This is a genomic window from Bradyrhizobium sp. IC4059 (genome assembly GCF_020193615.1).
Classification (GTDB): domain Bacteria; phylum Pseudomonadota; class Alphaproteobacteria; order Rhizobiales; family Xanthobacteraceae; genus Bradyrhizobium; species Bradyrhizobium yuanmingense.
On record NZ_JADYVH010000020.1, the window covers coordinates 1 to 57,140 of the forward strand.

The window sequence follows — 57,140 nt, forward strand, 5'->3', positions numbered from 1 at the left end:
AATCCGTCGACAATGGCGAGCGCCACCAGGTCAAGCGCATCGTGGTGAAGCCGGGCGGGCGGCTGTCGCTGCAGAAGCACCATCATCGTGCCGAGCACTGGATCGTGGTCCGCGGCACGGCGCAGGTGACCGTCAACGAGACGGTGAAGACGGTGCATGAGAACGAGTCGATCTACATCCCGATGGGCGCCGTCCACCGGATGGAGAATCCCGGCAAGATCCAGCTGGAGCTGATCGAGGTCCAGACTGGAAGCTATCTGGGGGAAGACGACATCATCCGGATTGAAGACGACTATCAAAGGTCGTAACCAGCAAACTCCGAATCACGCGACCCGGGCCGAGAAGCGGTATCCTTTTCGGCCTAAGGCCCGGGGAACGTGTAACTTTTTGAATCAAATCGTGTCCGGCCCGCCAGGGCGGCATTCGCCACAAATGTGGCGTCCGTGCTAGAAGCGGCCCGGGGATTTGCGTTGAATCGGGGTTTGCTCAGATGACTTCCAGGGGATCTGCACCGGCACAGGCCGGCTTGCGCGTCGGTGTCATTGGCGCCGGGGTGATGGGCAGCAACCATGCGCGCGTGCTCAGCGGCCTGCCCGGCGTCAGCCTCGTCGGCGTCGTCGATCCCTCGCCGGCACATCGTGCGCGGGCCACGGAGCTCGCCAATTGCGAAAGCTTCGAGACGCTTGACCAGCTGTTCGCCGAAGGCGTCGATGCCGTCACCATCGCGGCACCGACCCATCTGCATCACGAGGTCGCGCTCGCATGCATCGCCAAGAACATCCATGTGCTGGTCGAAAAGCCGATCGCATCCACGGTGGAAGAGGGCCGCGAGATCGTCGCCGCCGCGCACAAGGCGGGCGTCACGCTGATGATCGGCCATGTCGAGCGCTTCAATCCGGCGGTCGCCGCGGTTAAGCAGGCGATCGCGGGCGAGGACATTCTCTCCATCGCGATCACCCGCGTCGGCCCGTTCCCGCCGCGCATGTCCAATGTCGGCGTCGTCATCGACCTTGCCGTGCACGACATCGATTTGATCCGCTGGTTCACCGAATCCGACATCGTCGAGGTGCAGCCGCAATTGTCGAGCGCGGTCGCCGAGCGCGAGGACATCGCGCTCTTGCAGTTCCGCACCGAGAGCGGCGTGCTCGCCCACATCAACACCAACTGGCTGACGCCGTTCAAGGCGCGCAGCGTCACGGTCGCAACGCGCGGCAAATACGTGATGGGCGATCTCTTGACGCGCCAAGTCACCGAATGCTTCGGCTTCAAGCCGGACGGCAGCTACTCGATGCGGCATCTGCCGGTCGGCCATGACGAGCCGCTTCGCGCCGAGCTGATCGCGTTCCTCAAGGCGGTGCGCAACGGCGAGACGCCGGCAGTGACGGGCGACGAGGGCGTCGCCAGCCTCGAGATCGCCACGCAATGCCTGGAGAGGCCCTCGCGTCCTGCGGCGACGTCACCCGCGCGCAAGGGGCCGCGCCGCGTCGCCGGCTGATCCCTTCCATGTCGACCGCTCAAACGTCACAAGGCGTCATGAACCAGCACTTGCGTTCCGAACCCATTCCCTTCATCGACGTCGCCTCGCAGCGCCGCCGGCTCGGCGCCTCGCTCGATGCCGCCGTGAAGCGCGTGATGGACCATTGCCAGTTCGTCAACGGGCCGGAGGTCTTCGAGCTCGAGAAGCAGCTTGCGGCCTACTCAGGCGCCAAGCACGTGATCGGCTGCGCCAGCGGCACCGACGCCATCCTGATGGTGATGATGGCCAGGAATGTCGGGCCCGGCGATGCCGTGCTGTGTCCGTCCTTCACCTTCATCGCGACCGCTTCGCCGGTGGCGCGGACCGGTGCGACGCCGGTCTATGTCGACGTCGACGAGACCACCTTCAACATGAGCCCGGAATCGCTCAAGCGCGGCATCGCCACCGCCCGCAAGGCCGGTCTCAAGCCCGTCGCGGTGATTCCGGTCGATTTGTTCGGCCAGCCCGCCGATCACGACGCCATCGCCGAGATCGCCAGGGCCGAAGGCCTGTTCGTGCTCGACGACGCCGCGCAAGGCTTTGGCGCGAGCTACAAGGGCCGCAAGCTCGGCACCTTCGGCCACGCCACTGCGACCAGCTTCTTCCCGGCAAAGCCGCTCGGCTGCTTCGGCGACGGCGGCGCCATCTTCACCGATGACGACGAGCTCGCCGCCACCTTGCGCAGCATCCGCGTGCACGGGCAGGGCGTCGACAAATACGACAACGTCCGCCTCGGCCTCACCGGCCGGCTCGACACCATGCAGGCCGCGGTCCTGATCGAGAAGCTGAAGATCTTCGATGACGAGATCGCCGCCCGCAACAGGGTCGCGGAGCGCTATGCGCGCGGCCTGTCCAACGTGGTCACCGTGCCGCGCATCGCGCCGGGCAATACCTCAGTCTGGGCGCAGTACACCATTCGTCTTCCCAAGGGCATCGACCGCGACGGCTTCGCTGCCGCGCTAAAAGCCCAGGGCGTGCCGACCGCGATCTATTACGGCAAGTCGATGCACCAGCAGACCGCCTACAAGCAGTATCCCGTTGCCGAGGGCGGATTGCCGGGTTGCGAGAGCCTGTCGCAGGACGTCATCAGCCTGCCGATGCATGCCTATTTGACCGAGGCCGATCAGGAGCGAATCATCGCCGGCGTCCGCGGCGCGCTGGCGGGCTGAGTTCTTCCCTCTCCCCTTGCGGGAGAGGTTGGCTTCGCGAAGCGAAGCCGGGTGAGGGGCCTCTCTCCGTACGGCATGCGCTGAGAGATACCCCTCACCCGATTGAGTCTGTATCTGCCTGCGGTGCTGCCCTCTCCCGCAAGGGGAGAGGGCGCAGTAATGCGCATCGCAAGATGCATCGACCTCCGTCCGATAAGTCTCTACAACAATCCGCATGCTCGGACGCATCTTCACGGTCGGTGGTTACACGCTGCTGTCGCGGCTGACGGGGTTTGCCCGCGACATCATGCTCGCGGCAATCCTCGGCGCCGGTCCGGTGGCGGATGCCTTTTTCGTGGCGCTGCGGCTGCCCAACCATTTCCGCGCGATCTTCGCCGAGGGCGCCTTCAATGCCGCCTGGGTGCCGGCCTATGCGCATGTCCATGGCGAGAAGGGGGAGGCGGCGGCAAAGCTATTCGCCGACCGCATCTTCACGCTGCTCCTGGCCTCGCAGGTGATGCTGCTGATCGCCGCCTGGCTGTTCATGCCCCAGGCCATGAGCATCCTGGCGCCGGGCTTCTCCGAGGATGCCGAGCAGCGCAAGCTCGCGATCGAGCTGACCCGGATCACCTTTCCCTATCTGCTCTTGATCACGCTGGTGACGCTCTATGGCGGCATGCTCAACGTGATGCAGCGCTTTGCCAGCGCCGCGGCCGCCTCGATCTTCCTCAACGTCGCCATGATGATGACGCTGGCGGTTGCCGTCTGGTTTCCGACCGCGGGCCATGCCGCGGCCTGGGGCGTGCTGATCTCCGGCTTCCTGCAATATTTCCTGCTCGCAGGCGATCTCGCCCGCCATGGCGGCCTGCCGCGCTTTGCGCCGCTCAAGCTCGACGAAGATGTCCGCGGCTTCTTCAAGGCACTGGGGCCGGCAACATTGGGCTCGATGGGCACGCAGGTGGCGCTGTTCGCCGACACCATCATCGCGACCTTCCTGCCCGCCGGCGCGTTGTCCGCGCTCTATTACGCCGACCGGCTCAACCAGCTCCCGATCGGCGTCATCGGCATCGCCATCGGCACGGTGCTGCTGCCGGAGATGTCGCGGCGGATCACCGCAAACGACCACGACGGCGCACTGAGCGCGCAGCGCCGTGCCTTCGATTTCACGCTGCTGTTCTCGATCCCGTTCGTCGCGGCCTTCCTCACCGTGCCCGATGCGATCATGCGCGCACTGTTCGCCCGCGGTGCGTTCTCCAAGGCCGATGCCGCCGCCGCCGGTGCGACGCTCGCGGCCTATGCCATCGGCCTCATCCCGTTCGTGCTGATCCGCAGTGCGGTCGCGACCTTCTATGCCCGCAAGGACACTGCAACGCCGGTCCGCGCGTCGCTGACCGGCATCGCGGTCAATGTCGCGCTGAAGGTCGCCTTGATGGGATCACTCGCCCAGATCGGCCTCGCGCTGGCGACCGCCGTCGGCGTCTGGACCAATCTCTTGCTGGTGCTGTTCTTCGCCGTGCGGCGCGGCTTTCTCGTGCTCGACCGCGCCTGGCTGCTGTCGCTCGCCAAGTTCTTGCTAAGCGGCCTCATCCTCGCCGCCGCGTTCTGGCTGATTGCGCACTTCAGCAGCCCTTGGCTGGGCGCGATGCACTTCCGGGATGAATTGATACTGATCCTGCTCGCCGTCGGCGGCACGATCGTCTACGCGCTCGCGATCCTCGTATTGTTCGGACGCAAGTGGCTGGTCTCGCTGGTGCGGGGTTAGAGAGCACGGCATTCGCCTCCAAGCTGCAGCCAACATCGGCACATCTCTTGATTTTGCGCGATTGCGGTGGTAGGAGTCGCTCATGATCAAATGCTCGCGCAAAGTCTCCCGCAATCACATCACCCGCTTCGGCTGGGCGGTGGGAGGAGTCGTGCGCTAGGATTTCGACGACATCTTTTCCACCAGGCCCCGCCGGCATCGGACGGGGCCTTTTGTTTGGCCACGCTCCCTGCCGGCTCAACAGCAGGAGCGTCCGATGCCACCACAACTGACCAGCATTTCAACCGAGGCCGAGCACGATGCGGCGGTGCTTCGCCTCGACCAATCCATTGCGCTCGCGAAGCAGGCCATGGACGAGGTTCTGGCGGCAGCGGCTCGTCTCAACGTGTCCGTTGAAACGCCGGGCCAAGCCTTGTCGGGGAGAGAAGCTGCCGCAGCCGCGCCGGCGCAAAGTCTCCTGGGCCTGCTCAAGCGATATTGGTCTGCTTTTGGGACGTGGCGCCTGCACCCGCGGGTCAGTTTGATGGATCTGAGCGACAGGGAGCTGACCGACATCGGCCTGACGCGCGCCGAGATCAACTATCTCGCACCTGGGCGGGCGATCGATGCGCTCAGAGATAGTACGAGGTATCTGTTGAGCCGCGGGATGTGAGTAATCGACGATCCTCACGCTGGCATATGACCTGACGCGCGCGGGTTGAACTCGGCAAGGTCTGGCTCAATCCAGCCGTGCCGCGCCTCCCGCGAGAACAGCGCTTCGCGGCTCCAGAAACGCAACAGTACATCCTTTTCGGTTGCCGGGGACGCAAGCACCGCGTTGCAGGCGGCGACAATGTCGCGGCGGCCGACCTCCGCAAGAATTCCTTCGATGATCATCAAGAAAGCCATCGTAATCGTGTGGTGATAGCCACGCACATCGTCGTTCACGCCGCCAGCGGCAACATTGTAGGCGCGGATCATCTCGGGGAGTTCGACCCGCCAGTCCCGAGCCGGATCAGTGGCGAGCAAGTAGCTCGTCACGATCAGATGTTCACGATGGCTGAAACGTGCCCCCGGAAGTGTATGCGCGAGGAAGCCCTCGCTCAGTTCGGTGACCTCTGCAGCATCCGTGCAGCTACGTCTGTTGCTCATGGCGGCGTCCTATGTTACCTTGGTACCAAGGTAACATTCTAGAACGGGAAAGGCAAATTGGGATCGGTCAACTCGGCCGCCCAGGCTCTGTCTGTGTGACAACAATCGTTCCGCGATCAGACCGTCGACCCCGCAGGCGTCCGAACGAATCCAAGATTCACCTGGTCTCTGAGGACGTGAGTTGCAGGGCTGGAGACCGATGCCCGAGCAAGTCCGGCAATGGCATGATGCGACTAAACCCCCGCCTTCCGATCGAGGTCACACATTATGAACTCAGAAGCTCACAAACATTCAGTCCAACGCGTACAGACGGGAGTTCGGATCGAGAAGCGCATTCTCAAGGTCGCGAAGGGCCTCGCCGAATACCTGGATATGAGCCTCGGTGATTTGCTGGAGGGCGTTCTCCTGCATTCGTTCGAAGGCAAGACTCCGTTCGAGCCTGCGACGCTGCAACGCATTTCGACGCTGAAAGATTTGTACGGGCTGACGCTCACGGCCTCCGATGCTCATCAGCTATTTGAAGCTCGTGGTGAGCACGAGAACAGCTAAGTGGGAGCGCTTGGCTCTCGCCGTCAACGTCACACGATCACGCTGGGACCTTGCCGAGCATTCCAGTGAGGCACGCGTGGCGCGATTGAACCTGCGACCCCTGCGCCCGCCTAAACCCGTTTGCGTTGCCAGTTTTTCCACGGCAATATGCCCACAAAACAACCATGAGAACGGGAAGATAAAATGGCGGCTCCCATCAAGTTCGGCGTTGGCCAAAGCGTGCTGCGCAAGGAGGATGATGCGCTCATCCGCGGCAAGGGCCGCTATACCGACGATTACGCGCCGCAGGCCGCGCTCCGCTGCCTGGTGCTGCGCTCGCCGCATGCGCATGCCAAATACACCGTCGATGCGACCCGCGCCCGCGGCCTGCCGGGCGTTGCGCTGATCCTGACGGCCGACGACGTCGGGGATCTCGGCAATCTGCCCTGCCTGTTCAACCTCGAGACCGATCCGTTCACCGGCCCGCCTTACCCGATCCTGGCCAAGGACGAGGTGCGCCATGTCGGCGACGCCATCGCCTTCGTGGTCGCCGAGACCATCGACCAGGCTCGCGACGCGATCGAGGCGATCGAGGTCAAATGGTCGCCGCTGCCCGCGGTGACCGGCGTCGTCAACGCCGTGAAGAAAGGCGCAGCCTTGGTCTGGCCGGACAAGCCGGGCAACGTGCTGTTCGACGTCTCGATCGGCGACAAAGCGGCGACGGAAGCTGCCTTCGCGAAAGCGCATGCCGTCGCCGAGATCTCCATCGTCAATCCGCGCGTGGTTGCAAGCTTCTTGGAGACCCGCGCTGCCGTCTGCGAATACGATTCCAAGCGCGACCATCTGACGCTAACGGTCGGCAGCCAGGGCAGCCACCGTCTGCGCGACATCCTCTGCCAGAACGTGCTCAACATCCCCACCGACAAGATGCGGGTGATCTGCCCCGACGTCGGCGGCGGGTTCGGCACAAAACTGTTTCCGTATCGGGAATATGCCCTGATGGCCGTCGCTGCGCGCAAACTGAAGAAGGCGGTGAAGTGGGCGGCCGACCGCTCCGAGCATTTCATGGGCGATGCGCAGGGCCGCGACAACGTCACCACTGCCAAGATGGCGCTGGCTGAAGACGGCAAGTTCCTCGCGATGGATTGCGACCTCATGGGCGACATGGGCGCGTATCTGTCGACCTTCGGGCCCTACATCCCGCATGGCGGCGCCGGCATGCTGCCCGGCCTCTACGACATCCAGGCCTTCCATTGCCGGGTGCGCACGATCTTCACCCACAGCGTGCCGGTCGACGCCTATCGCGGCGCGGGCCGGCCCGAAGCCGCCTATGTCATCGAGCGCCTCGTCGATGCCTGCGCGCGAAAGCTCGACATGACGCCGGATGCCATCCGCCGCAAGAATTTCATCCCTCCGAAGGCGCTGCCCTACAAGACCGCGACCGGCAAGGTCTACGATTCCGGCGACTTCGCCGCGCACCTGAAGCGCGCGATGGAGATCGCGGAATGGAAGGAATTCCCCAAGCGCGCCAAGGCGGCCAAGAAGGGCGGCCTGATCCGCGGCATCGGGCTTGCGAGCTATGTCGAGATTTGCGGCGTGATGGGTGAAGAGACGGCCAACGTCCGCCTCGATGCCAATGGCGACGTCACCGTGCTGATCGGCACGCAATCGAGCGGGCAGGGCCATCAGACCGCCTATGCGCAGATCGTCGCCGAACAGTTCGGCGTGGCGCCCGAGCGCGTGCATGTTCGCCAGGGCGACACAGACGAGATCGCGACCGGCCTCGGCACCGGCGGCTCGGCCTCGATCCCCTCCGGCGGCGTCAGCGTCGAGCGCGCCACGCGCGAGCTCGGTTCGAGGCTGAAGGAGATCGCGGCACAGGCGCTGGAAGCCAGCGCGGGCGACCTCGAAATCTCCGAAGGCGTGGTGCGGATCGCCGGCACCGACCGCTCGATCTCGTTTGCCGACCTGGCCAAGCGGCCCGGCGTCGATCCATCGAAGCTGAACGGTAGCGCGACCTTTGCCAGCGCCGACGGCACTTATCCCAACGGCACCCATGTTGCGGAGGTCGAGATCGATCCGGCGACCGGCATCATCAAAATCGTCAACTACGTGATCGTCGACGATTTCGGCAAGACGCTCAATCCGCTGCTCTTGGCCGGCCAGGTGCATGGCGGCGCCATGCAGGGCATCGGCCAGGCCTTGATGGAGCAGGTGGTGTATGGACCGACCGACGGCCAGCTCATCACCGCGACCTTCATGGACTATGCGCTGCCGCGCGCGGCGGACGGGCCGGCCTTCGTGTTCGAGACCCACAACGTGCCCTGCAAGACCAATCCGATGGGCGTGAAGGGGGCCGGCGAGGCCGGCGCGATCGGCTCCTGTCCGGCCGTGGTCAACGCCATCGTCGATGCGCTCTGGCGCGAGTACAAGATCGACCACATCGACATGCCGGCAACGCCCGAGCGGGTGTGGGTTGCGATCAGCGAGCATCACCGCCGTCACAGCTTGTGAAGCCGCGCTCCCCCGCGCGCACGGGAATAAACGCGCCGCGCGGGGTTCTACCTATGATGGGTCCCGGCTTCACCAGAAGCCGGTGACAGTCTCATTCCCCGAACGTCTCGAGAGCCGGAGAAACGAACCAATGAAACGGACGATGATTGTCGCGGGCGCCCTCGTGCTGGGCGCGGGCGCCGTCATGGCGCAACAGGAGATTGCCGTCCAGCAGGACAATCTGATGCGAGCGATCGCCAAGAATCAGTATGGCGTGCTTCAGAAGATGAGCAAGGGCGATATTCCCTTCGACAAGAAGGCTGCCGATGAGGCCATCGCCAGCATCGAGGCCGATGTTGCCAAGATCGCCAAGACCTTCGAGATCAATCCCAAGCAGGATGTCGTCAACGCGACCTACGGCTCGTCGCCGAAGGTCTGGCAGAACAAGGCCGATTTCGATGCCAAGATCCCGCCGGTGCAGAAGGCGATCGCCGACGTCAAAGGCAAGATCACCAATGTCGCGGGCCTGAAGGCGGCCTACACGGCGATCAACGACCGCTGCAATGATTGTCACGAAACCTATCGCGTGAAATTGAAATAGCGGGCGCAGTTAACGGGCTACCAAGGACTTCGGAAAGGGCGGTTGCGAAAGCAACCGCCTTTTTCTTGACCGCGGCCCGCAGGAACTTCCGTCCGCAAGGCCTGACGGATTGCCGCGAGAGCGGCTATCCTTGCGCCAACGGCCGTGCGCTCACACGAGTCTCCTCCCGGCATCCTCACGTCGGGATTCCCAGCGCGCGGCGAGCACCTCGATCAACAGCGAGACAGGCCATGGCAAAACCATTCCCCTCCAAGACCCATATCGGCAATCATATGCTGCATCCGGAAACCCTGATGCTGACCTATGGCTATGATCCGCAATTGTCCGAGGGCGCCATCAAGCCGCCGGTGTTCCTGACCTCCACCTTCGTGTTCAAGACCGCCGAGGATGGCCAGGACTTCTTCGACTACGTCGCCGGACGGCGCGAGCCGCCGGAAGGCATGGGCGCCGGCCTGGTCTATTCGCGCTTCAATCATCCCAATAGCGAGATCGTCGAGGACAGGCTCGCGATCTACGAGCGCACGGAGAGTTGCGCGCTGTTCTCGTCCGGCATGGCGGCCATCGCAACCACGATTCTGGCCTTTGTTCGCCCGGGCGATGTCATCCTGCACTCGCAGCCGCTCTATGGCGGGACGGAGACGCTGCTGACGAACACGCTCGCGCGCCTGTCGATCGACGCCGTCGGCTTTGCCGACGGCATCGACGAGACGGCGGTCAAGCAGGCCTCGGAGGAGGCCATGGGCAAGGGGCGGGTTTCGATGATCCTGATCGAGACGCCGGCCAATCCGACCAACGGCCTCGTCGACATCGCAATGATCCGCCGCATCGCCGTTTCCATCGGCAGGGCCCAGGGACACACGCCGGTCATCGCCTGCGACAACACGCTGCTCGGGCCGGTGTTTCAGCGGCCGATCGAGCACGGCGCGGATCTGTCGCTGTATTCGCTGACAAAGTATGTCGGCGGTCATTCCGACCTGATCGCGGGCGCCGCGCTCGGATCGAAGGCGATCATGAAAGGCATCAAGGCGCTGCGCGGCGCCATCGGCACCCAGCTCGATCCGCATTCGTGCTGGATGATCAATCGCTCGCTCGAGACGCTCAGCCTGCGGATGGAGAAGGCCGATGCGAATGCGCGGCTCGTGGCAGACTTCCTGCGCGACCATCCGAAGGTCGCCAGGGTGCACTACCTCGGTCACCACGAGCAGGGCTCGCTGTCCGGCCGTGTGTTCGCGCGGCAATGCCTGGGCGCGGGCTCGACGTTCTCGTTCGACATCGTCGGCGGCAAGGAGGCGGCGGTGAAATTCCTCAACGCGCTGCAGATCCTCAAGCTGGCGGTGAGCCTTGGCGGCACGGAATCGCTCGCAAGCCTGCCGGCGACGATGACCCATTCCGGCGTTCCCGCCGACATCCGCCAAAAGATCGGCGTGCTCGATTCCACGATCCGGCTGTCGATCGGCATCGAGAACCCGTCGGACCTGATCGCCGACCTCGCGCAGGCGCTGAACGCGGCTTGAGCACGGTCAGAGTCGTAGCGTCGTAGCCCGGATGGGGCGCAGCGAAATCCGGGGACCCGTCCGCAACGCGCAGGGCTCCCGGATTGCACCAACGGGCGGCGCTTCGCGCCGACCGTTGGCTCCATCCGGGCTACGAAGTTGCTTGGAATCGAAAAGGCCGGACGCTCCCTCCTTGCGTCCGGCCTTTCCGCGACGAAGCCCGCGTTTTCGCTTTACTTCGTCACCTGACCGCGGATCTCGCCGGCCGGGTTCGCCGCGGTATGGATGTTGATGTAGTACTTGCCGCCGAGCAGATCGGCGGCCTGCGCGTCGGTGAGCGTGGCTTCGCCCTTGACCGGGCTCGAGGCTGCATTCGGGATCGGGACCGCGACGCCGGCGTTCTTGCCGGCTTCGGCAGGCCCGTGGAAATGCGCGGCGGTGGCGGGGCCCGAGAGGCCGGAATAGGTGACGGTCCAGGACAGCTTCTTGCTGGCAGCGTCGTAGTCCAGATCGGCCGTTCCGGTCGCGCTGCTGGTGTTGGCGGGGACTTCGGATTTGCCGTCCAGCGTCGCCTTCAGTTTCTCCGCGCTGGCCGGGGCGGCGAACGCAACGGCGGCTCCGAGTACCAGTGTGGCAAAAACGGCTTTGGTCATGGCTTTCTCCTGTTGACGCCTGATTGCTTTTCAAACAGTGCGTCATGCGGTTTATTCCGGCATTACATCCGGGCCGTCTAAAATATTCGTGGTTGGATCGAGCGCGGCATGACCCTTAAGTTCGCGCGTTCACGATGGAATGATCGAATGTTGCGACGAACGCTCTTTGCCGCCCTGATCGCCGTCGCCGCGGCGTTCGCACTCTATTGGTGGTTGACCGCCCCGGCCGTGCTGGCCTTGCCGGCGCCGACACGCAACCCCGATCTCGCCAACGGGCAGGAGCTGTTCAACGCCGGCGGCTGCTCGTCCTGTCATGCCACCCCCAATCAGCCCGATCGCCTGCGGCTCGGCGGCGGGCTGGCGCTGGGCTCGCCGTTCGGGACGTTCTACGTCCCCAATATTTCCCCCGATCCCGCCTACGGGATCGGCCGCTGGAGCGAGGCCGATTTCGTCAACGCCGTGATGCGCGGCATCTCGCCCACGGGCACGCACTATTTCCCCGCCTTTCCCTACACGTCCTATCATCTGGCCAGTGTCGACGACGTCCGCGATCTCTTTGCCTATCTGAAGACGCTTCCGTCGGTGTCCGGCACAGTGGGTGACCACGCGCTGCCGTTTCCGTTCAACATCCGCCGCAATGTCGGCATCTGGAAGCTGCTGTTCATGGACACCGCGCCGTTCGTCGCGGACGCCGCGCGCTCGCCGCAATGGAATCGCGGAGCCTATCTCGTGAACGCTTTCGGCCATTGCGCCGAATGCCACAGCCCGCGCAATGCGCTCGGCGGCATCATCGCCAGCCAGCGCTTTGCCGGTGGGCCCAATCCCGAAGGGGAGGGCTGGGTGCCCAACATCACGCAGCAGGGCATCGGCAACTGGAGCGAGAAGGATATCGCGGATTTTCTCGAGACCGGCGACCTGCCCGAGGGCGACAGCGCTTCGGGCGCGATGCGGGCGGTGATCAAGAATCTGGCGCAACTTACCGCGGAAGACCGCGCCGCGATGGCCGCCTATCTGAAGTCGCTGCCGCCGGTGCAGGGACCGACACCGCCCAAGCGCAAGGAGGGCGGCTAGCGCTGCCGGCGCTTCGGCCGTTGTTTTGCGCGTGATCTAAAGCGCGATGAGATTGGGATGAATCATCATCGCGCTTTAGGTTGTTGTTTACGCATGATCTTTCCGGAAAACCGCTTCGCACTTTTCCGGATCATGCTTTAGCCGGTGCCGAACGCCTTGAAGGTGATGATGGTGAGAGTGTCCTGGATGCCCGGCAGCACCTGCACCTTCTCATTCACGAAGTGGCCGATGTCGGTATCCTTGTCGACGTAGAACTTCACCAGGAGGTCGTATTGGCCGGCCGTGGAGTAGATCTCGGAGGCGATCTCGGCTTCGGCAAGCGCATTGGCCACCGTATAGGACTGGCCGAGCTTGCACTTGATCTGAACGAAAAAAGGAACCATCGCGGGCACTCCGAAAGCGTATTCTTCCGGCTAATAGGCCAAAACCGGCTGGATTTAGCAAGCGAACTTGCTGGATCATCCGAGGTGCATTCGGGCGCGATGCTAGGATGGGACCACTGCGGCGGCCAATGCATCCCTCAGGCGCTGGGCGAGCTCGACCTTGCGGTAGGGCTTGGTCAGCACGACCGCTCGCGCCTGCGCGCGGCCCTGCTCGACCAGGGTCTCCAGCGCGTAGCCCGAGGTGAACAGGACCGGCACGCCGGGACGCACCCGCCGCGCCTGATCGGCGAGCTCCCAGCCGCTCATTCCGCCGGGCATCACGATATCGGTGAACAGCAAGTCGATGCCGGGATCGCCCTGCAGCTGCTGCAAGGCATCCTTGCCGTTGACCGCGGCGACGACGCGATATCCGAGCGCTTCCACCCTGCGAATGACGGAGGAGCGGACGAACGGATCGTCCTCGACGATCAGGACCGTCTCGTAGCCTCGCGGCGCCGTGTCCTCGCCGTCGGGAAGATCGGCTTGCGACCTACCGGTGCTCGCGCGCGGCAGGTAGATCCTGGCCGTGGTCCCAAGGCCAGCCTCGCTGTAGATCGAGACATGGCCGCCTGATTGCTTGGCAAAGCCATAGACCATGCTGAGGCCGAGGCCCGAGCCCTTGCCGACCTCCTTGGTGGTGAAGAACGGCTCGAACGCGCGTGCGGCGACCTCCGGCGTCATGCCTTCGCCGTCATCGGTAACCGCGATCAGGACGTAGCTGCCGGGTGCGACCTCCCGGTGAACGGCACCGTCATCATCCTCGATCGTGATCAGCTCCGTGGCCAGCGTGAGGTGGCCTCCCGATGGCATGGCATCCTGCGCGTTGAGCGCGACATTGAGCACGGCGGATTCGAGCTGCGCGCGGTCGGCAAAGGCCAGGATCGTGCCGGGCCCGGAGGTCGTCCTGATCTCGATGTCTTCGCGCAAGGTGCGCTTGAGCAGCTTGAACATGGAATCGAGCAGGCTCCGGCAATCGATCGTCTGAGGCCGCAGCAATTGGCGGCGGCTGAAGGCGAGCAGGCGCTGCGTCAGCTCGGCACCCCGTTCGCCCGATTGGCAGATGTCGTCGGCAAAGCGCCCGAGGTCGGGCCTCGCCTTGAGCTGCTCGCTCAGGTGCTCGGCATTGCCGATGATGACGGTCAGCAGATTGTTGAAGTCGTGCGCGATGCCGCCGGAGAGCTGACCGACCGTCTCCATCTTCTGCGCCTGCTGAAGCTGCTGCTCGGTCAGCTTGCGCGCGGTGAGGTCGTGGACGATGCCGACGAAGATCAATTCGCCGTCCTGCCGCGCCCGGCCGACCGACAGCTCCATCGGAAACGTCGTGCCGTCCTTGCGCAGGCCGACGGCCTCGCCGCCGGTCGCGAAATGCCGCGCCTGGCGCTCGGATGCTGCATCCGCCTCGGGCATCAGCATGCCGACATTGCGGTTCATCACCTCGTCGGCACGGTAGCCGAACAGGCGCTCGCAGGCCGGATTGAACAGCAGGATGCGGTCCTGCGCATCGAGCAGGATGACGCCGTCGACCGCGGTCTCGACGATCGCGGTGAGGCGCGCCACGCTCTCGCGCATCGCGCGCTGGGCGTCGCGGACCTGCTGCAGCAGCAGCGTGGCGTCGCGGCTCTTGATTTCCTCCTCCTCGAGCGCGGCCTGGACCTGTCGCAGCTCGAACGGCGAGGGGATCGTGAGGATCTTCGGCAGCAGCGGCCAGAGCGCGGCGGCGGTGAAGACCGACGCGACCGCCGTGGCGGCCTTGAGCATGCCCTCGATGCCGTAGATCGGAACCCAGAGCGTATAGATCGACAGCACGTGGGTCAGGCCGCACGCCATGATGAAGATCGCGAACGCCCAGTAGACCCAGCCGAACTTGAGGTCGCGCCGCTTGGTGACGAGGATGGCGAGGGCGAACGGGATCGAGAAATAGGCGGCGGCAATGCTGGCGTCGGAAACGACGTGAAGCCAGATCAGCTCAGGCTCCCACAACAGGCAGATGCCGTGCGGGGACAGCATGGACGAGTCGAGGAGACGTTCGAAGAAGGCCCACATCGTTCCACCCCAAGGAGTCTTGTTCAGGTGGCTTGCGGGGCCGGCGGCCCGCAACATGGGGGCGCTGGACGGTTCCACCACCTGACGTCTCGCGTAACCGGCGAAGCACGCTAAGGTACGCGACTATAGCAAGGGTCCGGCGCCGTTGCATTTTCAAGCCCGCATCATTTCGGGCCTTGGTTCGCGCTGTGTCCGACTGATTCGCAAGGCACGCAATCGGTTCGCGAATCACGCCTGGCGGCGGCCCGGCGCGCTTGCTGACGCTCCACGGTCGCGCTACGAGTGGCCATGGCGGCCTCCTCAAGCACATGTCTCCCGCGATGACGACCCCGGTCGCACTCACCATCGCCGGTTCCGATTCGAGCGGCGGCGCCGGCATCCAGGCGGACCTGAAGACCTTTGCCGCGCTCGGCGTCTATGGCGCCTCCGTGATCACGGCGCTGACGGCGCAGAACACGCGCGGCGTGACCGGCATTCACGGGGTGCCGGCCGGGTTCGTCACCGAGCAGATCGACGCGGTGTTCTCCGACCTCGACATCGGTGCGGTGAAGATCGGCATGGTGGCCCAGGCCGCCAGCATCGATGCCATCGCGGCCGCGCTTTCGCGCTGGGCGCCGCGGCATGTCGTGCTCGATCCCGTCATGGTGGCGACCTCCGGCGACCGCCTGCTCGCCACTGAAGCCGTCGACGCCCTGCGCACCAGGCTGATGCCGCTGGCTGCCGTGATCACGCCGAACCTGCCGGAAGCTGCGGCCCTGCTCGATGCACCGGTGGCGGCGAGCGAGGCCGAGATCGAAAGCCAGGGACGCCGCCTGCTGGCGCTGGGCTGCCGCGCCGTCCTGATCAAGGGCGGGCACGGGGAGGGCGCCGAGAGCACCGACTATCTCGTCACTGCCGAGACCGCGATCGCGCTCGCCGCGCCGCGTGTGGCCACCCGTAACACCCATGGCACCGGCTGCTCGCTGTCCTCCGCCATCGCGGCCGGGCTGGCCAGGGGCGAGGACCTCGAGGCCGCCGTGCGCAACGCCAAGGCCTGGATCAGCGCCGCGATCGCCGCCGCCGACCGCTTCAGCGTCGGCCACGGCCACGGGCCGATCCATCATTTCCACAAGTTCTACTGAGGCGGGCACCTGAACGCGCGCCCCATCCTTCGAGACGACCGCTTCCAGCGGTCTCCTCAGGATGAGGCTAAGCAGCACTGTGCCCGTTGAAGCTAGGGCCGCACACTCGGTCCTCATCCTGAGGGCCTGCCAAGGGCGGGCGTCTCGAAGGATGTGCCGCGGGGAGGTTTGCCTCAGAGAAGAGCGGGGGCTTGCGCCCATGCGGCGCCATGTCGCCTGATTGTCGCATGCGACTGATATTCGCGGGGAGGGCGAGGCAAGGCGTGATTCGTATTTGAAGGTGCCTCAAGGGTTCAATCGGTCATCCCCCTGTCACGGGACATTGTTACAGGCTGGCGCATGGGAAGTTACGATGTGAGTGACGAGAGCCCGGAGCGGCGCTTTCGCACGTTATTCATCTCCGACGTCCATCTCGGGGCCCGCGGTTCACAAGCCGATCTTCTGCTCGACTTCCTGCGCTACCATGATGCCGATACGATCTATCTCGTCGGCGACATCGTCGACGGCTGGGCGCTGAAATCGAGCTGGCACTGGCCGCAATCGCATAACGACCTCGTCCAGAAGCTTTTGCGCAAGGCGCGCAAGGGCGCCAAGGTCATCTACATTCCTGGCAATCACGACGAGTTCCTGCGCAACTATTACGGCACGCATTTCGGCGGCATCGACGTGGTCGAGAACACGGTTCACACCGGCGCCGACGGCAAGCGCTATCTCGTCATTCACGGCGACATCTTCGATCTCGTGGTGCAGAACGCGCGCTGGCTCGCCCATCTCGGCGACAAGGCCTATGACTTCGCGATCCAGATGAACCGCCTGGTCAACTTCTTCCGCCGCCTGTTCGGCGTGCCCTATTGGTCGCTGTCGCAATGGGCCAAGCAGAAGGTCAAGAACGCCGTCAACTATATCGGCGCGTTCGAGCAGGCGCTCGCCGCCGAGGCGCGGCGTCACCAGGCCGACGGCGTGATCTGCGGCCACATCCACTACGCCGTGATCCGCGACGAGGGCGGCATCCGCTACATGAATTGCGGCGACTGGGTGGAGAGCTGCACCGCCCTGGTCGAGCATGACGACGGTCACTTCGAGATCATCACCTGGGCGGATCAGTTGCGGAAGCCGGAGCAGGTGCCACAGGTCGCAGCCAGAGCTGCATAACAAGGACCTCTTGATGCGCATCCTGGTCGCGACCGACGCCTGGCACCCGCAAGTCAACGGTGTGGTTCGGACGCTGACCAAGCTGGCTGAGGCCGCAAAAGGGCTCGGGGTCGAGTTCACGTTCCTGACGCCGCAATCGTTCCGCACCTTCGCGATGCCGAGCTATCGCGACGTGCGCCTCGCCATGCCGCGCCCGGCCCGGATCGCAAGGCTGATCGAGGAGGCGCGTCCCGACAGCATCCACATCGCGACCGAAGGGCCGATCGGCCTGATGGTCCGCCGCTATTGCCGCCAGCGCAAGCTGCCGTTCACGACCAGCTTCCATACCCGCTTTCCCGAATATGTCCGCGCCCGCGTGCCAGTGCCGGGCTCGCTGATCTGGCGGGCGCTGCGGCGCTTCCACAGCGCCAGTCGCGCCGTGATGGCGGCGACGCCGGCGCTCGCGCGCGAACTGACCGAGCGCGGCTTCGACAATGTCGTGCTGTGGCCGCGCGGCGTGGACACCACGTTGTTCCACCCGCGCGTCATCGATCTCTGCCTGCCGGCACCCGTGTTCCTGTCGGTCGGCCGCGTCGCAGTCGAGAAGAATCTCGAGGCGTTCCTCGACCTCGACCTACCCGGCACCAAGGTGGTCGTCGGCGACGGCCCGGCGCGCGCCTCGCTGGAAGAGGTCTACCCCGATGCGATCTTCCTCGGCGAGAAGCACGGCGAGGAACTGGCGGATATCTACGCGGCCGCCGACGTGTTCGTGTTCCCGAGCAAGACCGACACTTTCGGCCTGGTCCTGCTGGAGGCGCTCGCGAGCGGCCTGCCGGTCGCGGCCTTCCCCGTGAAGGGTCCCCGCGACGTGATTGGCGATGCGCCGGTCGGCGCGCTCGATCACGATCTGCGCAATGCCTGCTTCGCCGCGCTCGATATCTCCCGGCAGGACTGCGTCGCGTTCGCCGCCAATTACACCTGGGAGGCCTCTGCAACGGTCTTTATCGACAGCATTTTGGCGGTCGGGGCGGTGCTGCCCGGTCGGAACGCCGCGGAACAGCCGCGTTTCGTGGCTTGAGGCAAGAATTCCTCTCGCGGAGATGTCTTGCCCGGGCCTGATCGGCCGCGATAACATTCCGCCATGACCGAACAGGCCCTTCCGGTCGGCCCTGCCGACATCGATGCCGCAGCGCGCGTGATCGCGCCTTACGCCATCCGCACCCCGCTGTTGTCCTTCCCCGTGCTCAACGAGCGCGTCGGTGCGAAAGTGTTCCTGAAGCCGGAGATGCTTCAGCGCACCGGCTCGTTCAAGTTCCGCGGTGCGTTCAACAAGGTGTTCTCGATCCCGCAGGACAAGCGCGCCGGCGGCGTCGTCGCGTTCTCCTCCGGCAACCACGCCCAAGGCGTGGCGGCGGCGGCAAAGATCCTCGACATGCAGGCCACCATCGTGATGCCAGCGGACGCCCCGCTGTCGAAGCGCGAGCGCACCAAATCCTACGGCGCCGAGGTCGTGCTGTACGACCGCGACAAGGACGACCGCGAGGCGATCTCGCGCGGCATCGCCGAGAAGCGCGGCGCGACGCTGGTCAAACCCTACGACGATCCGTTCGTGATCGCAGGGCAGGGCACCGCCGGCCGCGAGATCGCCGAGGACATGGCAACGCTCGGCCTCGGCCCCGACATCGTGGTGGCGCCGGCCTCCGGCGGCGGCTTGATCGCGGGTGTCGCGACCGCCGTGAAGGCGCGCTATCCGCAAGCCGAGATCGTGGTCGCCGAGCCCGAGGCCTTCGACGATCACGGCATTTCACTCAGCGCAGGCCATCGCGAGCCGCATCCGCCGGCCGGCCGCACCATCTGCGATGCGCTGATGGCCCTGATGCCGGGCGAGATGACGTTTGCGATCAACAGCAAGCTCTTGGCGCGCGGCGTCACGGCGTCGGACAAGGAAGTCGGCGCGGCGGTCGCCTTTGCCTATCGCGAGCTGAAGCTGGTGGTGGAGCCCGGCGGCGCGGTGGGGCTTGCTGCGCTACTCGCGGGCCGCCTTGATGTGGCCGGCAAGAACGTCGTCATCGTGCTGTCAGGCGGCAATGTCGATGCGGATCTGTTCGCGGAGCTGGTGGCCTGATCGTCATTCCGGGGCTCGCGCAGCGAGAGCTATGATGGGCAATTGCGCATCTGAGAATCCATGACCACGATCGGGAGTATGGATTCCGGGCCTGCGCCTTACGGCGCATCCCGGAATGACCAAGAACAGACATGAAGAAGGGGCAGAGCGTTTCCGCTCTGCCCCTTTGTCGTCTCGCTCGCCGCAATCAGTGCGTGAAGCCGCCGCGACGGTTGCCGCCATTGTTCATGCTCGGCGCTTGGTTCATCGACTGCCGGAAGTTGTTGTTGCTGCTGACCATGCGGCTCGGCATCGTGTTGATCTGCGGGCGGGTGTTCTGCACGTTGGTCTGCACCTGCACCTTATTCACCGGGTTATTGTTGAGCTTGACGATGCCGGTGTTGCCGTTGTTGAGCCGGATCGGGCGGTTCGGAGTCTGCACGTTGACCGGCTTCGACTCGATGTTCGGGCCACCCTTGCCGACATTCACCGGCATGGTCACGATCTTGCCCGGCTTGACGGTGCCGCCATTCGGCATGGTGCTGGTCGCAGGCAGGGTCACGATCTTGCCGATGCCGGCCTTGCCGTTGACCGTGTTGGTCGGCGCAGGCAGCGTGACGATCTTGCTCGGGGTCTGCGGCGGCGGGCCGTTCTGCGGGTTCGGCTGGTTGTTGCCCGCAGGCAGGGTGACGATCTGTCCGCCATTGCCGAGCTTGCCGACGACATTGCCGTCGAGCGGCTTCTGCACGACCGGCAGATTGCCGTTCACCTGCGCGCCATTGCCCTGCTGCATCAGCGGCATGTATTTGGGCTGGCCGAGATTGCCGATCTTGATCGTCGGAGCAATGGTCTGCGGCGCCAGGAACTTGGTCGCCTGCATCAGGGGGATCTGCTTCGGCTGCACCTGCAGCTTCAGCGCGACCTGCGCATAGGGACTGTTGCCGTAGCTGTCATAGAAGCTCTTGTAGGCGAGCGGCGAGTTGGCGAGCACCGCCTTGTGCCAGGCCTGCGAGATCAGGATGTTGTTGAGCAGCCAGCGGATGTGGTCGCACAGCGGGTCGTGCGGGTACATCCGGATGAACTCCTGATAGTACTCCGGACGGCCCTCGGACACGACGTAGTCATAGGCCTGGCGGGTGGAGCGGCTCGGCAAATTGGAGGCCATCTGCACGACCGGCGCTTTCACCGGCGCGCGGTTGGCGGCAACGGCGGTGTCACCGAAGAAGGTGAAGTCGCTCGTCAATGACGAGCTCTCCCACGGAATCTGCGCGCCGCTGGTGGTCTGGTTGACCTGCAGGCGCACGCGCTTGAACAGCTGCTCGATCGGCACGTTGGGCTCGCGCGCGACGTTCAGGAACGCCTGTGTGTACGGGCTGTGGCCATTGGTGCCGTCGAGCGCCTCGGCACCTGGCGCGGTCGAGTAGCCGACGATCGAGCCGTTCGGCGCATCGACGATTGCCAAGCCTCGGCCGGCGTCGTTGATTTCAGGGAAAGGGTTGTTGCGGCAGGCATCGAGGATGACGATGCGCATGCGGCTCGGGATCGTCTCCAGCGTCGACATCACGTCGACGAGGCGCAGCGAATTGTTGACCAGCTCGGTCGGGCTGGAAACCTTGGCGTCGACCGGAACGAGATAGTTCTCGCCGGCGAGCTGCACGCCGTGACCGGCGTAATAGACCATCGCCACCGTGTTCGGACCGCGCGAGGCGACCTTGGCGGAGAAGTCCTGGACGACGCGGAGCATGTCGTTCTGGGTCAAGTCGGTCGCGGCGACCACTTCGAACCCGGCGGAGTTCAGGAACTGCGCCATCGACTGGGCGTCATCGTCGGGATTCGCAAGCTGCGGCGCGTTCTGGTAGTTCGCATTGCCGATCACCAGCGCCACCCGCTGCTCCGGGCCTTGCAGGGCGGTGGGGGCAGGCTGAACCGGGGCGACTTGCGCGGAAACGGGCCCGCAGGCGAAGCCGAACAGGCTTCCCAGCAGGCTCGCCGTCATGAAAAAGGGCTTTAGGCGGAACATGGCGTGCTCCTTTGGCACTCATCTCGATGCGAGATTGGTTGCGCGCAAGCTTGGCCGCGTTCGAGCCTTGCGGTCCGTGATCCCTGTCACCATGCTGGCCTCCGTGATCTGAATCACGCTCGGAACCTGCTATGGTTAGCGATCGATTGGGAGGACGTCCGCCACATGCTGAAATCGATCGATCCGATCCTCACCCCCGATTTGCTCTGGCTGCTCGCCGCGATGGGCCATGGCGACGACCTCGTGTTCGTCGACGCCAATCACCCCGCCACCCGGATCGCGCAGAGCACCTCATCGCAGCGCCTGATCCAATTGCCGGGCATGACGATGGAAACTGCCATCCGGGCCATCATGTCGGTCTATCCGCTCGACGATTTCGATCCCGATCCGGTGCGTGTGATGATGCCGGTCGACGATCCCGACCGCGTGCCCGAGGTGCAGCGCGCCGTGCTCGCGGAGATCGCACGTGCGGCTGGCCGGCCGGTCACGCCCGGCAAGCTCGCGCGTCCCGATTTCTATCGCGCGGCAGCGGCAGGCTTTGGCGTCGTGCAGGTCGGTGACAGCAGGGGCTATGGCTGCTTCCTGATCAGGAAGGGCGTGATCAGTTAGGAATATCATGAAGCATCCATCCTCACTGATCGTGTTCGGCGGCCTTCCAGGTACCGGCAAGACGACGATCGCTCGCGAACTCACCGCCAGGCTGGCGGCGACCTATCTTCGTATCGATGCGATCGAGCAGCCATTGCGGGACGCAGGTTTCATCGTCGGCGCAGCAGGCTATGCCGTTGCCAACACGCTCGCCGCCGAAAACCTCAAGCTCGGGCGCATCGTCATCGCGGACTGCGTCAATCCCGTGCTGGCAAGCCGCGCCGGATGGCGGCAGACTGCCTTGCGAACCGGCGCAGGCGTCGTCGAGATTGAAGTGATTTGCAGCGAACCGGCGTTGCACCGGCAGCGCGTGGAAAACCGGCTGCCCGACATTGACGGTCACAAGGTTCCAACCTGGGATGACGTCGTGAGCCTGACTTACGAGCCGTGGGATCGGGAGCACTTGGTGCTCGATACGGCCGAGAGTTCGCTCGACCATGTCCTGGACCGCGTTGAAGCGCATGTGCGCGACAAGATCGGCTAGTCGTCTTACTGGCGTTTGGTGGGACGAAACGCCTCGCACTCGAATTTGAGTGGCCTTCTCGCATCCGCCTGTCTATCGTCGATTCATGTCTCGCCTTCTGTGTCTCTTCGTTGCTGTCGTCCTGTCGCTGCTGCCCGCTGTGGCACCGGCCGAGCCCGTGCAAAAGCGCCCCAAGCCGGTCTGGAAGGGCTACGGCTTCCTGCCGGGCTATCGGCAGCCGCTCAGCAACAGCATCCCGCTCTACAAGCAGAAAGACGCCATGCGCCGCCTGTCGCGCGCCGACCGGCGCCATTGGTACATCGACCCGGTTCCACAATATTATCGCTGGGACGGCGAGTGGCACTATTTCGGTCGCCCCGGATTCAACGGCGGCCGCTACAACGGCGGCAGCTATGGCCCGTGCTGGACGCGCACGCCGATCGGTCCGATCTGGAATTGCGGGTGAGGCGCTGACAGTCAGGGAAAGCTGCGGACGACCTCGATCAAGCCGACGATTGCGGCATTGAACGCATCGAGGTCCTCGGCCGGAATCCAATACTCCAGATGTGAGCGTCCGCCCGCTTCCTGCGCATCGTATTTTTCGATGAAGCTGCGCTTGACTGCAAAACGGGTCACGAAGCCCGATCCGCTCGCCGGGACATTCCAGTCCCGCGCGATCTTGATGGCGTAGTCTTCGGTCAGCACCGGATAGAAGATCGGCTGGTCGGGCAGGCGCGGCGGAAACGCGCGCATGCCGGATTGCTGGATCAACTCCAGCTCTTTTGGACCGACGGGCCGCCAGAGAGTGAGGGTATCTTCGGTGGGGGACATGGGCGTGAGGTCCAAGATCGACCGTCGTCGTTGCGAGCGCAGCGAAGCAATCCAGAATCCTCCGCGGAGACAGCCTGGATCGCTTCGCTGCGCTCGCAATGACGGTGTGGGGGGAGTGCGCGCCCCTTACGAAAAGAACGCGATCTTCTCGGCCTGGGTCATGCGGCGGATCGGGGCGAGCGGGTCGTTGGCCGGTGCGCGGGGTTTTTGCAAGATGCCGCTGGCGAGGATGGTGGCGCCGAGCGAGGCGTCGGACATGGACGCGGGCAGGGGCGAGGGCATCGGCAGCGTCGCGGTCGGGGCTGCCGCCAATGATGCTGCGGCCGCCACGGCGGGCGCCTGCTGCTCCATCACTTCGGCGGCGGCTTCCGCGATGGCGTCGGTGAGGCGCGCGAGCGAGTCCAGCGCGATCGGCGCGTCCGCGGCGGGCTCTTCGGCGATGGCTGCGAGGACAGGCTCGGCTGCGACCGGCTCCGGCTGTTCGGTAGCAATGGACGCCACGACATCCGAGGGCGCGGGCTCCGGCGTCGCGGCTGCCATCTCCACCGGCTCGATGATCTCGTCAAACTCGGGATCGGGCGCGGCCATCTCCATCGCGATGGCCTCGAGGATGGCTTCGTCCTCGGCCTCGGCTGCGGCGTCGAGCGAGAACTCCTCGCTTGCTTCCGTCAAGGCCTCCGGCTGAGCGGCCGGCTCTTCAAACGCCACGGCTTCGAGCTCGGCATCATCAGGCGCGAGGTTTTCGAGCGCCGCGCTTTCGGCAGGGATTTGGCTTTCGGCCGCGATCCCCTGTGCGGCAGCCGCGTCCATGGCCTGCTCGGCGATGGCGGAGGTTTCAGCGACGGCCGCTGCTTCGACGGCCGCATCGAGTTCCGGAGCTGCCGCGATCTCTTCGCGCGTCTCCGTAAAAGCCACGGATGCATCGCCCGCCATCGCCGCCATCTCGACGGGCGAGGCTTCTGCGACTGATGACGGCGCCTCCTGTGCCGGAGCAGGCGCGGGCTGCGGCGTTGCGTCGCCGTCGAGCTGCTCGACTCGATCCTTCAGCAGATCGAACGCGGCTTTGAGCTCGATGCGGGGATCGAGGGTCGAGATCTGCCCGCAGGCGGCCTCGATCGAGGCGAGCTGCGAATCAATGAGGTCGCAGATTCGCCCGTCGGCGCCGATCTCGCGCCAGCGCCAGGAGATCTCCTTGATGATGCGTACCCCGCGCGGGATCGGCGCGAGACTCGCCTCGATCGCGCCGGGATCGAACGCGGCGAGCGCGATCGTCTCGGCCTCGCGGATGGCGCGGCGGATCTCGACCAGCGCCTCGGGCAAGCGGTCCTCGACGACCGGTTGCCGCTGTGCCGCAAGGGTTTCCTCGATTTTGGCGACCGCATCCAGCACCATGCTTGTGTCGGCATTGCGGTTGCGCTTGGCATATTCGCCGAGGAACCAGCGGCCGCGCGCGGTCTCCATGAAGGCTTCGCGGATCGCGTCGTAATCCTGCTCGTTCGGCGCGGCCGCGCGGGCAGACATGGGCGAGAGGGCGAATGCTTCGTTGGCCATGACAATCTCGTCGCGCAAATCAGTGCGCGTTACTGTAACGATCACCACGATATCGACCGAATCGCAATTGGTTTGATGCAGTCCGAATCACAAATCCCCATCGCGGCAGCGACGAAGCGGCGATTCGCCGTGAGCCTCGCCGTGTTCTATTCGGCCTTCTTTGCGGTCCTGGGCACGCATGTGCCGTTCTTCCCGGTCTGGCTGAAGGCGATCGGCATTGACGCTGTCTGGATCGGCATCATCGCCGCGCTGCCGGCGATCACGCGCTTCACCACGCTGCCGCAAGTGACCGCTTTTGCCGAAAAGCGGCAGGCCATTCGCGCCGCCATCATGGTGTCGGCGCTGGCCACTGCGATCGGATTTACGATGGTCGGCCTGCAGCAGCAGCCGCTGGCGCTGTTCCTGGTCTACGCGCTGACCTGCATGGTGTGGACGCCGACGATGCCGCTGACCGATGCCTATGCGTTGCGCGGTGTCGCCCGCTACGGGCTCGATTACGGACCCCTGCGACTGTGGGGGTCGGCGGCGTTTGCCGCCGGCTCGCTCGCCTGCGGCTATCTCGTCGACATCATCGCTCCGCGCGACCTGATCTGGGTCATCGTGGCCTGGGCCGTCGTCGCGGTTCTCGCCAGCCTGCTGCTGCAGCCGCTCGACGATCTCAGGCACAGGACGCCGGAGCGGCACGCCGGCAAGCCGCTGCTGCGCGATGCAGCCTTCTGGGCCGTGATCGCATTGGCGGCGCTGATCCAGAGCAGTCACATCGCCTTCTACACCTTCTCGGCCATCAACTGGCAGCTGCAAGGCATCAGCGGGCTGACCATCGCGGTGCTGTGGACGCTCGGCATCATGGCAGAGATCGTCGTGTTCGCGCTGTCGCCGCGCTTCTCGCTGCAGCCGTCCACGCTGATAGCCATCGGCGGCGTGGTCGCCGTGCTGCGCTGGATCGTCACCGCGAGCGAGCCGCCGCTCGTGCTGCTCGCGATCGCCCAGCTCGGCCACGGCTTCAGCTTCGGCCTGACCATCGTCAGCACCATGAACCTTTTGGCGCAGCGCGTGTCTTCGCATCAGATCGCGCGCGGGCAGGGCTATTACGCCGCCTGCAACGGGCTCCTGGGGGCGGCGACGTCGATCGCATCAGGCGCGATCTACGCCCGCATCGGCGACAATGTCTATTACGTCATGGCCGCGATGGCCGCTGCCGGCGCCATTCTGATCTGGTCGGCGCGGCATCGCCTCACGGCTCAGCCCCAGAGCGAAACATCCGGCGGGTAGACCAGGCTGCCGTCATAACGCAGGCCGTGGTCGCGGTCGCGCGCCAGCAGCAAGGGGCCGTCGAGATCGACGAAGCGCGCCTGCGGCGTCACCAGCATCGCCGGCGCTATCGACAGCGAGCTCGCGACCATGCAGCCGATCATGATCTCGAAGCCGAGCGCCCGGGCAGCATCGGCCATGGCCAGCGCCTCGGTGAGGCCGCCCGTCTTGTCGAGCTTGATGTTCACGGCGTCGTAGCGTTCGCGCAAGGGCGCAAGCGAAGAGCGGTCATGCACGCTCTCGTCGGCGCAGACGGCGAGGGGGCGCTTGATGCGCGCCAGCGCTTTGTCGCGGCCTGCCGGCAGCGGCTGCTCCACCAGGGTGACGCCCGAAGCGGCGCAGGCGGCGAGATTGGCCTCCAGATCGGCCTCGGTCCATGCCTCGTTGGCATCGACGATCAGCTCGGCCTCAGGGGCGGCCTTGCGCACGGCCGCGATGCGCTCCGGATCGCCGTCGCCGCCGAGCTTGATCTTGAGCAGCGGACGGTGCGCCGCTTTGGCGGTCGCGGCGGCCATGGCCTCGGGGGTCGCTAACGAGATCGTGTAAGCCGTGGTGCGCTCTTCCGGGGCCGGGCGGCCCAGCAGGTTCCAGGCGCGCAAGCCCGCCGCCTTGGCCTCAATGTCCATCAGGGCGCAATCCAGGGCGTTGCGGGCCGCACCTGATGGCATTGCGGCCTGGAGGGTCTCTCGCGTCAGCCCGCCCGCGACGGCCTCCTGCATGGCCTGGATCGCAGCCAGCGTCGCCTCCGGCGTCTCGCCGTAGCGGGGATAGGGCACGCACTCGCCGCGTCCGGTCAGGCCGCCCCGGCTGACCTCCGCCACGACCGTGACGGCCTCGGTTTTGGCGCCCCGACTGATGGTAAAACTGCCGGCGATCGGGAAGCGCTCGATTCGCGCCGCCAAAGCTGCAAATTTCATGGAAGTCATTTTGAACTCTGGCGAAATCTGAACCTGCTAGTTACCTCTAGCAACTAACATTAACCCTTGGGGATACCTTCTCTGGGTAAGGGCGCGTGCGCAACCATCTGATTTTCTCCGCCCCGGCACGGGAGCGGACATGAGTGGCGATCCGAAGCTGGAACGGATTGCCAAGGGCGACGCCCTGGCACTGTGCGCCACCGGCACCTGGACCGCGAGCTTTGCGCCGGTCCTGGAGCGGATGGTCGCCGACGCCGAGAAGCTTGCAGACACCCCACAAAGCATCTTCATCGACGTCTCCGAGGTCGCCAAGCTCGACACGTTCGGCGCCTGGCTGATCGAGCGGCTGCGCCGCAGCCTGACCAAGGGACCCGTCGAGGCGCAGATCGCGGGGCTCTCCGCCAATTATTCCAGCCTCGTGGACGAGGTGCGGCGGGTCAGGGGGGCGGCGGTGGTCGACAGCGACCCGATCACCATCTCCGGCATGCTGGAGCAGATCGGACGGACCGTGGCCGGCGTCGCCGGCACGGTGGCAGGCCTCGTCGACATGCTGGGCGCCGTGCTCGCGGCGTGGTTTCGCGTCCTGATCCATCCGCGCTCGTTCCGCCTGACCTCGACCGTGCACCACATGGAGCAGGTCTGCTGGCGCGCGGTGCCGATCATCGTACTGATCACCTTCCTGATCGGCTGCATCATCGCGCAGCAAGGCATTTTCCATTTCCGCAGGTTCGGTGCCGACATCTTCGTCGTCGACATGCTCGGCGTGCTGGTGCTGCGTGAGATCGGCGTGCTCCTGGTCGCGATCATGGTCGCGGGCCGTTCGGGCAGCGCCTACACCGCAGAACTCGGCTCGATGAAGATGCGCGAGGAGATCGACGCGTTGCGCACCATGGGGTTCGATCCGATCGAGGTCCTGGTGCTGCCGCGCATGATGGCGCTGGTGCTGGCGCTGCCGATCCTCGCATTCCTCGGCGCCATGGCTGCGCTCTATGGCGGCGGTCTGGTGGCCTGGCTCTATGGCGGCGTTCAGCCCGAGGCCTTCCTGCTGCGCCTGCGCGACGCCATCTCGATCGACCATTTCATCGTCGGCATCGTCAAGGCGCCGGTGATGGCCGCCGTGATCGGCATCGTCGCCTGCGTCGAAGGGCTCGCCGTGCAGGGCAGCGCGGAATCGCTGGGTCAGCACACCACCGCGTCGGTGGTGAAGGGCATCTTCTTCGTCATCGTCATGGACGGCATCTTCGCCATCTTCTTCGCCTCGATCGGGATGTGACGATGGCAGGCGAGATTCAGGATCCGATCATCCGCGTCCGCGACATCACCGTGCAGTTCGGCGCCACGCGCGTGCTGGACGGGCTCAACCTCGACGTCAAGCGCGGCGAGATTTTGGGATTTGTCGGCCCCTCGGGCGCGGGCAAGTCGGTGCTGACGCGCACCATCATCGGCCTCGTGCCGAAGGTCGCGGGCTCCATCGAAGTGTTCGGCGTTGACCTCGATTCATCGAGCGCGTCGCAGCGGCGCAATGTCGAGCGGCGCTGGGGCGTCCTGTTCCAGCAGGGCGCGCTGTTCTCCTCGCTGACCGTGCGGCAGAACATCCAGTTTCCGATGCGCGAATATCTGCGCGTCTCGCAGCGGCTGATGGACGAGATCACCATGGCCAAGCTCACCATGGTCGGCCTCAAGCCCGAGGTCGCCGAGCGTTTCCCGTCCGAACTCTCCGGCGGCATGATCAAGCGCGTGGCGCTGGCGCGTGCGTTGTCGCTCGATCCCGACCTCGTCTTTCTGGACGAGCCGACCTCCGGCCTCGATCCGATCGGCGCGGGCGACTTCGACGAGCTGGTTCGGACCCTGCAGCGCACTTTGGGGCTGACGGTTTTCATGGTAACCCACGACCTCGACAGCCTATACACAGCATGTGACCGCATCGCCGTTTTAGGGAACGGTAAGATCATTGCGGCAGGGTCGATCGCCGACATGCAGGCCTCGCAGCATCCCTGGCTGAGGCAGTATTTTCATGGCAAGCGCGCCCGCGCGGTCATGGGTTGAGAGCTGGGTTGAGTAGCCGGAGCACCTGATGGAAACGCGGGCGAACTACATTTTGATCGGCTCGTTCACGCTGGCGGTGATCGCCGCCGCGATCGGCTTCGTGCTGTGGTTTCAGTCGCTGCACACGACCAAGCAGCGCAGCCCCTTGCGCGTCGTGTTCGAGGGCCCGGCGGCGGGCCTGCGCAACGGCGGCAGCGTCAATTTCAACGGTATCAGGGTGGGCGAGGTGGTCTCGGTGAAGCTTGACAACCCGCGGCGGGTTGTCGCACTCGCCATGATCGAGAATAACGCCCCGATCCGCAAGGACACCCTGGTCGGCCTCGAATTCCAGGGTCTCACCGGCGTTGCGGCGATCTCGCTGAAGGGCGGCGAGGAGGCCGCGCCGGCTCCGCCGCTAGACCAGGACGGCATCCCGACGCTCACGGCCGACCCCAACAAGCTCCAGGATGTCACCGAGGCGATCCGCGCCACGCTGCAGAACGTCAACAAGATCGTCGCCGACAATCAGGAATCGGTGAAGAACTCGCTGAAGAACCTCGAGACCTTTACCAACTCGCTGGCGCGCAATTCCGAAAAGATCGACGCCGTGATGGCCAAGGTCGACGGCGTCATGCTCAAGGCCGACAATCTCATGCTCGGCCTCAACACGCTGGCCGGCGGCAAGGATGGCGGCGAGCTGTTCCAGGCGGTGAAGTCGATCCGCGAGCTAGCCGAAGATTTCGACAAGCGCTCGGGCGCTCTGATGGCCGACGGCCGCCGCACCCTCGGCGACATTAGCCGCGCCGTGAACAATTTCGACCGCAACCCGACCCGCGTCCTGTTCGGCGCCAGCAACTCGTCGCCGCCCGAGCCGCCGAAGCCTGCGGCAGCGCCCAGGCGGTAGGTGGTAGGAAAGCGCGAATGGGGAGTGGCGAATAGCGAGTAGCGTATACAGCCTTCCTCACGGATCGATCCCAAGCAAAAACGGAGCCCGCGAGGGCTCCGTTTTCATTCGCTATTCGCTATTCGCAATTCGCCATTGGCGAGCTTCCGCTCACCCCAGCCGGCCCGCCGCGTGCGCGAGCAGGGTGTAGACCAGGCCCGTCTCCGAGATCAGGTGGCTGCGCAGCTCCTGCGGGCCGCGGCCGTCGTGGGCGACTTCGTCGAGCAGGCGCTCGAACTCGGCGACGTAGCGGTCGACCGTGCCCTTGAAGTTGCGGTCGGCGCGGTACTTGCGGGCAACCTCGTCGAAGGCCTTCTGGCCGGCGGGCGTGTACAGGCGCTTGGTGAAGGCCTTGTTCTCGCCGCGCTGGTAGCGGTCCCACATCTCGGCGGCGAGGTTGCGGTCCATCAGCCGGCCGATGTCGAGCGACAGCGATTCCAGCGGATTGCTGCTTGCCTGCGGCGCCTGCGGCTGCGGCGCGGGTGCCGCGCGGCCACGCGGAGCCTGACCGGCCGGTGCGCCCTGATTGGCGTCGGTGCGGTTGAGCAGGTCCGACAGCCAGCCGTCACGGCCCTGGTCGTTGCCACCGGGCGCGACCGGCGGCGCTTCGGTGCGGCGCCCGGCCGGCATGCCGAGGTCCGGCGGCGGCAGCGTCGAGGCGCTGCCGATGTCGCGCATGCGGGTCTCGGGAGCCCGGCCGCCGACGGCGGCCAGCACCGGCTCTTCCTGGCGTTGCACGCTGGCGCGGCCCGCCGTGGTGACGTCGAGCCCGCGGCCGTGCTGGGCCACGATGCGGTTGAGCTCGGCGAGCGCCTCGATCTGGTCGACGATCACCTTGCGCATCTGCGCCGTGCTCTCGGCGGCCTCCTGCGGCATCTCGAGTACGCCGCGGCGCAGCTCGTTGCGGGTGGCTTCGAGCTCGTTGTGCATCTCCAAAGCCATCTGCTTCATGCTGGCGACGAGGTTGGTGAACTTCTCGGTCGACTGCTTGAACATCGTATCCGCCTCGTCCGTGGTCTGGCGGTAGATGTCGTGCATGGCCTCGATGGTCTGCCGGTGCTCCTCTTCAGACGCCGCGCGCACCGCCTCGAACTGGCGGGTGATCGCGGCCGAGCCGGCGCCGGCGGTCTCGGCGACGACGCGGGCGATGTCGCGGGCGCGCTCTTCGGCCGCGGCAAGCGATTCATCGAGCAGGCCGGTGAAGCGCGACAGCCGCTGGTCGAGATCGGCCGTGCGCAGGTCGATCGTGGTGACGAGCGATTCCAGTGCCTGCTTGCGTTCGGCGAGCGAGGCAGTGGTGTTCTTGTTGCTCTGCTCGACGACCTGCGCGGCCTCGACCAGCGCCTGGCCATGCTTGTCGAACTGGGTCGACAGCTCGCCGAGATCCTGCAGCGCCTTCGTGGTCTTGCTGTTGAAGACGTTGAGCTGCTCTTCCAGGTTCTGCGTCGCCGCGCCGTTGCGCGAGGTGACGTCGTTCATCGCCGAGACGAAGTCGGCGACGCGGGTCACCAGCGCCCGCTCGAGCGAGTTGAGGTTGTCGTGCGCACCGGTCAGCACCTCCTGGAGCAGGATGTTGCCTTCGCGCAGGCGCTCGAACAGGGCGACCGTGTCGGTGCGCAGGATCTTGCTGGTCTCCTGCATCTCCGTCACGGCCGCGATCGAGACCTGGCGCGACTGGTCGATCGCGGAACGCGAGGCCTGCTCGAGGTCCTTGAGCGACTTGCCGACGGCGCTGGTGGCGACCTCGCTCGCCGCGTTGATGGTGCGGGCGACTTCCGAGCCGTTGCCCATCATGGTCTGCGAGAAGGCCTGGCCGCGCGTCTCGATCGACTTCAGCGCGTCGGAGGTGACGCGGTCGATGTCGAGCGTGAGCTGGCTGGTCTTGGAGCCAATCGCGTCGACCAGTGCGCCGCGCTTGGCGTCGATCATGTTCGACAGGCGGTCGGCCTGCTGCTGCACGTAGGTGACGATCTCGTCGGTCTTGCCGGTCATGGCCTGACCGAAGCTGGAGCTGGCGGCGAGCACCGAGCGCTCGACGTCGGCCGAGCTCGACTTGACGCGCGAGCTCGCCTCGTTGGAGGCGGAGATCAGCGCGTTCTGGGCGTTGAGCGCGCTGGTCTGGATATCGTTGGTCGCGTTGGCGGCGGCCGCGCTCAGCGTACGCTCGATCTCGGTCGAGATCGTGCGGATCTGGCTCGCGGCGTCGGCCGAGGTAGAGGTCAGCGAGATCTGGGCTTCACGCGCGCTGTTGAGGATGGTCGAGGCGGTGTCGGCGCCGACCGCGGTCAGCGTGCGCTCGATGTCCGTCGTCAGCGACTTGATCTGGCCCGCCGCATCGGTCGAGGCGGAGATCAGCGTGCCCTGGGCCTCGCGCACGCCGCTGGTGAGCGCCTCGATGGTGGCGCCGCCGGCTGTCGCCAGCGCGCGCTGCATCTCGGCCGCGAGCGAACGGACCTGGCTGGTTTGTTCTGCGGAGACAGCAAGAAGGGTGCTCTGGGCGTCGCGGGCGCTGGTGGTGATCGTCTCGGCGGTGGTCTGGCCGACCTGAGAGAGCGAGCGATGCACTTCGGCCGCGAGCGACTTGACCTGGCTCGCCGCGTCCGAGGACGCCGTCACCAGCGTGCTCTGGGCCTCGCGGGCGCCACTCATGATGGTCTCGGCCGTCGAGGTGCCCGCCATCGTCAGCGAGCGCTGCACGTCCGAGGACAGCGCCTTGATCTGGTTTGCGGTCTCGGTCGAGGCCGCGATCAGCGTGCTCTGCGCATCGCGGGCGCCGGCGGTGATCGACTCCGCCGTGGCGGTGCCGGCCATCGATAGCGAGCGCTGCACGTCGGCGGTGAGCGTCTTGACCTGGCTCGCCGCATCCGAGGACGCGGTGACGAGGGTGGTCTGCACCTCGCGGGCGCCGGCCAGGATCGAGGCCGCGGTGGCGGAGCCCGCCGCCGACAGCGTGCGCTCGACGTCGGCCGCGAGCCCCTTGATCTGGGTGGAGGCTTCGCCCGAGGCCGCGACCAGCGTCGACTGCGCTTCGCGCGCGCTGGTCAGGATCGAGTTCGCCGCACCGGTGCCGACTGCGGTCAGCGCCTGCTCGACCTCGGCCGAGGTCATCTTGAGCTGGGCGTTGACATCGGAGGAGACCGTCAGCAGCGACTGCTGGGCGGTGCGCGCGCCGGTCTGGATGGTCTCGCTGGTGTTGACGACGAGGTTGGTGAGCGAGCGCTCGGCGTCCTCGACATGCGAGCGGATCGCGGTCGAGATCATCTCGGCGCGGGACATCATGTCCTCGCTGGCCTGGCGTCCGCTGCTTTCGATGCGGCCGGCCACGGCCTCGACGCGGGAGCCGAGCAGATCCTCGAACTGAGCCACGCGCACGTCGATGTCGCTGGCGACCGAGCCGACCTTGGTCTCGATGGCCTGCTGGATCTCCTGGAAGCGTGCCGTGACCGTGTCGGTCAGATGCGTGCTGCGGCCGTCGATGATCTCGGTGACGCCGGTGATGCGGCGGTCGACCGCCTCGATCGCCTGCGCGGTGCCGTCGGTGAGCGTCGAGGTCAGCAGCGTCAGGCGCGTGTCGATCGACTGCACGGCCTGCGATGCGCCGTTGGTCACGGCGGTGGTCAGGTAGGTGAGGCGGGAGTCGATGGATTCGAGCGCCTGCGTCGCGCCACCCGTGAGCGTGGTCGTGAGGTGGGTCAGGCGGGTGTCGATCGACTGGATGGTCTGCGATGCACCGACGGTCAGCGAGCTCGTGAGGTGGTTGAGGCGCGCATCGATGGTTTCAATGGCCTGCGAGGCACCGTCGGTGAGCGAGCTCGTGAGGTGATTGAGCCTTGCATCGATTGTTTCGATGGCCTGCGACGCCCCGCCAGTCAGCGACGTCGTGAGGTAGGTGAGGCGGGAGTCGATAGACTGGATCGCCTGCGCGGCACCGTCGGTCAGCGACGTCGCCAGCGTGTTGATGCGTCCGTCGATGGTCTCGGTCATCGACTTCGCGCGGCTGTCGAACGACAGCTCGAGCGCGGCGACGCGGCCGACGAGCTGCTCGTCGAAGGTCCTGATGTGGCCTTGGATGGTGCCGTCGAGGCTGGCGATCTTGCCGTTCAGCGAGGCGTCGATATTGCCGACGCGTTCGCCGATCGTGGTCTCGAACTGCACGAGGCGCTGGTCGAGCACCGCCGTGATCTGGCCGCCGTTCGACGTGAAGCGGGTGTCGAAATCGTCGACATAGGTCTTCAGTGTCTCGGCGATGTCCTGCGTGCGCTGGCCCATGCGCTCGACGATCTCGCCGCCGAAGGTCTTCACGGTGCGGTCGAATTCGGAGATGTGGCGGGTGATCAGCGCGCCCAGCGTGCCGGAATCGCGGGCGAACTTCTCGACCAGCTCGGTGCCCTGGTTCCTCACCAGCTCGTCGAACGCGCTCATCTGCAGCGACAGCGAATCGTGCGCGGTCTCGGTCTGGCTGACGACCTTGGCGACCAGGGCGTTGACGGTGGCGTCGAGCGCCTCGCTGGCCTTGTCACCGCTCGTCATGATCTGGCCGGCGAGGCGGTTGCCGGCGTCGTCGATCTTGGCGGAGATGTCGTTGGACCGCAGCTCGAGCTCGAGCAGCAGCGAGTCCGACGAGTTCTTCAAGGAATCGTGCACCTGCTCGGTGCGCTCGGAGATGCCGTCGACGATCGCGGCGGAACGCTGCTCGAACTCGCCGGTGATGCGGTCGATGCGCTCGTTCAGCATCTCGTGGACGCGGTCGGCGAGGTCGACGAACTCGTCGTGGACGTGGCCGGTCTTGAAGTTGAGGCTGGTGGTCAGCCGCTCGCTGGCGTCGAGCACGGCGCGCGTGGTCTCGTTGCTGGCCTCCTCGAGACGGTCGAGCAGGTCGCCGCCGCGCTCGCCGAGAGCCAGGATCATGTTGTCGCCGGCATTGCTCAGCGCCTGGGTGATGTGGGCGCCGCGCTCTTCCAGAGCGCCGGTGATCGACTTGGCCACCTCGTCGACGCGGGAGGCGATCGCGTCCGAGATCAGCGCGATGTCGTGGCGCAGGTCGATCTGCACGCCGGAAATGGCGCTGCGAACCTGCTCGGCCTGGCCGACCAGGTTGTCGCGCTGATGCGCGATGTCCTGGAGCAAAGCGCGGATGCGCACCTCGTTGTCGGAATAGGCGCGTTCGAGCGCGGCGACCTCATTGGCGACCAGCGTCTCGAGCTCACCGGCGCGCGCGATCGCACGCTCGATGCCGTCGCCCATCGCTGCGACCTCGCGGCGGATGGCCTGGCCGACGGTGACCATGGAATCGGAGGCCGAGCCTTCCGGCTCGGAGAAGCGGATCGCGACCTGCGCCATCGCCTGCGCGATCATGCGCATTTCCTGGCCGCGCCAGACGAGGCTCGCGAGGAAGTAGAACAGCATGACCGGCGCGAAGAACATCGCGACGAGGCCGGCGATCACGAGCACGCCGCCGCTCTGGCCCATCGCGGCCTGGATCGAGGGCAGGAAGCCGACGGTCAGCGCGGCGCAGGCGGCGAGCCAAATGCCGGCGAAGATGGTGGCGAAGGTGTAGACGCTGCGGGCAGGGCGGCCCTTCTGCAGCGCCTGGAGCAGCTGGCCGATGGTCTCGCGATCGTCGTTGGCGGCGCGGCGCGCAGTGCGCGGCTCCTCGACCGGGTCGAACACGGTCGAGCGCTCGTTGGCGGCGGGGCGCGGCTCGAAGCTCGGCTCGTCGAAGACCGGAGGCGCGGCCGGCGGCACCGGGGGCGCCGTTTCGTTGCGCATTGCGGCGTTGCGGCTGGTATCGGCCGCGGTGTCGCTGATGTTCAGAGCTTCCTGGATTGCAGAAAGCGCAACTTCTGTAGGGTCTTTGACCTTTTTCGGAGTGTTCGCCATGTTCAGTCCGAGCCCTCGTTACTTGTACGCGTCCCCCCGCGAGCCCTGCGCGCGACGCAAGCCCACAGACCGGATCATGCCGCTTGCGCGGATCTCCGAGCCGTCCCCACCCGGACGGCTTGTCCGCCAATTTCTGCAACATCCTATTGGCAGAGCGTCGCGAATGAAATGCCCGCGATTAAGACATTCTTAATCATCGTTAACAGGATCGCGCCGTAACGCCTTAGCAATCAACGCAATTCTCAACCGGACTCGGCCAATTGCGGCAACTTTTCGTCAATAAACCGGCGGATCTGCGTCAAATCCCCCAAACATTTCGTTAACCATTTCCATGCTTGGGTGAGGGGAATCTGACCGCCGGACCGGCGGCCGTCGCGCGAAGCCGGGGCCTGCGCCATGACGCCTGAACTGCAAGGGATGGACTGGATGCCTTCGCCCCCGCTTGCGCCCATCGACAGCCCGCTCGACCTCGATCACCTCTCTCGAATGACGCTCGGCGACGCTGAGCTGGAGCAGGAAGTGCTGGCCATGTTCGCGGAGCAGGCGGCCCGTCTGCTCGCGGCGATGACCGCATTGCCGGCCGAGACCGGCACGCTTGCGCACAAGCTCAAGGGTTCGGCGCGCGGGATCGGCGCCTTTGCGGTCGCTGATGCCGCTGCCAGCCTGGAGACTGCGATCCGGACCGGCCATGGCCGGCCCCACGCCTTCGCCGCGCTGAAAGAGGCGGTGGCCGAGGCCCGCGCTGCCATCGCGGCGATGCTGAAGCGTTGAGCCGATACGTCCGGAGCCGGGCTCTAGTCGCTTGTTTTGACGCGTTTTCTTCCCGCAAAGCGGGATTCATTTGGCTTCAAAACGCTATGGCGCCGGGCTGACCGACCCGTTATAGGACAGCCGGGACCCTCCTTCATTCAAAGCACCGCGGCAGCACGAGCACACATGGCCAAGATTCACTTTGTCGACCACAAGGGCGAAACCCGCACGGTGGAAATCGAGAACGGCGCGACCGTGATGGAAGCTGCGATCCGCAACAGCATTCCCGGCATCGAGGCCGAATGCGGCGGCGCCTGCGCCTGCGCAACCTGCCATGTCTATGTCGACGAAGCCTGGCGCGAGAAGGTCGGCAGCCCGACGCCGATGGAAGAGGACATGCTCGACTTCGGCTTCGACGTGCGCCCGAATTCGCGCCTGTCTTGCCAGATCAAGGTCTCCGACGAGCTCGACGGCCTCGTCGTGGCGACGCCCGAGCGCCAGGCCTGATCCGTCTCCAAGCAGACTGTCCAAGTCGACTAGGTGCTCGGCGGCGCGACCTCGATGCCGCGCTTGTGCCAGGGTCTGAGCTTCTCGATCACCTCTGCGGTCAGCGGCGCCGGTCGGCGCGTCGCCTCGTCGAGCAGGACGCCGACCGACGTCGCCGACGCAATGCACGTGCCGTTCGAGAACACGACCTGCTCGAATGTCACTGACGTTCGCCCGAGCTTGACCACGCCGAGGCCGAGCTCGATCGAGCCGGGCCAGTGCAGCTCGGCGCGAAAATGCATGTCGAGCCGCACCATGATCCAGGCGAGCCCCGGGGGGGTCAGCCCGTATTCGGGAAGCTTCATCAGCGTGACACGGCCGGTCTCGAAATATGTGGCATAGACCGCGTTGTTGACGTGCTGGTTCGGGTCGAGGTCGCCGAACCGGACGTTGTCGCTGAGGCGAAACGGAAAGTCCTCAAGGCGCGGGGTCGTGTCGAGGCGGGCTGGCGCGTTCACCGATTGATCTCCGTCATATCCATCCTCGTTACAGCCCAGTTATTTTGGCCCGGCAAGTGGGCGCGGCTGCGGGGCGATCCCGCTTTTATGCCTTTCCTGTTCCATCCCCGTTGGCTAGACAGGCAGGGTCACCTCTGCCCAACGGGCGCCGTCCAACCGATAACGATCGATAAAGAGACGACATGAGCGACGTGGTCAAAACCGATGTGCTGATTATTGGGGCCGGGCCGTGTGGTCTGTTCGCCGCCTTCGAGCTCGGCCTTCTCGACATGAAGGCGCATTTCGTCGACATCCTCGACAAGGTCGGCGGCCAGTGTGCCGAGCTCTATCCGGAAAAGCCGATTTACGACATTCCCGGCATTCCCCAGGTTTCGGGGCAGGGGCTGACCGACGCGCTGATGGAGCAGATCAAGCCGTTTCATCCGACCTTCCATCTCGGCGAGATGGTCGAGACCGTGGAGAAGATCGGCGATCCCTTGTTTCGCTGCACCACGGATGCCGGCAAGGTGTTCGAATGCAAGGTGGTGGTGATCGCGGCCGGCGGCGGCTCGTTCCAGCCCAAGCGCCCGCCTGTGCCCGGTATCGAGGCCTATGAAGGCACCTCGGTGCATTACGCCGTGCGCAAGATGGAGACGTTCCGCGACAAGAGCGTGCTGATCGTCGGCGGCGGCGATTCCGCGCTCGACTGGACGCTCAATCTGCATCCGATTGCGAAGCGCATCACGCTGCTGCATCGGCGCGACGAGTTTCGCGCCGCGCCCCATAGTGTCGAGCAGATGCGCGCGCTGGTTGCCGGCGGCAAGATGGATCTGCGGCTCGGCCAAGTCACCGCGCTCTCCGGCGCTGACGGAAAGCTCACCGGCGCCACCGTCAAGGGCAACGACAACAGCGTCACCGAAATCGCTTGCGACACCATGCTGCCGTTCTTCGGGCTGACCATGAAGCTCGGCCCGGTCGCGAATTGGGGCATCGCGCTGGAGAACAATCTGGTGCCTGTCGAGACGTCCGCGTTCGAGACCAATGTGCCGGGCATCTTCGCGATCGGCGACATCAACACCTATCCCGGCAAGATCAAGTTGATCCTGTGCGGCTTCCACGAGGGCGCGCTGATGTCGCAAAAAGCCCATCGCTATGTCTATCCGGAGAAGCGGCTCGTGTTCCAGTACACGACCTCGTCCTCCAGCCTGCAAAAGAAGCTCGGTGTCAACTGACGGAAGCGTTCGGGGCGGCGATGCCCCATGTTTCTGGTGCTGGAACCGTTCGTGAAATCGCCGTAGTCTGCGGCCATTCCGGTCATAGGCTTGGCCAGGTTTTTGGCTTAGCACAGTTTGGCTCTGCGAAGTCTTGGCTCAGCAAAGGTGATTGGCTCAGCAAGGTGATCATAATGCGGACTCTCGTTTCCAGCTTTCGGCTGCCCTCCTTCCTGGCGCTCGCATTGTCGCTCGCGATCGTGACGCCGTGCGCGGCGCAGACCGCCGAGCCTACTGCGGCGGGCCTTTGGCAGAAGGTCGAAGACGGCAGGACGGTCGGATGGTTCCTCTTCGTAGATCGCAACGGCGTCTTCGAAGGTGTGATCGCCAAGACCTTCCCGCGGCCAACCGACGACCCGAATGAGGTCTGCTCCAAGTGCACCGACGATCGCAAGAACGCTCGGGTGCTCGGCATCTCCTTCGTCCGCGACATGAAGCGCGAAGGATTGAAGTACGAGGGCGGCAACGTGCTCAATCCGCGCGACGGCCAGATCTGGAAGGCCAACATGCGGGTCAGCCCCGACGGTCAGACCCTGACGTTGCGCGGCTATCTCGGCATCGCGCTGCTCGGCAAGGACGAGACCTGGACGCGCCTGCCCGATGCCAACATCGCGCAGGTCGATCCGGCCATCGTCGCAAAATACTTGCCCGCGCAGGCTGCAGCCGCCAAGCAACCGGCGCCCGCGGCGAAGAAGGGCGGCGCGATGATGGCGCCGGCAAAGCAGTAAGGGCGCAAGCCGCGCGCTGCGCGGTCCCAATGGCCCTAGCGCAGGGTCTCCAGCCTGTGCGGCCACCTTCGCCGAAGGGCGAACGTGCCTCGGGCGCCCTCCAGTAGTTCCCCGGAATGCGCGCTGGCGCTGGATTTGCATAGCTGTCGGCAAAGCTGCTGGGGGAGCGAGTCGCCGTCTCCACGCCTGCCGCGCACCATGCGGAAGGCGGACGGCAGCGTTTGCCCCGCGGTGATCACTTCGACCGCGGAGACCACATGAAACGTGCAAGACAGTGTGCCGCCGTGCTGCTGGGGCTGGCGGTTCTGACGCATGCGGCGCTGGCGCGCGACGACGGCCGCTTCGCCAACTCGCCCCTGAAACCCTGGTTCGAGAGTCTGCGTAGCGAGTTCGGGCTATGCTGCTCGGATGCCGACGGCTACGTCATCGCCGACGTCGATTGGGAGTCCGATCGCGGTCGCTACCGCGTGCGCATCGACGGCGAGTGGGTCGTGGTGCCTGACGGCGCCGTGATCACCGTCCCGAACAAGATCGGCCGCACCATGGTGTGGAAGCACTATATCGACGGCCATCCGCGCGTGCGCTGCTTCATGCCGGGCAGCATGACGTAGAGGCGCGTGGCCATTCCGGCCGGCGCGGAGCGCCGAGCCGGAACGACAACGCCAAGCTTAGCGCGCCTGGTTGTTCGAACCCGCGCTCGCGAGCTGCTTGATCCGCGGCGACAGCACGGCGACCTGCACGGGCGAGGCCGGCATGCCGGCGACGATCATCGCGGGGCTCGCAGACTGCTCCTGGACGCCGGCGCCGCCGAGCACTTGCACTTGCGTTGTCGTGATCGGAAACGACGTCACTTCGTAGGAGGGAAGCTCGCTGGCGAACGCGGCGGCCGAGCTCGCAATCATGGCGCCGGCAACGGCAATCATCGAGAGAACACGCATTGGAAAATCTCCGTGGAAGATGTCAATCGGAGGTTTGGTCGCCGCGATGGCAGAACAGGTTCGCCCGCGCGCGAACATTCCCGTTGTCTTCGGCGCAGATATTGATTGCGTGATGCGAAGGGACGAAACGCGGAAGACGTTTTCCGCGCCAATGTTTCCGGACGGTTTCGCGAAAAGCGCCGATGCGCCCGCTCAATGCTCTTGCAGATCGAACTGCGCAGATCTCGCCGGCGCGGCGGCCGCGGCAAAGCGCAGGCGCATCGTCGTGCCGTAGCCGGGCGCGGAAGCGACGACCAGCTCCCCGCCATGCGCCGCCATGATCTCGCGGACGATCGACAGGCCGAGACCGGCGCCTGCACCTGCGGCGTTGCCGGTCTGAAACGGCTCGGTCAGCCTGTGTTCGGCGCCGTCGGGCAGGCCCGCGCCATCATCGTGAATAGCCACGCCATCGCAGCCGATCGTGGCGACGATGCGCCGCGCGCCATGGGCGTGGATGAGCGCGTTGCCGACGAGATTGGCAAGTGCACTTCGGATCGCAGCGTCTACGCCCTGCACCACGAAGGGACCTCTTCCCTCGTGCTCGAGCGCAAGCTCGATGCCGGCGTCCAGCGCCGACGGGCTGAAATCGGCCAGCACGTCCAGCGTGATCTGGGCAAGATCGATCGGCCGCTTCTCGATCGCATGATTTTGCAATCGCGCCAGGTCCAGCATCGCGGAGACCAGCGAGGTCAGCCGGCGGACGTCGCGCACCAGCTCGGCCTTCAGGGCCGGCTCGGGCACGTCCTCGATCTTGGCGCGCAGCAGCGTCAGCGGCGTGCGAAGCTGATGGGCGGCATTGCCGAGGAAGCGGCGCTGCATCCTGATATAGGCGTCGATCTCGCCGAAAGCGCGGTTCAGCGCCTCGACCAGCGGCTTCAACTCGCGAGGGACCTCGGACAGCGATATCAAACCTTGCGGCGCCGAGGGGTCGATCGCGAGCGCGCGACGCGCCACCCGCTCGATGCTACGAGAGACGAAACGTGCGGCAAGCGCTGAACCGATGGCGACGGTCGCGGCAAAGGCCAGCGCCACCAAGGCGATCGAAAAGACCCTGCGGAGGAGAAAAGTCCTTGCAATCCGGCCAAAGCGAACCTGAGGCTCGCCGACCATCATCGCGAGCCGCAACGGGCCCCGTTGTACGGCGGAAAGACAGAAGGTGCTCTTCTGGTCGAGCGTGCTGAAAACGGACGAGCCGATGGGCCCGTGGTAGGGCAGCACGAAGGGAAGGGGAGGCCGGTGTTCGCTGCCGTACTCGCTGAGCAGGTCGCCCGCGGACACCACGTACCAGAGGTTTGGGCTGTCCAGCTTCAATTCCTCGAGCGCAGGAGTCGAGCGTATTATCAGTCTTTGCCCTTCGATCACCGTCGCGCGATCGAGAACGGCCGCTACGACCTGGCACGCCCTGAACTCGCGCTCCTCCGTCGGGTAACGCCATATGAAGAGGCCAAGCATGATCAGGAAGATCGTGGTGGCGGCGATACCGAGCGAGAACGCAAAGGTTCGGGCGATTGACTTCATCGCGGCGTTGCCAGCCGCAGGATGTAGCCGATGCCCCGCATGCTGCGGATCTCGACGTCGCCGCCGAGTTCGGCCAGTTTCTTGCGCAAGCGCGAGACCTGCGCCTCGAGCGTGTTGGACTCGATCTCGTCGTCGAAGCCGTAGATCTCCTCGATCAGGGCGGCGCGGGTGATCACGCGGTCGCGCCGCATCAGCAGCGCCCCCAGGATCAGCGCCTCGCGCCGGCGCAGCAGGATCCTGGTGTCGGCGACTACCGCCTCGTTGCTGCCGAGGTGCAACTCGACGTTGCCGAGCGACAGCACCGATGGGGCCAGCAGCCGAGGCCGGCGCAGCACCGCGCGCACGCGCGCAAGCAGCTCCTGCGGCTCGAACGGCTTGCCGAGATAATCGTCGGCCCCGCCATTGAGCCCTTCGACGACATCCTCCTTGGCGTCCTTGGACGTCAGCATGATGATTGCGGGCCGCTCCGCCGATTGGCTCAGCGCCGTGACCACCTGGAGCGCATCTCCGTCGGGTAGCATCCGGTCGACGATCGCCAGATCATACTTGAAATTGTTCAGTGCCTGGCGGGCATCGGCGATCGAGCCGACGAGGTCGACGATGCCGTGCAATTGCCCGAGCAGCCGGCTGACATAGGCGCCGATCTGTGGTTCGTCTTCGATCACGAGGGAGCGCACGCGGGTCGTCCTTGACTCTGCTGGGGCAACAAAACCCTGACCGTGACGCTCCCTGGCCGAATTCTGGCGCTTCGGCTCGTGCGCGAGGGTTCCCATAAAGGCGGCGAGCTTGGCGAATAAAAGGCAGGACCGAGTGAGTTCGCGGGTATGGCTCGTCACGTTTTTGAGGGCGTGATCGCGGCGGTGCAATGTTGGGGCAATGTTGATCCGGCGGGCGTGCCTGCCAGCGCCGGACATGGCCCTGGAAACATCTGATCGCACCTTGCAATCTTCGGGCAATTTAGCCGGACCAGATGCTGTGGCTCCTAACCACAACAGTCGACTCGGCCTGCAAGGCCGGTCCGGGGCCCCGCAATGAATGATTTCGAAGAAGCCGCTCTCCGCCTCACGGCGATTGTGCGGCGGACGACCGCCTGTCTCGCCGCACTCGGTGCGATTATGGCGACTGCGCCATCAGTCTCGGCGCAGACCGCCTTCACGCTGCCAGCGCCGCCATTGGAGCTGCCGATGCTGCCCTCGCCGTCGGGCAACTGGACCGTCATGGTCGGCATCGGCGGCGAATACAAGCCCGAGTTCGTCGGATCGAACAACGGAAGGTTTGCTCCGGTCCCGATCTTCTCCATCCGCCGCGCCGGATCAGTCGACCAGTTTCGCGGACCGCGCGACAGCACCAGCATCGCGCTGCTCGACATCGGCCATTTTCGCGCCGGCCCCGCGTTCAAATACGTCGCCTCAAGGAAGGCCGACAAATATGCCGAGCTGACCGGCCTTGGCAATGTCGACGCCGCCTATGAGCTCGGCGGCTTCGTGGAGTATTATCCGGTCGACTGGCTGCGCCTGCGCAGCGAGTTGCGCCAGGGCATGGGCGGCCATACCGGCACCGTCGCGGATGTATCTGCCGACGTCATCGTGCCGCTGATTCAAAGGCTGACGATCTCGGCCGGCCCGCGCTTCACCTGGAAGAGCACCAATGCCACTGCGCCGTATTTCGGCGTCGATGCCGTGCAGGCGCTGGCATCGGGGCTTCCGAGATACGATGCCAGAGGCGGTGCGCACTCGGTCGGTTTCGGCAGCCAGATCTCCTACCGCATCAACCCGCAGTGGGAGGTCCACGCCTATGTCGAGTACCAGAAGCTGCTCGGCGATGTCGCGGACAGCCCGCTGGTGAAGCTGCGGGGATCCTCTAACCAGACCACCGTCGGTCTCGGTGCGTCCTATTCGTTCGATTTCAGGATCCGATAGACCATGCGCGGCAAGATCATCCTAACTCTCGCCTGCGCGATCGCCAGCGTCGCGCTCGGTGCCGCCGCGGCGTTCGAGACGCGTGCCAGCCGGCTCCAGGCGATCAAGACCGTCGGTATCATCTCGGCGATCGGCGAGGAGATCAGCCTGACGCGAGCCGGCCTGACCGGGCTCGACAACGCCGCGCAGACCGCCTCGATCGGCGCATGGGGGCTGGACGAGCTGATCGTCCAGCAGGCAACGAAGCTGCTGAGCGGACGGTTTCATGTGCAGCCGGTGAGCTACCGGCGCGCGGCCTTCGCCGCGATCAGGGATTCGGCGGTCGCGCCGGTCAATCTGCTGCGGAGCGACCCGTTCAAGGAGCTGGTTCGCAGCGATGTCACGCCGCAGGGACTGGACGCATATATCGTCATCACCCGGGCGAGATCGAAGCTTGGAAACGGCCGCAACGTCGAGGGCGTCGGGTTCGCCGAATATCGGACGCTGCTTGCGGATTACGGACTGATCTACGCCTTGTACGAGGTTCGCATCATCGAGGGCAAGTCGTTCGACGTGATCGAGAAGAGGGTGGCCGCGCCGCTCGACAACACTGGCACGGTGCGGATCGCCGGCCCGAGCGGACCGATCGAAGCGACGTTCGAGGACGCGGGTTCGAGCGAACGGCTGCGTGCGGCGATCGCGAACCTCATCGTCCGAAGCCTGCCGCTCACGCTGGGCGACATGCACTTGATCGAGGGACAGTGACGGTTCTGTTTTGACGCGAACCGGGACCCACTTCGCTCGGAAACGCTTTAGGTCACCGGCGCGGGATTGAACAGCGTGAGGTCGTTGTGGATGCCCCAGCGGTCCGACCAGGGTTTGGTTCGGCCGCTGGCAACATCGAGGATCAGGCGGAACAGGTCCCAGCCGGTCTCCTGGATGGTCTTCTCGCCGGTTGCGATCTTGCCGGCGTCGAAGTCGATCAGGTCTTTCCAGCGCCGCGCGAGCTCGCTGCGCGTCGCGACCTTGATCACCGGTGCTGCCGCGAGGCCATAGGGCGTGCCACGGCCGGTGGTGAAAACTTGCAACGTCATGCCCGAGGCGAGCTGCAGCGTGCCGCAGATGAAGTCGGAGGCCGGCGTCGCGGCGAACAGCATGCCCTTCTGCGTCGCCTTCTCGCCGGGCGAGAGCACGCCGGTGATCGCGCTCGAGCCGGACTTGACGATCGAGCCGAGCGATTTCTCCACGATGTTGGCAAGACCCCCCTTCTTGTTGCCGGGCGTGGTGTTGGCGCTGCGGTCGGCGCCACCGCGGGCGAGATAGGAATCGTACCAAGCCATCTCGCGCACCAGCGCGCGGCCGACGTCCTCGTTGATGGCGCGGCGGGTGAGCAGCTGGATCGCGTCGCGCACTTCAGTCACTTCCGAGAACATCACGGTGGCGCCGGCGCGCACCAGGAGGTCCGCGGCGAAGCCGACGGCGGGATTGGCAGTGACGCCGGAGAAGGCATCGCTGCCGCCGCATTGCAGGCCGATCACAAGGTCGGACGCCGGGCAGGTCTCGCGCTTGCGGGTGTTGAGCACTTTGAGCCGCGCCTCGGCCTGGGTCATGATCGCCTCGACGATCGCACCAAAGCCGTCGAAAGCCTCGTCCTGCATGCGGATGATCGCGTCACCCACGCCTTCCGGCACCAGGCGTTCGGGTGCGAGCTTCTCGCAGCCGAGGCCGACAACGAGGATCTCGCCGCCGAAATTCGGGTTGAGCGCGAGGTTCTGCAGGGTGCGGATCGGCACCACCGCGTCGGGCGCGGTGATGGCGACGCCGCAGCCATAGGCGTGCGTCAGCGGCACGACGTCATCCACGTTCGGATATTTCGGCAGCAGCTCGGCGCGGATGCGCTTCACCGCATATTCCATCGTGCCTTTGACGCATTGCACGGAGGAGGAGATGCCGAGGATGTTCTTGGTGCCGACCGAACCGTCCGGATTGCGGTAGCCCTCGAAGGTGAAGCCTTCGAGCGGCGGCAGCGGTGCGGGGACGGCGGTCGAGATTTCGAGCTTGTCGAGGGCAGGGGCCTCCGGCATGCGGATGCGCGCCTCGTCCACCCATTCGCCGGCCAGGATCGGCGACAGCGCGTAGCCGATGATCTCGCCGTAGCGGACGATCGGTTCGCCTTCCGCGATGTCGACCAGCGCGGTCTTGTGTCCCTGCGGCACGAAGGCGCGCAACGTCAGGCCGCTGGCAAAGCGCGCGCCGGCGGGGAGCCCGAAATCATTGACCACGATCGCGACATTGTCGCGCTCGTTGAGCTTGATGTAGCGGGGCTGCTCTTTCGCTGCGACGTCCTGGTCCATCTGCGCTGCCTCAGAAGTCGTAGGGTGGGCAAAGGCGCAACGCGCCGTGCCCACCGTCCTCACACCGAGCGTAAGTGGTGGGCACGCTTCGCTTTGCCCACCCTACGATATCTCAGCCCGGATTGGTGTAAGCCGTCTTCACCGTGGTGTAGAACTCGCGCGCGTAGGAGCCCTGCTCACGGGCGCCGTAGCTCGAGCCCTTCCGGCCACCGAACGGCACGTGATAGTCGACGCCGGCAGTCGGCAGATTGACCATCACCATGCCGGACTCGCTATTGCGCTTGTAATGCGATGCGTATTTCAGGCTGGTGGTGCAGATGCCGGAGGCGAGGCCGAACTCGGTGTCGTTGGAGATGGCGAGCGCCTCTTCGTAATTCTTCGCACGAATGACGGCGGCGACCGGGCCAAAAATCTCCTCACGCGCGATGCGCATGTTGTTGTTGGCTTCGGTGAACAGCGCCGGCTGGAGATAGTGGCCGGGATTCTCGCGCTTTAGCAGCTCGCCGCCGAAGGCGAGCTTGGCGCCTTCGTCCTGGCCGATCTTGATGTAGCGGAGGTCCTGGTCGAGCTGGTTCTGGTCGACCACCGGGCCGATATGCACGCCGGCCTTGAGCGCATCGTCGACCGACAGGCTGTTCAGGCGCTCGGCCATGGCGGCGACGAAGCGGTCGTGGATGCCCTCGGTGACGATCAGGCGGGACGAGGCGGTGCAGCGCTGGCCGGTCGAGAAATAAGCGCCGTTGACGGCGACCTCGACGGCAGTCTTGAGGTCGGCGTCGTCGAGCACGACCAGCGGGTTCTTGCCGCCCATCTCGAGCTGGAACTTCTTCATGGGGTTCGAGAGCACGCAGGCCTGCGCGATCTTGCGTCCCGTCTGCACCGAGCCGGTGAAGGAGATCGCGGCGACGTCCGGATGCTCGAGCAGGGTCTGGCCGACCACCGAGCCGGAGCCGACGACGAGGTTGAACACGCCCGCGGGAATGCCGGAGCGGGTGATGATCTCGGACAGCGCATGCGCCGAGCCGGGCACCAGCTCGGCCGGCTTGAACACCACGGTGTTGCCGTAGCAGAGCGCAGGCGCGATCTTCCAGGCGGGGATCGCGATCGGGAAATTCCAGGGCGTGATCATGCCGACGACGCCGACCGGCTCACGGGTGAGCTCGACGTCGAGGCCGGGACGCACCGAGGCGCCCTTCTCGCCGATCAGGCGCAGCGCTTCGCCGGCGAAGAACGCGAAGATCTGGCCGGCGCGGGCGACCTCGCCGATGCCTTCGGGGAGGGTCTTGCCTTCCTCGCGCGCGAGTAGGCGGCCGAGCTCTTCCTTACGGGCGAGGATTTCAGTCGAGATCTTGTTGAGCGCGTCGTAGCGCGCCTGCGGGGTCGACTGCGCCCAGGCGGGGAAGGCGGCCTTCGCGGCGGCGATCGCCTTCTCGGCCTGCGCCTTGTCGGCCTTGGCGTATTCGCCGACGAGATCGTTGGTGTTGGAGGGATTGATGTTCCTGGTGACGCCGGAGCCGTCGACCCATTCGCCGCCGATGAAGTTCTTCAGGATCGCTGTCATCTTTTTCCTCCAGGGGAACGTTTCTAACGCACGAGGCAGGGACGCTTGTCGTCAAACGTCCAGCCGGGGATCAAGTCCTGCATGGCCATAGCGTCATCCCGCCCCCCAAGTCCATGCTTCTTGTAGAGCTCGTGCGCGGCCTCGATGGCGGGGCGGTCGATCTCGATGCCGAGGCCCGGGCGGTCCGGGACGGCGATCTTGCCACCCTTGATCTGGAGCGGCTCCTTCGTCAGCGCTTGACCGTCCTGCCAGATCCAGTGGGTGTCGATCGCGGTGACCTTGCCGGGGGCGGCGGCGCCGACATGGGTGAACATGGCAAGCGAAATGTCGAAATGGTTGTTGGAGTGCGAGCCCCAGGTCAGGCCGTTGTCACGGCAGGTCTGGGCCACGCGCACCGAGCCTTGCATGGTCCAGAAATGGGGATCGGCCAAAGGGATGTCCACGGCCCCGAGCCGCAGCGCATGGGAGAGCTGCCGCCAGTCCGTGGCGATCATGTTGGTGGCGGTCGGCAGGCCGGTGGCGCGGCGGAACTCGGCCATGATCTCGCGGCCGGAGAAGCCGGCCTCGGCGCCGCAGGGGTCCTCGGCATAAGCGAGGATGCCATGCATGCCCTTGCAGAGGCTGATCGCCTCATCGAGCGACCAGGCGCCGTTGGGGTCCAGCGTGACGCGCGCGCTGGGGAAGCGTTTTGCGATTGCGGTAACCGCCTCGATCTCCTGCTCGCCGCGGAGCACGCCGCCCTTGAGCTTGAAGTCGGCGAAGCCGTAATGGTCGTGGGTCGCCTCCGCAAGCCGCACCACGGCCTCTGGCGTCATCGCCTCCTGGTGGCGGAGGTTGAACCAGTCGGGCTTGGCGGTCTCGCCAGTGACGTAGTCGAGCTTCGACTTACGGCGGTCGCCAACGAAGAAGAGATAGCCGAGCGTCTCGACGCTGGTGCGCTGCTGGCCTTCGCCAAGCAGTGCTGCGACGGGCAGTCCGAGATGCTGGCCGAGCAGGTCGAGCAGCGCGGATTCGATCGCGGTGACCGCATGGATCATCACGCGAAGATCAAAGGTCTGCTTGCCGCGTCCGCCGACGTCGCGGTCGGCGAAGGCGGTACGGATATCGGCGAGGATGTTGTTCATCGCGCCGACCGTCTTTCCGATCACGAGGTCGCGCGCGTCCTGGAGCGTCTGCCAGATCTTCTGCCCGCCCGGCACCTCGCCGACGCCGGTGTGGCCGGCATTGTCGGTGAGGATGACGATGTTGCGGGTGAAGAACGGCGCATGCGCGCCGCTGAGGTTGAGGAGCATGCTGTCGCGGCCCGCGACCGGGATCACCTGCATCGCCGTGATAACAGGTGCTCCGGCGACTGACGCGCCGGAAATCTCAGTCTGGGCCATCGCAGGCTCCTCCCTGTCGTCTTGCTATTCTGCAGCCTGTTGTGACGATCGTGCGGCGGGCAGCTTCTGCACCAGTGCGGTTAGCTCCGCCATCTCCTGCTCGGTGAGATCAGTCAGCGGCGGACGGACGGGGCCGGAATCGCGGCCGATCACCTTCATGCCGGCCTTGATGATCGAGACCGCGTAACCCTTCTTGCGGTTGCGGATCGCGATCAGCGGCAGGATGAAATCCTTCAGGCCGGCCTGGATCGTGGCGTGGTCGCGCTTGCGCACCGCGGCGTAGAAGTTGGTGGCGAATTCCGGCACGAAGTTGAACACGGCCGAGGAATAGGTCGTCACGCCCATGTCGAGATAGGGCAGCGCGAAGGTCTCGGCGGTCGGAAGGCCGCCGACATAGGTGAGGCGGTCGCCGAGCTTGGTGTAGACGCGGGTCATCAGCTCGATGTCGCCGATGCCGTCCTTGTAGCCGACCAGGTTCGGGCAGCGCTCGGCAAGGCGCGCGAGCGTGTCCGGCTGGAGGATGGCGTTGTCACGGTTATAGACCATGACGCCGATCTTCACGGCGGCGCAGACCGCCTCGACATGGGCGGCAAGGCCTTCCTGCTCGGAATGGGTGAGGTAGGGCGGCAGCAGCAGGAGGCCGTCGGCGCCGGCCTTTTCCGCACCGATCGCGATCTCGCGGGCGATCGCGGTGCCGTAGCCGGTGCCGGCGAGCACGGGCACGCGGCCCTTGGTCTCGTCGACGGCGACCTTCACGACCTGCGGAACTTCTGATGGCGTCAGCGAGAAGAACTCGCCGGTGCCGCCCGCGGCGAAGAGACCTGCGACGTCATAACCGCACAGCCAGTCCATGTTGGCGCGATAGGTCGCCTCGTCGAAGGAGTAGTCCGCCCTGAACGGCGTGACGGGGAAGGACAGGAGGCCCGATCCGATCTTCTGGGCCATTTCCTGCGGGGTCATCTTGCTCATGGGCGCTCCCTTCTCGTGTTGCGGAGGACGCAAGCAGAGGCCGCACGTCCATGCGCCGTGGTTTAGGAGACCGTTCGATGCGCGTCCAAGCCAAAGCCTATATCGACCGATGCGGATTGAGCATCAATCCTCCGCCACCTCCGCGGAGGACAATTCGCCGGCGATCTTGACGAGCGCCGACAGCAGCGGGTTCTCGTCCTCGCGCCGCCACACCATGAACAGCTCGACCGGAACGCGCGTGCGCAGCTTCAGCGGACGCAGGCGGACGTCGGAGATCTTCAGGCTCGCCGCCGCCGCCGGCACGATGGCGAGGCCGAGGCCGGCGCGCACCATCGCGAGGATCGAGTGGATCTGGCTGAGATGCTGGACGTAGCGCGGCAGCACGTCGGCGCGGGTGAACAGCGCCACCAGGAGATCGTGGAAGTAGCGGCTCTCATAGGGCGAGTACATCACGAAGGGCTGGTCGTCGAAATCCTTGATGGTGATGCCGTCGGCATTCGCCAGCGGATGCTTCTTCGGGATCGCCGCGAGCAGCGGCTCGGCGACGACGCGGCGGCTGGCAAGCTCGGGCCGTGCGATCGGCGGCCGCAGCAGGCCGGCATCGATCTGGCCAGAAGTCAGAGCCTCGAACTGATCGCCCGATACCATCTCCTTCAGAGAGAAATCGACCTCCGGCAGCTTGGCGCGGCAGGCGGCGATGAGTTCGGGCAGGAAGCCATAGGCCGCGGCCGCGGTGAAGCCGACCTTCAGCGAGCCGGTCTTGCCGAGCGCGATGCGGCGGGCCACCTGCGAAGCGCTTTCGGCAAGCTTGAGGATGCGTCGCGCCTCCGGCAGGAAGCTGCGCCCGGCCGGGGTGAGGCGCACCGAGCGGCTGGTGCGCTCCAAGAGCGGCGCGTCGATGATGTGCTCGAGCACCTGGATCTGCCGGGACAGCGGCGGCTGCGTCATGTTGAGCCGCACGGCGGCGCGGCCGAAGTGCAATTCCTCCGCCACCGTGACGAAACAGCGGAGCTGGTTGAGGTCGAACATCGATACATGCCTTAGATGAATAAGGCGTTTCCCCGGCACTTCTAGCATCGATCACCCCCAAAACAAAGACGGCGGCCTTGTGGGCCGCCGTTGAGTTGCCTGGTCAAGCTCCCATGGGAGCCCTCAGGAGGAACAGGCTGACGCGAGACCGCCTTACGTCCGCTGCGGACGCCACTACGCTCATCACGCGCCACTCTTAGGCCTCGGCCGTTTGCCCGACACGAGTCCTAGAGGTGCGCGCGGCGAAGTGTCCAAGTTCAAGGCAGTATCGATCGATGCTGTTTTTGGATCGATGGAACGGCGAAGTGGGGGATGATCGGTGTTGGGAAACCCTATCAAACCACCGCTGTCATTCCCCGCGAAGGCGGGGAATCCAGTACGCAGCGGCGTCTCGATTCAATCACTGCTGTCACGGAGTACTGGAGTCGCCCGGTCAAGCCTGGCGATGACGGTGAGTGTGTGGAGACAGCGCGCGCTATTGCTGCGCGCTGGGCAGCAGCTGCGGCAGCAGTCCGCGCGTCACGTTCGGCGGCACGGCGTCGAGTCCGAGCACGGCGCTCGCCGCCGGCAGCGCCGCGTCGGCCATCGCGGCATGGCCCTCGGCGCTCGGATGCACCGCGCCGCCATAGACGGCGGAGAGCACGCCCCAGGCCGCATCGTGGATGTCGGTCGGCTGGCTCGCCGCCGGCAGGCCCTGCGGATAGGTCATCGCGGCGAAATAGCTGTCATTGGCGTCGCGGATCCAGCGCGCGCGGGGCAGGTAGGCGCGGTACTCCGAGGCGCCGCGGCCGCACAGCATCGGCTGGCTCGCCGCGCTGACGATGTCGGGATCGAAGCTCTGGCCGTTCGCGGCAAAGCAGCTGCGGTCGAATTCGGGATCGTTGCCGGAACGGGCGCAGAAGCCGTGCTCGGCGAACGCGGCCTGGTGCGCATCGACGAAGGTCATGCGGTCGGCTTCGGGATCGCGGCACAGCGCACCGCGGGTGCAGGTGGCGAGCCCCTTCAGCTGCGGCAGGAATTCGCTGTCGACGAAGGCGGAGACGCGGGAAAGGCGCTGCGGATCGGCATTGAAGGACGGGTGGATGTCAAAGCCGGCCCGGCCGCCGCGGCAGGGCGCGCCGCCGTCGGCGAGCGCAGGATTGGCATAGGAGACATAGACCACGTGCGAGAGGTCGCCGCCGACCAGCGGCTTCAGCGCCTCGCGCAGCTTGACGAAATTCTGCGGCAGCTCGCGCTGGAGCGCATCGCGGGAATCGTCGACGCTCGCCAACACGCCGGAGCGGCGGAACAGCGCGCGCTCGGTCGCGGTTTCGACGATGACGTCGGCGACGAGACCGGAGAAATAGACGTCGTTGGCACCGACCGAGAGCAGCACGAGGTCGAGCGTGCGATCGGGCTGGCGCTTCTTCGCCGCAGTGACGGCTTCCCGCAGCTCGGCGACTTGCGCGTTCACGCTGGTGTTGCAGACGCCGGTCTTGCCGGGCGGGCATTCGCGGGCGCGCTGCGAGCCGAGCAGCCCGTCGCCGATGCTGGCGCCGGTGCAGGCGAGCGGCAGGAAGGTCACGGCGATGTGGGTGTAGCGCACCGCGAGCGCCAGCGCGGTGCGCGCCTGATAGCTGTAGAGCGATCGATGGCACGGCGCATTGAACCAGAGCGCGCTGTAGCGTTGCCAGTTGGCGAGCGTATCCGGCGCCTCGCAGGCGCGGCCGCCCTTGAAGCCGTGGCGGCTCGGCCGGTAGTACTGCGCACCGGCGGTGCCGAGATAGGAGCGGAAGCAGAATCCTTCGTCCGACAGCGCCAGCGGCCGGTCCGGATTGCCTTCGCCGGAGGCGATGCTGTCGCCGAGACCTGCGATGAAGATGTCGCGGACCTGAATCTCGGTCTGGACCCGCTGGGTCGGATCGGAGCCGGCCGAGACATCGACGGTCGCAACCGTCGGCTTGCCGTAGCGGACGCGCAAATTGATCGGCTCGGCGCAGTCGAAGGTCGAGCTCTGCGGCCCGTCGCCGTCATCGAACGACCAGGCGCAGGTGGCGCCGACCGGCACCGCGCCGGTCAGGCGCACCGTCACGGGATGGTCGATCGGCGTGATGTAGTTCTCTTTGACATTATCGCGGGTGCAGGGCTGGTTGACCCGGCCCTGCAGGTCGATGCAGAGCCGGTTGACCATGTTGCGGGCCCAGCCGCGGCCCTCGCTCTGGAGCTCCAGGGACTGTTCGGCGGCCAGAATGCTGCGGTTGCGCGCGTTCTCGACATGGAGCAGGAAGTCGCGCTCCTCGCGGAATAGCCGGAAGCGGTTACGCACCTCCCAGCTGATCTGCATGGTGCCGGCGTCCTGCGCGGCGGCGCGCTCGGGCAAAGCAAGGATGCCGGCAAGCAGCACGGCGCCGGCCGAGAGGGTGCGAAGGAATACGGAAATCATGGCCCGCGTCTTCAACGGCAAAGTTGAGGCGGAAATAAGAGAGGATTGTGCCGCGGCCTGCAACCCTTGCCCGACGATTGCGGAGGTGGCGTCGGCGGCTCAGCGCTTGCTGGCCCGCCGTAGCAGCCGTTCGCGCTCCATCGGCGTCACCTCCTTGGGCAGGTTGGCCTGCGCGCAGGCTTCCGCCAGCCGCCGCCGCTCCTGCCACGGCGCGACCACATTCGTCCAAAGCTCGCGCGTGCCCATGATGGAGATGGCAAGGCCGAACGGGATCACGAAATAGAGAATACGGAACACCAGCAGCGTGGCCAGAAGCTCCTCGCGGCCGAACTGGGGCAGCGCCACGAGCATGGCGGCATCGAACACGCCGATCGAGCCCGGCGCGTGGCTGGCAAAGCCGATCAGGGTCGCCAGGATGAACACGACCGCGAGCGACATGAAGTCGATCGGCGGGTTGGCCGGCATCAAGAGGTACATTGCCGTGGCGCAGAAGCCGAGATCAACGACGCCGATCAGGATCTGCACCAAGGTCAGCGGCGCCGAGGGCAGCACCACCTTCCAGCCCTTCTGGCCGAGCTCACGGCGCTTCTCGCCCATGCAGAGCCAGACCAGATACGCGCCGATCGATGCGAGACCGCCGAGGGCGATCAACCGGTTGAGCGAGGAGGGCAGCTGATCCATCGAGGAGGCCGCGTCCGGATGGATGGCCATGCCGATCGAGAGCACGAAGATGTTACCGAGCCAGAAGGTCAGGCCGGACAGGAAGCAGATCTTCGCGACGTCGATCGCGTTCAGTCCGTAGTCCGAATAGATCCGGAAACGGATCGCGCCGCCGGTGAAGACCGTGGCGCCGATGTTGTGCCCGATCGAATAGGACGTGAAGCTGGACAGCGCCGCGATGCGATAGGGCACGTGCTTCTTGCCGATCGTTCGCAGCGCAAAATAGTCGTAGAAGGTCAGCGTACAGAACGCGAAGAAGACGCAGATCGCCGCCAGCCCGATGTTGCCGCGGGGAATCTCCGTCAACGCGGTCAGGATGACCCCGGTATCGATGCCCTTGAGCGTCCGCACCAGCGTGGTGATCGCAAACGCGATGATGAAGATGCTCGCGGCGACGCCGAGCCGTCGCCAGCCGATCCATCTATTGAAGCCGCGTTTCAGCGCGGGCAGCAGTCCGTGCATTCATCCTCCCGGCGGGGGGCAAGACCGACCGGGCCAGACATTGGCCGGTCGGGTGCGATCACGGCCAAAAGGCAGGCATCGATCGCTAGGCATGATCCAGCTCATTTAAGGCAAAATCAGCGGCTTGTGCAGCCCTTGACAACAATAGGTTCTGCGTTCGGCGGGCAACTTTGTCATACGCGGTTCATATCGGCGGCGCGTTAAGCATATGAGTCGCGAAACCAGGCTCCATCCGCGCGCTCACCGTGCCGATACGATCTCAGATCCCGGCGCCGTCCGCATTGTTCCAACGCAGAGCCGTATCGGCGTTTTTGGAACGTCGATGCCGCGTGGTCGTTAGCCTCCATCAGCAATCGAACATGGCGGAATACGCGGCTTTTTCGTGCAAGCCGGCGCCTCCGTGTTCCCAAGACCCGAGAGGATCGGAACGATGGGACTGTTCACAAAAGACATCAAGACCATGAACGACCTATTCGTACATCAGCTCCAGGACATCTATTACGCCGAGCAGCAGCTCACCAAGGCGCTGCCGAAGATGGCGACCAAGGCCACTGATCCGCAGCTGAAACAGGGCTTTTTGACGCACCTCGAGGAAACCAAGCAGCACGTTGCGCGGCTCGAGGAGGTCTTCAAGATGCACGGCGTCCCCGTGAAGGCGGTCGACTGCCCGGCCATCGACGGCATCATCGAGGAAGCCGACGAGACCGCCGGCGAAGTCGCCGACAAGGCGGTGCTCGACGCGGCCCTGATCAATGCGGCGCAGGCCGCGGAGCATTACGAGATCGTCCGCTACGGCAGCCTGATCGCCTGGGCCAAGCAGCTCGGCCGCAACGATTGTGCGGCGGTGCTCGCCAAGACGCTCGAGGAGGAGAAGGCGACCGACCAGAAGCTGACGACACTCGCCGAGAGCAAGGTGAATCTGCGCGCGGCGAGCTGAGTAGAGGAAACTACGAGCGCCGCGCGACGGTCCGCGCGGCGCTTGTGCTTGTTCGCTTCCCGCTGCCGTGGTGCTGCTTCGGTGCGCCGTCGCCAGGATCAGCAATGTGAGCGAACTCGCTCATCTTCCATTCACCACGTCCGGAGCAGGTTTGTAGCTGGTTACCGATCGTCCACCACTGTCGGCTCAAGTGCGGGTCGATAGGGGCCGGCAATGTATCAAGTTCTCTACTGTCTCACCGACGAGCATGACTGGCGACTGGTGGCCCTTGGGGGCGCGGTGTGCCTGCTCGCCAGCGCCGCGGCGATCAGCCTGTTTCAGCGCGCACGCGCGACGCACGGAGCCGGGCGTCTGGCCTGGATCGCCCTGGATGCGGCCGTGAGCGGATGCGGCATCTGGGCGACGCATTTCATCGCGATGCTCGCCTATGGCCCCGGGAGCGCCGGCGCCTACAATATCCCGGTGACAATTCTGTCGCTGATGCTTGCGATCTCCTTGACCTTCGTGGGCCTGAGCATCGCCGTGGCGTCCTCGCGCCCGGTGTGGATCGTCGTCGGCGGCGCCATCGTCGGCCTGGGTGTCGCGGCGATGCATTACACCGGCATGGCGGCGCTGGAGATGCCGGCACGGCTGGATTGGATCGGGAGCACGGTTGCCGCCTCGGTGCTGTTCGGAATCGTCTTCGCAGCGCTCGCGCTGTTCGTCGCCGCGCGAGGTGACGGCATTCGGCATGCGCTGAGCGCGACTGCTCTGTTGACGCTCGCGATCGTTGCCCATCATTTCACCGCGATGGGCGCGGTGCTGCTGACGCCGGACCCGACGATCGCGATCAGCGGGCTCTCGGTCCCGCCGGCCTCGCTGTCGTTCCTGACTGCCGGCGCCGCCGTCGCGATCATCGCGATTGCGCTCGTGGCCGCGCTGCTCGACCGCCGCGCCAAAGGCGAACTGGGCCGCCAGCAGATCGTGCTCGACAGCGCGCTGGAGAACATGTCGCAGGGGCTGTGCATGTTCGACGCGGAAGGCAAGATCATCCTGTTCAACGAGCGCTATGCCGCGATGCTCCGTCGAACCGACGTGCCGCTCGCCGGCCGCTTGCTGGTCGACGTGCTCAGGGAAGAGCAGGCCAAGGGCCAATGGCAGGGCGACGCCGATGAATTCTTCGCCCGCCTCGTCGCCGACGCGCGCGAGGGCCGCACCACGACCGACGTCGTCAACCGGTTCGGCCGCTCCATCCGGGTCGTCAACCAGCCGATGCAGGGCGGCGGCTGGGTCGCGACCTTCGAGGACATCACCGAATGGCTGGAGGCGCAGGCCAAGATCTCGCACATGGCGCGACATGACGCGCTGACCAGCCTGCCGAACCGCGTGCTGTT

The 57,140-nt window shown here is 65.5% G+C and carries 50 protein-coding genes (1 of these 50 running past the window's edge); 30 read left to right on the forward strand and 20 right to left on the reverse strand.

Annotated elements, in window-relative coordinates; all coding sequences use genetic code 11:
* The 5 genes from I6F12_RS35365 to I6F12_RS35385 form a co-directional block, all read left to right on the forward strand.
* Positions 1-308 (forward strand): cupin domain-containing protein (locus I6F12_RS35365; protein ID WP_225158398.1); only part of this gene is annotated, 308 nt, incomplete at its 5' end.
* 182 nt (positions 309-490) lie between these two features.
* Positions 491-1,495: a Gfo/Idh/MocA family oxidoreductase gene (locus I6F12_RS35370; protein WP_225158399.1), complete on the forward strand. Its 1,005-nt coding sequence runs from the start codon at positions 491-493 to the stop codon at positions 1,493-1,495.
* A gap of 38 nt (positions 1,496-1,533) precedes the next feature.
* Positions 1,534-2,685 (forward strand): DegT/DnrJ/EryC1/StrS family aminotransferase, encoded by a 1,152-nt coding sequence (locus I6F12_RS35375; RefSeq protein WP_225158422.1) that lies wholly within the window; start codon positions 1,534-1,536, stop codon positions 2,683-2,685.
* A 214-nt stretch (positions 2,686-2,899) separates the two neighbouring features.
* Complete coding sequence (gene murJ / locus I6F12_RS35380; RefSeq protein ID WP_225158400.1) at positions 2,900-4,426, forward strand: murein biosynthesis integral membrane protein MurJ; 1,527 nt, start codon at positions 2,900-2,902, stop codon at positions 4,424-4,426.
* 256 nt (positions 4,427-4,682) lie between these two features.
* Positions 4,683-5,078 (forward strand): DUF1127 domain-containing protein, encoded by a 396-nt coding sequence (locus I6F12_RS35385; protein ID WP_225158401.1) that lies wholly within the window; start codon positions 4,683-4,685, stop codon positions 5,076-5,078.
* 14 nt (positions 5,079-5,092) lie between these two features.
* Here I6F12_RS35385 and I6F12_RS35390 read toward each other — a convergent pair whose 3' ends face one another.
* Positions 5,093-5,557, reverse strand: a complete 465-nt coding sequence (locus I6F12_RS35390) for a hypothetical protein (RefSeq protein WP_225158402.1) — start codon at positions 5,555-5,557, stop codon at positions 5,093-5,095.
* 267 nt (positions 5,558-5,824) lie between these two features.
* On the opposite strand from I6F12_RS35390, the gene I6F12_RS35395 reads away from it, so the two are divergent.
* The 4 genes from I6F12_RS35395 (at position 5,825) to I6F12_RS35410 (ending at position 10,693) form a co-directional block, all read left to right on the forward strand.
* Positions 5,825-6,106 carry a hypothetical protein gene (locus I6F12_RS35395; RefSeq protein WP_036015526.1) on the forward strand — a complete coding sequence of 94 codons (282 nt, stop codon included), beginning with the start codon at positions 5,825-5,827 and terminating at the stop codon, positions 6,104-6,106.
* Positions 6,107-6,289: 183 nt separating this feature from the next.
* Positions 6,290-8,599: a xanthine dehydrogenase family protein molybdopterin-binding subunit gene (locus I6F12_RS35400; protein WP_225114174.1), complete on the forward strand. Its 2,310-nt coding sequence runs from the start codon at positions 6,290-6,292 to the stop codon at positions 8,597-8,599.
* 130 nt (positions 8,600-8,729) lie between these two features.
* A complete protein-coding gene (locus tag I6F12_RS35405; RefSeq protein WP_109143141.1) occupies positions 8,730-9,179 on the forward strand; it encodes a cytochrome c in 450 nt (149 codons plus the stop codon).
* Positions 9,180-9,409: 230 nt separating this feature from the next.
* Positions 9,410-10,693 (forward strand): cystathionine gamma-synthase family protein, encoded by a 1,284-nt coding sequence (locus I6F12_RS35410; protein ID WP_225158403.1) that lies wholly within the window; start codon positions 9,410-9,412, stop codon positions 10,691-10,693.
* 212 nt (positions 10,694-10,905) lie between these two features.
* Here the strand turns inward: I6F12_RS35410 and I6F12_RS35415 are convergent, their stop codons facing one another.
* Positions 10,906-11,325 (reverse strand): CHRD domain-containing protein, encoded by a 420-nt coding sequence (locus I6F12_RS35415; RefSeq protein WP_036015536.1) that lies wholly within the window; start codon positions 11,323-11,325, stop codon positions 10,906-10,908.
* 147 nt (positions 11,326-11,472) lie between these two features.
* Here I6F12_RS35415 and I6F12_RS35420 point away from each other — a divergent pair, with 147 nt between their 5' ends.
* A complete protein-coding gene (locus tag I6F12_RS35420; protein WP_225158404.1) occupies positions 11,473-12,396 on the forward strand; it encodes a cytochrome c in 924 nt (307 codons plus the stop codon).
* Positions 12,397-12,533: 137 nt separating this feature from the next.
* On the opposite strand, the gene I6F12_RS35425 is transcribed toward I6F12_RS35420, so the two are convergent.
* Together I6F12_RS35425 and I6F12_RS35430 are read right to left on the reverse strand one after the other, a co-directional pair.
* Positions 12,534-12,779: an Lrp/AsnC family transcriptional regulator gene (locus tag I6F12_RS35425; RefSeq protein WP_018642903.1), complete on the reverse strand. Its 246-nt coding sequence runs from the start codon at positions 12,777-12,779 to the stop codon at positions 12,534-12,536.
* A gap of 102 nt (positions 12,780-12,881) precedes the next feature.
* Positions 12,882-14,825: a PAS domain-containing sensor histidine kinase gene (locus I6F12_RS35430; RefSeq protein WP_225158405.1), complete on the reverse strand. Its 1,944-nt coding sequence runs from the start codon at positions 14,823-14,825 to the stop codon at positions 12,882-12,884.
* Positions 14,826-15,181: 356 nt separating this feature from the next.
* Here I6F12_RS35430 and thiD point away from each other — a divergent pair, with 356 nt between their 5' ends.
* From thiD to I6F12_RS35450, 4 genes are all read left to right on the forward strand, one after another.
* The gene (gene thiD / locus I6F12_RS35435) at positions 15,182-15,982 is read left to right on the forward strand and encodes a bifunctional hydroxymethylpyrimidine kinase/phosphomethylpyrimidine kinase (protein WP_225158406.1); all 801 of its coding nucleotides are present in this window, start codon (positions 15,182-15,184) and stop codon (positions 15,980-15,982) included.
* Between the two features lie 339 nt (positions 15,983-16,321).
* Positions 16,322-17,134 carry a UDP-2,3-diacylglucosamine diphosphatase gene (locus I6F12_RS35440; RefSeq protein WP_128264429.1) on the forward strand — a complete coding sequence of 271 codons (813 nt, stop codon included), beginning with the start codon at positions 16,322-16,324 and terminating at the stop codon, positions 17,132-17,134.
* Positions 17,135-17,147: 13 nt separating this feature from the next.
* Positions 17,148-18,191 carry a glycosyltransferase family 1 protein gene (locus tag I6F12_RS35445; RefSeq protein ID WP_225158407.1) on the forward strand — a complete coding sequence of 348 codons (1,044 nt, stop codon included), beginning with the start codon at positions 17,148-17,150 and terminating at the stop codon, positions 18,189-18,191.
* Between the two features lie 63 nt (positions 18,192-18,254).
* Positions 18,255-19,238, forward strand: coding sequence for a threonine/serine dehydratase (locus tag I6F12_RS35450; protein WP_109143149.1), 984 nt, complete (start codon positions 18,255-18,257; stop codon positions 19,236-19,238).
* A 187-nt stretch (positions 19,239-19,425) separates the two neighbouring features.
* Here I6F12_RS35450 and I6F12_RS35455 read toward each other — a convergent pair whose 3' ends face one another.
* Complete coding sequence (locus I6F12_RS35455; protein ID WP_225158408.1) at positions 19,426-21,237, reverse strand: caspase family protein; 1,812 nt, start codon at positions 21,235-21,237, stop codon at positions 19,426-19,428.
* A gap of 165 nt (positions 21,238-21,402) precedes the next feature.
* Here I6F12_RS35455 and I6F12_RS35460 point away from each other — a divergent pair, with 165 nt between their 5' ends.
* The 3 genes from I6F12_RS35460 to I6F12_RS35470 all read left to right on the forward strand — a co-directional run bounded on the left by I6F12_RS35460 (position 21,403) and on the right by I6F12_RS35470 (position 22,814).
* Complete coding sequence (locus I6F12_RS35460) at positions 21,403-21,846, forward strand: RbsD/FucU domain-containing protein (RefSeq protein WP_036030270.1); 444 nt, start codon at positions 21,403-21,405, stop codon at positions 21,844-21,846.
* 31 nt (positions 21,847-21,877) lie between these two features.
* Positions 21,878-22,369, forward strand: coding sequence for an AAA family ATPase (locus I6F12_RS35465; RefSeq protein WP_345944204.1), 492 nt, complete (start codon positions 21,878-21,880; stop codon positions 22,367-22,369).
* Positions 22,370-22,454: 85 nt separating this feature from the next.
* Positions 22,455-22,814 carry a hypothetical protein gene (locus I6F12_RS35470; protein WP_036015565.1) on the forward strand — a complete coding sequence of 120 codons (360 nt, stop codon included), beginning with the start codon at positions 22,455-22,457 and terminating at the stop codon, positions 22,812-22,814.
* A gap of 11 nt (positions 22,815-22,825) precedes the next feature.
* On the opposite strand, the gene I6F12_RS35475 is transcribed toward I6F12_RS35470, so the two are convergent.
* Positions 22,826-23,179, reverse strand: a complete 354-nt coding sequence (locus I6F12_RS35475; protein WP_036015568.1) for a hypothetical protein — start codon at positions 23,177-23,179, stop codon at positions 22,826-22,828.
* A gap of 126 nt (positions 23,180-23,305) precedes the next feature.
* Positions 23,306-24,730, reverse strand: a complete 1,425-nt coding sequence (locus I6F12_RS35480; RefSeq protein ID WP_225158410.1) for a hypothetical protein — start codon at positions 24,728-24,730, stop codon at positions 23,306-23,308.
* 75 nt (positions 24,731-24,805) lie between these two features.
* Between I6F12_RS35480 and I6F12_RS35485 the strand changes: the two genes are divergently transcribed.
* Positions 24,806-26,002, forward strand: a complete 1,197-nt coding sequence (locus I6F12_RS35485; protein WP_225158411.1) for an MFS transporter — start codon at positions 24,806-24,808, stop codon at positions 26,000-26,002.
* On the opposite strand, the gene dgcA is transcribed toward I6F12_RS35485, so the two are convergent.
* Entirely contained in the window at positions 25,972-26,967 is a 996-nt protein-coding gene (gene dgcA / locus I6F12_RS35490) for an N-acetyl-D-Glu racemase DgcA (protein ID WP_225158412.1), read from the reverse strand. The two genes, I6F12_RS35485 and dgcA, sit on opposite strands and share 31 nt — an antisense overlap.
* 130 nt (positions 26,968-27,097) lie before the next feature.
* Between dgcA and I6F12_RS35495 the strand changes: the two genes are divergently transcribed.
* Genes I6F12_RS35495 through I6F12_RS35505 form a run of 3 tightly spaced genes read left to right on the forward strand, consistent with a single transcriptional unit; the run spans position 27,098 to position 29,887 of the window.
* Positions 27,098-28,231: an ABC transporter permease gene (locus I6F12_RS35495; protein ID WP_225158413.1), complete on the forward strand. Its 1,134-nt coding sequence runs from the start codon at positions 27,098-27,100 to the stop codon at positions 28,229-28,231.
* Positions 28,232-28,233: 2 nt separating this feature from the next.
* Positions 28,234-29,004, forward strand: coding sequence for an ABC transporter ATP-binding protein (locus tag I6F12_RS35500; protein WP_036044529.1), 771 nt, complete (start codon positions 28,234-28,236; stop codon positions 29,002-29,004).
* A gap of 28 nt (positions 29,005-29,032) precedes the next feature.
* A complete protein-coding gene (locus I6F12_RS35505; protein ID WP_225158414.1) occupies positions 29,033-29,887 on the forward strand; it encodes an MlaD family protein in 855 nt (284 codons plus the stop codon).
* A gap of 150 nt (positions 29,888-30,037) precedes the next feature.
* Here I6F12_RS35505 and I6F12_RS35510 read toward each other — a convergent pair whose 3' ends face one another.
* Positions 30,038-35,806 carry an apolipoprotein A1/A4/E family protein gene (locus I6F12_RS35510; RefSeq protein ID WP_225158415.1) on the reverse strand — a complete coding sequence of 1,923 codons (5,769 nt, stop codon included), beginning with the start codon at positions 35,804-35,806 and terminating at the stop codon, positions 30,038-30,040.
* 396 nt (positions 35,807-36,202) lie between these two features.
* Between I6F12_RS35510 and I6F12_RS35515 the strand changes: the two genes are divergently transcribed.
* Positions 36,203-36,577 (forward strand): Hpt domain-containing protein, encoded by a 375-nt coding sequence (locus I6F12_RS35515; RefSeq protein WP_085969292.1) that lies wholly within the window; start codon positions 36,203-36,205, stop codon positions 36,575-36,577.
* Positions 36,578-36,742: 165 nt separating this feature from the next.
* Complete coding sequence (locus tag I6F12_RS35520; RefSeq protein WP_008143731.1) at positions 36,743-37,063, forward strand: 2Fe-2S iron-sulfur cluster-binding protein; 321 nt, start codon at positions 36,743-36,745, stop codon at positions 37,061-37,063.
* A gap of 29 nt (positions 37,064-37,092) precedes the next feature.
* Here the strand turns inward: I6F12_RS35520 and I6F12_RS35525 are convergent, their stop codons facing one another.
* Entirely contained in the window at positions 37,093-37,560 is a 468-nt protein-coding gene (locus I6F12_RS35525; protein WP_225114188.1) for a thioesterase family protein, read from the reverse strand.
* A 182-nt stretch (positions 37,561-37,742) separates the two neighbouring features.
* On the opposite strand from I6F12_RS35525, the gene I6F12_RS35530 reads away from it, so the two are divergent.
* From I6F12_RS35530 to I6F12_RS35540, 3 genes are all read left to right on the forward strand, one after another.
* On the forward strand, positions 37,743-38,771 hold the full coding sequence (locus I6F12_RS35530; protein ID WP_225158416.1) for an NAD(P)/FAD-dependent oxidoreductase: 1,029 nt from the start codon (positions 37,743-37,745) through the stop codon (positions 38,769-38,771).
* A 173-nt stretch (positions 38,772-38,944) separates the two neighbouring features.
* A complete protein-coding gene (locus I6F12_RS35535; protein WP_036015584.1) occupies positions 38,945-39,538 on the forward strand; it encodes a DUF2147 domain-containing protein in 594 nt (197 codons plus the stop codon).
* 257 nt (positions 39,539-39,795) lie between these two features.
* Positions 39,796-40,149, forward strand: a complete 354-nt coding sequence (locus I6F12_RS35540) for a hypothetical protein (RefSeq protein ID WP_225158417.1) — start codon at positions 39,796-39,798, stop codon at positions 40,147-40,149.
* A 57-nt stretch (positions 40,150-40,206) separates the two neighbouring features.
* Here I6F12_RS35540 and I6F12_RS35545 read toward each other — a convergent pair whose 3' ends face one another.
* The 3 genes from I6F12_RS35545 to I6F12_RS35555 all read right to left on the reverse strand — a co-directional run bounded on the left by I6F12_RS35545 (position 40,207) and on the right by I6F12_RS35555 (position 42,710).
* Positions 40,207-40,476 (reverse strand): hypothetical protein, encoded by a 270-nt coding sequence (locus tag I6F12_RS35545; RefSeq protein WP_036030219.1) that lies wholly within the window; start codon positions 40,474-40,476, stop codon positions 40,207-40,209.
* Between the two features lie 192 nt (positions 40,477-40,668).
* Complete coding sequence (locus tag I6F12_RS35550) at positions 40,669-42,033, reverse strand: HAMP domain-containing sensor histidine kinase (protein WP_036030218.1); 1,365 nt, start codon at positions 42,031-42,033, stop codon at positions 40,669-40,671.
* Positions 42,030-42,710, reverse strand: coding sequence for a response regulator transcription factor (locus tag I6F12_RS35555; protein ID WP_036015597.1), 681 nt, complete (start codon positions 42,708-42,710; stop codon positions 42,030-42,032). The genes I6F12_RS35550 and I6F12_RS35555 overlap by 4 nt, the downstream gene beginning before the upstream one ends.
* A gap of 354 nt (positions 42,711-43,064) precedes the next feature.
* Between I6F12_RS35555 and I6F12_RS35560 the strand changes: the two genes are divergently transcribed.
* Together I6F12_RS35560 and I6F12_RS35565 are read left to right on the forward strand one after the other, a co-directional pair.
* On the forward strand, positions 43,065-43,952 hold the full coding sequence (locus I6F12_RS35560) for a MipA/OmpV family protein (protein ID WP_225114190.1): 888 nt from the start codon (positions 43,065-43,067) through the stop codon (positions 43,950-43,952).
* Positions 43,953-43,955: 3 nt separating this feature from the next.
* Entirely contained in the window at positions 43,956-44,696 is a 741-nt protein-coding gene (locus tag I6F12_RS35565; protein ID WP_225158418.1) for a hypothetical protein, read from the forward strand.
* 47 nt (positions 44,697-44,743) lie between these two features.
* Here the strand turns inward: I6F12_RS35565 and garD are convergent, their stop codons facing one another.
* The 7 genes from garD to I6F12_RS35600 form a co-directional block, all read right to left on the reverse strand.
* A complete protein-coding gene (garD, locus tag I6F12_RS35570) occupies positions 44,744-46,285 on the reverse strand; it encodes a galactarate dehydratase (RefSeq protein WP_225144343.1) in 1,542 nt (513 codons plus the stop codon).
* A 112-nt stretch (positions 46,286-46,397) separates the two neighbouring features.
* Positions 46,398-47,846, reverse strand: a complete 1,449-nt coding sequence (locus I6F12_RS35575; protein ID WP_225158419.1) for an aldehyde dehydrogenase family protein — start codon at positions 47,844-47,846, stop codon at positions 46,398-46,400.
* Between the two features lie 23 nt (positions 47,847-47,869).
* Positions 47,870-49,228, reverse strand: a complete 1,359-nt coding sequence (gene gudD, locus I6F12_RS35580) for a glucarate dehydratase (RefSeq protein ID WP_109143165.1) — start codon at positions 49,226-49,228, stop codon at positions 47,870-47,872.
* Positions 49,229-49,252: 24 nt separating this feature from the next.
* Complete coding sequence (gene kdgD / locus I6F12_RS35585) at positions 49,253-50,197, reverse strand: 5-dehydro-4-deoxyglucarate dehydratase (RefSeq protein ID WP_225144342.1); 945 nt, start codon at positions 50,195-50,197, stop codon at positions 49,253-49,255.
* A gap of 123 nt (positions 50,198-50,320) precedes the next feature.
* On the reverse strand, positions 50,321-51,226 hold the full coding sequence (locus tag I6F12_RS35590) for a LysR substrate-binding domain-containing protein (RefSeq protein WP_036015611.1): 906 nt from the start codon (positions 51,224-51,226) through the stop codon (positions 50,321-50,323).
* Between the two features lie 475 nt (positions 51,227-51,701).
* Positions 51,702-53,648 (reverse strand): hypothetical protein, encoded by a 1,947-nt coding sequence (locus I6F12_RS35595; RefSeq protein WP_225144341.1) that lies wholly within the window; start codon positions 53,646-53,648, stop codon positions 51,702-51,704.
* 99 nt (positions 53,649-53,747) lie between these two features.
* A complete protein-coding gene (locus tag I6F12_RS35600) occupies positions 53,748-54,830 on the reverse strand; it encodes a YbhN family protein (protein ID WP_036015615.1) in 1,083 nt (360 codons plus the stop codon).
* Between the two features lie 430 nt (positions 54,831-55,260).
* On the opposite strand from I6F12_RS35600, the gene I6F12_RS35605 reads away from it, so the two are divergent.
* The gene (locus tag I6F12_RS35605; RefSeq protein ID WP_036015620.1) at positions 55,261-55,767 is read left to right on the forward strand and encodes a ferritin-like domain-containing protein; all 507 of its coding nucleotides are present in this window, start codon (positions 55,261-55,263) and stop codon (positions 55,765-55,767) included.
* A 213-nt stretch (positions 55,768-55,980) separates the two neighbouring features.
* Positions 55,981-57,140: the 5' portion of an EAL domain-containing protein gene (locus I6F12_RS35610; RefSeq protein WP_225144339.1), read on the forward strand. Its footprint extends 1,240 nt past the window's final position; only the first 1,160 of its 2,400 coding nucleotides appear in the window; the start codon lies at positions 55,981-55,983; its stop codon lies off the right edge, out of view.

Coding starts and splice junctions, on each gene's coding strand:
- I6F12_RS35410 (WP_225158403.1), top strand. CDS start 9,410: ATGGCAAAACCATTCCCCTCCAAGACCCATATCGGCAATCATATGCTG.
- garD (WP_225144343.1), bottom strand. CDS start 46,285: ATGGACCAGGACGTCGCAGCGAAAGAGCAGCCCCGCTACATCAAGCTC.
- I6F12_RS35450 (WP_109143149.1), top strand. CDS start 18,255: ATGACCGAACAGGCCCTTCCGGTCGGCCCTGCCGACATCGATGCCGCA.
- gudD (WP_109143165.1), bottom strand. CDS start 49,228: ATGGCCCAGACTGAGATTTCCGGCGCGTCAGTCGCCGGAGCACCTGTT.
- I6F12_RS35565 (WP_225158418.1), top strand. CDS start 43,956: ATGCGCGGCAAGATCATCCTAACTCTCGCCTGCGCGATCGCCAGCGTC.
- I6F12_RS35375 (WP_225158422.1), top strand. CDS start 1,534: ATGAACCAGCACTTGCGTTCCGAACCCATTCCCTTCATCGACGTCGCC.
- I6F12_RS35575 (WP_225158419.1), bottom strand. CDS start 47,846: ATGACAGCGATCCTGAAGAACTTCATCGGCGGCGAATGGGTCGACGGC.
- I6F12_RS35480 (WP_225158410.1), bottom strand. CDS start 24,730: ATGGCCAACGAAGCATTCGCCCTCTCGCCCATGTCTGCCCGCGCGGCC.
- I6F12_RS35535 (WP_036015584.1), top strand. CDS start 38,945: ATGCGGACTCTCGTTTCCAGCTTTCGGCTGCCCTCCTTCCTGGCGCTC.
- I6F12_RS35460 (WP_036030270.1), top strand. CDS start 21,403: ATGCTGAAATCGATCGATCCGATCCTCACCCCCGATTTGCTCTGGCTG.
- I6F12_RS35405 (WP_109143141.1), top strand. CDS start 8,730: ATGAAACGGACGATGATTGTCGCGGGCGCCCTCGTGCTGGGCGCGGGC.
- dgcA (WP_225158412.1), bottom strand. CDS start 26,967: ATGACTTCCATGAAATTTGCAGCTTTGGCGGCGCGAATCGAGCGCTTC.
- I6F12_RS35495 (WP_225158413.1), top strand. CDS start 27,098: ATGAGTGGCGATCCGAAGCTGGAACGGATTGCCAAGGGCGACGCCCTG.
- I6F12_RS35540 (WP_225158417.1), top strand. CDS start 39,796: ATGAAACGTGCAAGACAGTGTGCCGCCGTGCTGCTGGGGCTGGCGGTT.
- I6F12_RS35530 (WP_225158416.1), top strand. CDS start 37,743: ATGAGCGACGTGGTCAAAACCGATGTGCTGATTATTGGGGCCGGGCCG.
- I6F12_RS35595 (WP_225144341.1), bottom strand. CDS start 53,648: ATGATTTCCGTATTCCTTCGCACCCTCTCGGCCGGCGCCGTGCTGCTT.
- I6F12_RS35370 (WP_225158399.1), top strand. CDS start 491: ATGACTTCCAGGGGATCTGCACCGGCACAGGCCGGCTTGCGCGTCGGT.
- I6F12_RS35560 (WP_225114190.1), top strand. CDS start 43,065: ATGAATGATTTCGAAGAAGCCGCTCTCCGCCTCACGGCGATTGTGCGG.
- I6F12_RS35395 (WP_036015526.1), top strand. CDS start 5,825: ATGAACTCAGAAGCTCACAAACATTCAGTCCAACGCGTACAGACGGGA.
- I6F12_RS35470 (WP_036015565.1), top strand. CDS start 22,455: ATGTCTCGCCTTCTGTGTCTCTTCGTTGCTGTCGTCCTGTCGCTGCTG.
- thiD (WP_225158406.1), top strand. CDS start 15,182: ATGACGACCCCGGTCGCACTCACCATCGCCGGTTCCGATTCGAGCGGC.
- I6F12_RS35440 (WP_128264429.1), top strand. CDS start 16,322: ATGGGAAGTTACGATGTGAGTGACGAGAGCCCGGAGCGGCGCTTTCGC.
- I6F12_RS35455 (WP_225158408.1), bottom strand. CDS start 21,237: ATGTTCCGCCTAAAGCCCTTTTTCATGACGGCGAGCCTGCTGGGAAGC.
- I6F12_RS35430 (WP_225158405.1), bottom strand. CDS start 14,825: ATGCTGTCCCCGCACGGCATCTGCCTGTTGTGGGAGCCTGAGCTGATC.
- I6F12_RS35420 (WP_225158404.1), top strand. CDS start 11,473: ATGTTGCGACGAACGCTCTTTGCCGCCCTGATCGCCGTCGCCGCGGCG.
- I6F12_RS35485 (WP_225158411.1), top strand. CDS start 24,806: ATGCAGTCCGAATCACAAATCCCCATCGCGGCAGCGACGAAGCGGCGA.
- I6F12_RS35505 (WP_225158414.1), top strand. CDS start 29,033: ATGGAAACGCGGGCGAACTACATTTTGATCGGCTCGTTCACGCTGGCG.
- I6F12_RS35415 (WP_036015536.1), bottom strand. CDS start 11,325: ATGACCAAAGCCGTTTTTGCCACACTGGTACTCGGAGCCGCCGTTGCG.
- I6F12_RS35515 (WP_085969292.1), top strand. CDS start 36,203: ATGACGCCTGAACTGCAAGGGATGGACTGGATGCCTTCGCCCCCGCTT.
- I6F12_RS35550 (WP_036030218.1), bottom strand. CDS start 42,033: ATGAAGTCAATCGCCCGAACCTTTGCGTTCTCGCTCGGTATCGCCGCC.
- kdgD (WP_225144342.1), bottom strand. CDS start 50,197: ATGAGCAAGATGACCCCGCAGGAAATGGCCCAGAAGATCGGATCGGGC.
- I6F12_RS35445 (WP_225158407.1), top strand. CDS start 17,148: ATGCGCATCCTGGTCGCGACCGACGCCTGGCACCCGCAAGTCAACGGT.
- I6F12_RS35545 (WP_036030219.1), bottom strand. CDS start 40,476: ATGCGTGTTCTCTCGATGATTGCCGTTGCCGGCGCCATGATTGCGAGC.
- I6F12_RS35500 (WP_036044529.1), top strand. CDS start 28,234: ATGGCAGGCGAGATTCAGGATCCGATCATCCGCGTCCGCGACATCACC.
- I6F12_RS35520 (WP_008143731.1), top strand. CDS start 36,743: ATGGCCAAGATTCACTTTGTCGACCACAAGGGCGAAACCCGCACGGTG.
- I6F12_RS35385 (WP_225158401.1), top strand. CDS start 4,683: ATGCCACCACAACTGACCAGCATTTCAACCGAGGCCGAGCACGATGCG.
- I6F12_RS35400 (WP_225114174.1), top strand. CDS start 6,290: ATGGCGGCTCCCATCAAGTTCGGCGTTGGCCAAAGCGTGCTGCGCAAG.
- I6F12_RS35605 (WP_036015620.1), top strand. CDS start 55,261: ATGGGACTGTTCACAAAAGACATCAAGACCATGAACGACCTATTCGTA.
- I6F12_RS35390 (WP_225158402.1), bottom strand. CDS start 5,557: ATGAGCAACAGACGTAGCTGCACGGATGCTGCAGAGGTCACCGAACTG.
- I6F12_RS35590 (WP_036015611.1), bottom strand. CDS start 51,226: ATGTTCGACCTCAACCAGCTCCGCTGTTTCGTCACGGTGGCGGAGGAA.
- I6F12_RS35475 (WP_036015568.1), bottom strand. CDS start 23,179: ATGTCCCCCACCGAAGATACCCTCACTCTCTGGCGGCCCGTCGGTCCA.
- I6F12_RS35425 (WP_018642903.1), bottom strand. CDS start 12,779: ATGGTTCCTTTTTTCGTTCAGATCAAGTGCAAGCTCGGCCAGTCCTAT.
- murJ (WP_225158400.1), top strand. CDS start 2,900: ATGCTCGGACGCATCTTCACGGTCGGTGGTTACACGCTGCTGTCGCGG.
- I6F12_RS35600 (WP_036015615.1), bottom strand. CDS start 54,830: ATGCACGGACTGCTGCCCGCGCTGAAACGCGGCTTCAATAGATGGATC.
- I6F12_RS35510 (WP_225158415.1), bottom strand. CDS start 35,806: ATGGCGAACACTCCGAAAAAGGTCAAAGACCCTACAGAAGTTGCGCTT.